The 53425-nt window shown below is 68.2% G+C and carries 63 protein-coding genes (1 of these 63 cut by a window edge); 23 read left to right on the top strand and 40 right to left on the bottom strand.

Annotation, left to right across the window (positions count from 1 at the left end; genetic code table 11):
* Window positions 1-654: 654 nt before the first annotated feature.
* A complete protein-coding gene (locus ABZZ22_RS09300; RefSeq protein WP_354929687.1) occupies window positions 655-1023 on the bottom strand; it encodes a VOC family protein in 369 nt (122 codons plus the stop codon).
* Window positions 1024-1070: 47 nt separating this feature from the next.
* On the opposite strand from ABZZ22_RS09300, the gene ABZZ22_RS09305 reads away from it, so the two are divergent.
* Window positions 1071-1640 (top strand): TetR/AcrR family transcriptional regulator, encoded by a 570-nt coding sequence (locus tag ABZZ22_RS09305; RefSeq protein ID WP_354929690.1) that lies wholly within the window; start codon window positions 1071-1073, stop codon window positions 1638-1640.
* A 224-nt stretch (window positions 1641-1864) separates the two neighbouring features.
* On the opposite strand, the gene ABZZ22_RS09310 is transcribed toward ABZZ22_RS09305, so the two are convergent.
* The 3 genes from ABZZ22_RS09310 to ABZZ22_RS09320 all read right to left on the bottom strand — a co-directional run bounded on the left by ABZZ22_RS09310 (window position 1865) and on the right by ABZZ22_RS09320 (window position 4168).
* Window positions 1865-2377, bottom strand: a complete 513-nt coding sequence (locus ABZZ22_RS09310) for a GNAT family N-acetyltransferase (RefSeq protein ID WP_354929693.1) — start codon at window positions 2375-2377, stop codon at window positions 1865-1867.
* Between the two features lie 87 nt (window positions 2378-2464).
* Window positions 2465-2683, bottom strand: coding sequence for a hypothetical protein (locus ABZZ22_RS09315; protein ID WP_183542287.1), 219 nt, complete (start codon window positions 2681-2683; stop codon window positions 2465-2467).
* 72 nt (window positions 2684-2755) lie between these two features.
* Window positions 2756-4168 (bottom strand): NAD(P)/FAD-dependent oxidoreductase, encoded by a 1413-nt coding sequence (locus ABZZ22_RS09320; RefSeq protein ID WP_354929696.1) that lies wholly within the window; start codon window positions 4166-4168, stop codon window positions 2756-2758.
* Window positions 4169-4306: 138 nt separating this feature from the next.
* Here ABZZ22_RS09320 and ABZZ22_RS09325 point away from each other — a divergent pair, with 138 nt between their 5' ends.
* Window positions 4307-4510 (top strand): (2Fe-2S)-binding protein, encoded by a 204-nt coding sequence (locus ABZZ22_RS09325; RefSeq protein WP_354929699.1) that lies wholly within the window; start codon window positions 4307-4309, stop codon window positions 4508-4510.
* 84 nt (window positions 4511-4594) lie between these two features.
* On the top strand, window positions 4595-5083 hold the full coding sequence (gene bfr / locus ABZZ22_RS09330) for a bacterioferritin (protein ID WP_292652909.1): 489 nt from the start codon (window positions 4595-4597) through the stop codon (window positions 5081-5083).
* 35 nt (window positions 5084-5118) lie between these two features.
* Here the strand turns inward: bfr and ABZZ22_RS09335 are convergent, their stop codons facing one another.
* From ABZZ22_RS09335 to ABZZ22_RS09350, 4 genes are all read right to left on the bottom strand, one after another.
* A complete protein-coding gene (locus ABZZ22_RS09335; RefSeq protein ID WP_354929703.1) occupies window positions 5119-5505 on the bottom strand; it encodes a VOC family protein in 387 nt (128 codons plus the stop codon).
* An 11-nt stretch (window positions 5506-5516) separates the two neighbouring features.
* Window positions 5517-6107 (bottom strand): hypothetical protein, encoded by a 591-nt coding sequence (locus ABZZ22_RS09340; RefSeq protein ID WP_354929706.1) that lies wholly within the window; start codon window positions 6105-6107, stop codon window positions 5517-5519.
* Between the two features lie 136 nt (window positions 6108-6243).
* On the bottom strand, window positions 6244-7761 hold the full coding sequence (gene glpK, locus ABZZ22_RS09345) for a glycerol kinase GlpK (protein ID WP_354929709.1): 1518 nt from the start codon (window positions 7759-7761) through the stop codon (window positions 6244-6246).
* A gap of 36 nt (window positions 7762-7797) precedes the next feature.
* Window positions 7798-8682 carry an MIP/aquaporin family protein gene (locus ABZZ22_RS09350; RefSeq protein WP_354929712.1) on the bottom strand — a complete coding sequence of 295 codons (885 nt, stop codon included), beginning with the start codon at window positions 8680-8682 and terminating at the stop codon, window positions 7798-7800.
* A 178-nt stretch (window positions 8683-8860) separates the two neighbouring features.
* Here ABZZ22_RS09350 and ABZZ22_RS09355 point away from each other — a divergent pair, with 178 nt between their 5' ends.
* On the top strand, window positions 8861-9631 hold the full coding sequence (locus ABZZ22_RS09355; protein ID WP_354929715.1) for an IclR family transcriptional regulator: 771 nt from the start codon (window positions 8861-8863) through the stop codon (window positions 9629-9631).
* On the top strand, window positions 9628-11130 hold the full coding sequence (gene glpK, locus ABZZ22_RS09360; RefSeq protein WP_354929718.1) for a glycerol kinase GlpK: 1503 nt from the start codon (window positions 9628-9630) through the stop codon (window positions 11128-11130). The genes ABZZ22_RS09355 and glpK (ABZZ22_RS09360) overlap by 4 nt, the downstream gene beginning before the upstream one ends.
* Here glpK (ABZZ22_RS09360) and ABZZ22_RS09365 read toward each other — a convergent pair.
* The 6 genes from ABZZ22_RS09365 to ABZZ22_RS09390 all read right to left on the bottom strand — a co-directional run bounded on the left by ABZZ22_RS09365 (window position 11127) and on the right by ABZZ22_RS09390 (window position 14958).
* On the bottom strand, window positions 11127-11474 hold the full coding sequence (locus tag ABZZ22_RS09365; protein WP_354929721.1) for a metalloregulator ArsR/SmtB family transcription factor: 348 nt from the start codon (window positions 11472-11474) through the stop codon (window positions 11127-11129). The genes glpK (ABZZ22_RS09360) and ABZZ22_RS09365 overlap by 4 nt on opposite strands.
* Window positions 11471-11950, bottom strand: a complete 480-nt coding sequence (locus tag ABZZ22_RS09370; protein WP_354929724.1) for an SRPBCC domain-containing protein — start codon at window positions 11948-11950, stop codon at window positions 11471-11473. The genes ABZZ22_RS09365 and ABZZ22_RS09370 overlap by 4 nt, the downstream gene beginning before the upstream one ends.
* A gap of 100 nt (window positions 11951-12050) precedes the next feature.
* The gene (locus tag ABZZ22_RS09375) at window positions 12051-12824 is read right to left on the bottom strand and encodes a MerR family transcriptional regulator (protein ID WP_354929727.1); all 774 of its coding nucleotides are present in this window, start codon (window positions 12822-12824) and stop codon (window positions 12051-12053) included.
* 68 nt (window positions 12825-12892) lie between these two features.
* Window positions 12893-13657 (bottom strand): ABC transporter permease, encoded by a 765-nt coding sequence (locus tag ABZZ22_RS09380; protein ID WP_354929730.1) that lies wholly within the window; start codon window positions 13655-13657, stop codon window positions 12893-12895.
* A complete protein-coding gene (locus ABZZ22_RS09385) occupies window positions 13657-14475 on the bottom strand; it encodes an ATP-binding cassette domain-containing protein (protein ID WP_354929733.1) in 819 nt (272 codons plus the stop codon). Before ABZZ22_RS09385 ends, ABZZ22_RS09380 begins: the two co-directional genes overlap by 1 nt.
* Before the next feature lie 93 nt (window positions 14476-14568).
* A complete protein-coding gene (locus ABZZ22_RS09390) occupies window positions 14569-14958 on the bottom strand; it encodes a DUF1801 domain-containing protein (RefSeq protein ID WP_354929736.1) in 390 nt (129 codons plus the stop codon).
* Window positions 14959-15062: 104 nt separating this feature from the next.
* On the opposite strand from ABZZ22_RS09390, the gene ABZZ22_RS09395 reads away from it, so the two are divergent.
* The gene (locus tag ABZZ22_RS09395) at window positions 15063-15524 is read left to right on the top strand and encodes a MerR family transcriptional regulator (RefSeq protein WP_292652896.1); all 462 of its coding nucleotides are present in this window, start codon (window positions 15063-15065) and stop codon (window positions 15522-15524) included.
* Between the two features lie 32 nt (window positions 15525-15556).
* Window positions 15557-16603 carry an NAD(P)-dependent alcohol dehydrogenase gene (locus ABZZ22_RS09400; protein WP_354929739.1) on the top strand — a complete coding sequence of 349 codons (1047 nt, stop codon included), beginning with the start codon at window positions 15557-15559 and terminating at the stop codon, window positions 16601-16603.
* An 80-nt stretch (window positions 16604-16683) separates the two neighbouring features.
* On the opposite strand, the gene ABZZ22_RS09405 is transcribed toward ABZZ22_RS09400, so the two are convergent.
* From ABZZ22_RS09405 to ABZZ22_RS09415, 3 genes are read right to left on the bottom strand one after another with little or no spacing between them, the layout of a single operon-like run.
* Window positions 16684-17472, bottom strand: coding sequence for a pentapeptide repeat-containing protein (locus ABZZ22_RS09405; RefSeq protein ID WP_354929742.1), 789 nt, complete (start codon window positions 17470-17472; stop codon window positions 16684-16686).
* A 33-nt stretch (window positions 17473-17505) separates the two neighbouring features.
* A complete protein-coding gene (locus tag ABZZ22_RS09410; protein ID WP_354929745.1) occupies window positions 17506-18180 on the bottom strand; it encodes an SGNH/GDSL hydrolase family protein in 675 nt (224 codons plus the stop codon).
* Window positions 18177-19583 (bottom strand): DHA2 family efflux MFS transporter permease subunit, encoded by a 1407-nt coding sequence (locus tag ABZZ22_RS09415; RefSeq protein ID WP_354929748.1) that lies wholly within the window; start codon window positions 19581-19583, stop codon window positions 18177-18179. Before ABZZ22_RS09415 ends, ABZZ22_RS09410 begins: the two co-directional genes overlap by 4 nt.
* A gap of 66 nt (window positions 19584-19649) precedes the next feature.
* Between ABZZ22_RS09415 and ABZZ22_RS09420 the strand changes: the two genes are divergently transcribed.
* Entirely contained in the window at window positions 19650-20249 is a 600-nt protein-coding gene (locus ABZZ22_RS09420) for a TetR family transcriptional regulator (RefSeq protein WP_354929751.1), read from the top strand.
* 144 nt (window positions 20250-20393) lie between these two features.
* On the opposite strand, the gene ABZZ22_RS09425 is transcribed toward ABZZ22_RS09420, so the two are convergent.
* Window positions 20394-20816, bottom strand: a complete 423-nt coding sequence (locus ABZZ22_RS09425) for an ArsI/CadI family heavy metal resistance metalloenzyme (RefSeq protein ID WP_354929754.1) — start codon at window positions 20814-20816, stop codon at window positions 20394-20396.
* 87 nt (window positions 20817-20903) lie between these two features.
* Window positions 20904-21284: a DoxX family protein gene (locus tag ABZZ22_RS09430; RefSeq protein ID WP_354929756.1), complete on the bottom strand. Its 381-nt coding sequence runs from the start codon at window positions 21282-21284 to the stop codon at window positions 20904-20906.
* A gap of 80 nt (window positions 21285-21364) precedes the next feature.
* On the opposite strand from ABZZ22_RS09430, the gene ABZZ22_RS09435 reads away from it, so the two are divergent.
* Window positions 21365-22261: a sigma-70 family RNA polymerase sigma factor gene (locus tag ABZZ22_RS09435; protein ID WP_354929759.1), complete on the top strand. Its 897-nt coding sequence runs from the start codon at window positions 21365-21367 to the stop codon at window positions 22259-22261.
* Here the strand turns inward: ABZZ22_RS09435 and ABZZ22_RS09440 are convergent.
* Complete coding sequence (locus ABZZ22_RS09440) at window positions 22250-22861, bottom strand: helix-turn-helix domain-containing protein (RefSeq protein ID WP_354929761.1); 612 nt, start codon at window positions 22859-22861, stop codon at window positions 22250-22252. The genes ABZZ22_RS09435 and ABZZ22_RS09440 overlap by 12 nt on opposite strands.
* Window positions 22862-22876: 15 nt before the next feature.
* On the bottom strand, window positions 22877-23548 hold the full coding sequence (locus ABZZ22_RS09445) for an enoyl-CoA hydratase-related protein (RefSeq protein ID WP_354929763.1): 672 nt from the start codon (window positions 23546-23548) through the stop codon (window positions 22877-22879).
* 101 nt (window positions 23549-23649) lie between these two features.
* On the opposite strand from ABZZ22_RS09445, the gene ABZZ22_RS09450 reads away from it, so the two are divergent.
* Window positions 23650-24036 (top strand): pyridoxamine 5'-phosphate oxidase, encoded by a 387-nt coding sequence (locus tag ABZZ22_RS09450; RefSeq protein ID WP_354929765.1) that lies wholly within the window; start codon window positions 23650-23652, stop codon window positions 24034-24036.
* Window positions 24037-24071: 35 nt separating this feature from the next.
* Window positions 24072-24980 carry an NAD(P)H-binding protein gene (locus ABZZ22_RS09455; protein ID WP_354929767.1) on the top strand — a complete coding sequence of 303 codons (909 nt, stop codon included), beginning with the start codon at window positions 24072-24074 and terminating at the stop codon, window positions 24978-24980.
* A gap of 28 nt (window positions 24981-25008) precedes the next feature.
* On the opposite strand, the gene ABZZ22_RS09460 is transcribed toward ABZZ22_RS09455, so the two are convergent.
* Both ABZZ22_RS09460 and ABZZ22_RS09465 read right to left on the bottom strand, forming a co-directional pair.
* The gene (locus ABZZ22_RS09460) at window positions 25009-25719 is read right to left on the bottom strand and encodes a type II CAAX endopeptidase family protein (RefSeq protein WP_354929769.1); all 711 of its coding nucleotides are present in this window, start codon (window positions 25717-25719) and stop codon (window positions 25009-25011) included.
* A 97-nt stretch (window positions 25720-25816) separates the two neighbouring features.
* Window positions 25817-26794, bottom strand: coding sequence for a cyclase family protein (locus tag ABZZ22_RS09465; RefSeq protein WP_354929772.1), 978 nt, complete (start codon window positions 26792-26794; stop codon window positions 25817-25819).
* A gap of 97 nt (window positions 26795-26891) precedes the next feature.
* On the opposite strand from ABZZ22_RS09465, the gene ABZZ22_RS09470 reads away from it, so the two are divergent.
* A complete protein-coding gene (locus tag ABZZ22_RS09470; RefSeq protein WP_354929775.1) occupies window positions 26892-27533 on the top strand; it encodes a class I SAM-dependent methyltransferase in 642 nt (213 codons plus the stop codon).
* Between the two features lie 75 nt (window positions 27534-27608).
* On the top strand, window positions 27609-28049 hold the full coding sequence (locus ABZZ22_RS09475; RefSeq protein ID WP_354929778.1) for a hypothetical protein: 441 nt from the start codon (window positions 27609-27611) through the stop codon (window positions 28047-28049).
* On the opposite strand, the gene ABZZ22_RS09480 is transcribed toward ABZZ22_RS09475, so the two are convergent.
* The 4 genes from ABZZ22_RS09480 to ABZZ22_RS09495 form a co-directional block, all read right to left on the bottom strand.
* Window positions 28046-28306: a hypothetical protein gene (locus tag ABZZ22_RS09480; protein ID WP_354929781.1), complete on the bottom strand. Its 261-nt coding sequence runs from the start codon at window positions 28304-28306 to the stop codon at window positions 28046-28048. The two genes, ABZZ22_RS09475 and ABZZ22_RS09480, sit on opposite strands and share 4 nt — an antisense overlap.
* 122 nt (window positions 28307-28428) lie before the next feature.
* Complete coding sequence (locus ABZZ22_RS09485; protein ID WP_354929784.1) at window positions 28429-29331, bottom strand: alpha/beta hydrolase; 903 nt, start codon at window positions 29329-29331, stop codon at window positions 28429-28431.
* A gap of 63 nt (window positions 29332-29394) precedes the next feature.
* On the bottom strand, window positions 29395-29769 hold the full coding sequence (locus ABZZ22_RS09490) for a hypothetical protein (RefSeq protein ID WP_354929787.1): 375 nt from the start codon (window positions 29767-29769) through the stop codon (window positions 29395-29397).
* Between the two features lie 20 nt (window positions 29770-29789).
* A complete protein-coding gene (locus tag ABZZ22_RS09495; RefSeq protein ID WP_354929790.1) occupies window positions 29790-30239 on the bottom strand; it encodes a nuclear transport factor 2 family protein in 450 nt (149 codons plus the stop codon).
* Between the two features lie 195 nt (window positions 30240-30434).
* Here ABZZ22_RS09495 and ABZZ22_RS09500 point away from each other — a divergent pair, with 195 nt between their 5' ends.
* The 4 genes from ABZZ22_RS09500 (at window position 30435) to ABZZ22_RS09515 (ending at window position 33023) form a co-directional block, all read left to right on the top strand.
* The gene (locus ABZZ22_RS09500) at window positions 30435-30971 is read left to right on the top strand and encodes a CGNR zinc finger domain-containing protein (protein ID WP_354929793.1); all 537 of its coding nucleotides are present in this window, start codon (window positions 30435-30437) and stop codon (window positions 30969-30971) included.
* A 47-nt stretch (window positions 30972-31018) separates the two neighbouring features.
* Complete coding sequence (locus ABZZ22_RS09505; RefSeq protein ID WP_354929796.1) at window positions 31019-31468, top strand: DUF6196 family protein; 450 nt, start codon at window positions 31019-31021, stop codon at window positions 31466-31468.
* A 55-nt stretch (window positions 31469-31523) separates the two neighbouring features.
* Window positions 31524-32369 carry an alpha/beta hydrolase gene (locus ABZZ22_RS09510; RefSeq protein ID WP_354929799.1) on the top strand — a complete coding sequence of 282 codons (846 nt, stop codon included), beginning with the start codon at window positions 31524-31526 and terminating at the stop codon, window positions 32367-32369.
* Between the two features lie 72 nt (window positions 32370-32441).
* Window positions 32442-33023 (top strand): NAD(P)H-dependent oxidoreductase, encoded by a 582-nt coding sequence (locus tag ABZZ22_RS09515; protein ID WP_354929802.1) that lies wholly within the window; start codon window positions 32442-32444, stop codon window positions 33021-33023.
* Window positions 33024-33257: 234 nt separating this feature from the next.
* Here the strand turns inward: ABZZ22_RS09515 and ABZZ22_RS09520 are convergent, their stop codons facing one another.
* Genes ABZZ22_RS09520 through ABZZ22_RS09535 form a run of 4 tightly spaced genes read right to left on the bottom strand, consistent with a single transcriptional unit; the run spans window position 33258 to window position 37199 of the window.
* Window positions 33258-34400 carry a CoA transferase gene (locus tag ABZZ22_RS09520; RefSeq protein ID WP_354929805.1) on the bottom strand — a complete coding sequence of 381 codons (1143 nt, stop codon included), beginning with the start codon at window positions 34398-34400 and terminating at the stop codon, window positions 33258-33260.
* Complete coding sequence (locus ABZZ22_RS09525; RefSeq protein WP_354929808.1) at window positions 34397-35710, bottom strand: MFS transporter; 1314 nt, start codon at window positions 35708-35710, stop codon at window positions 34397-34399. Before ABZZ22_RS09525 ends, ABZZ22_RS09520 begins: the two co-directional genes overlap by 4 nt.
* Window positions 35707-35964, bottom strand: a complete 258-nt coding sequence (locus ABZZ22_RS09530) for a hypothetical protein (protein WP_354929811.1) — start codon at window positions 35962-35964, stop codon at window positions 35707-35709. The genes ABZZ22_RS09525 and ABZZ22_RS09530 overlap by 4 nt, the downstream gene beginning before the upstream one ends.
* Window positions 35961-37199 carry a M20 family metallopeptidase gene (locus ABZZ22_RS09535; RefSeq protein WP_354929814.1) on the bottom strand — a complete coding sequence of 413 codons (1239 nt, stop codon included), beginning with the start codon at window positions 37197-37199 and terminating at the stop codon, window positions 35961-35963. Before ABZZ22_RS09535 ends, ABZZ22_RS09530 begins: the two co-directional genes overlap by 4 nt.
* A 249-nt stretch (window positions 37200-37448) precedes the next feature.
* Here ABZZ22_RS09535 and ABZZ22_RS09540 point away from each other — a divergent pair, with 249 nt between their 5' ends.
* Window positions 37449-38108 carry a TetR/AcrR family transcriptional regulator gene (locus tag ABZZ22_RS09540; RefSeq protein ID WP_354929817.1) on the top strand — a complete coding sequence of 220 codons (660 nt, stop codon included), beginning with the start codon at window positions 37449-37451 and terminating at the stop codon, window positions 38106-38108.
* A 238-nt stretch (window positions 38109-38346) separates the two neighbouring features.
* On the opposite strand, the gene dnaB is transcribed toward ABZZ22_RS09540, so the two are convergent.
* Entirely contained in the window at window positions 38347-40257 is a 1911-nt protein-coding gene (dnaB, locus tag ABZZ22_RS09545; protein WP_354929923.1) for a replicative DNA helicase, read from the bottom strand.
* A 464-nt stretch (window positions 40258-40721) separates the two neighbouring features.
* On the opposite strand from dnaB, the gene ABZZ22_RS09550 reads away from it, so the two are divergent.
* Together ABZZ22_RS09550 and ABZZ22_RS09555 are read left to right on the top strand one after the other, a co-directional pair.
* Window positions 40722-42077 carry an MATE family efflux transporter gene (locus ABZZ22_RS09550; protein ID WP_354929820.1) on the top strand — a complete coding sequence of 452 codons (1356 nt, stop codon included), beginning with the start codon at window positions 40722-40724 and terminating at the stop codon, window positions 42075-42077.
* Between the two features lie 65 nt (window positions 42078-42142).
* Window positions 42143-42718, top strand: a complete 576-nt coding sequence (locus ABZZ22_RS09555) for a DinB family protein (protein ID WP_354929823.1) — start codon at window positions 42143-42145, stop codon at window positions 42716-42718.
* Window positions 42719-42907: 189 nt separating this feature from the next.
* Here the strand turns inward: ABZZ22_RS09555 and rplI are convergent, their stop codons facing one another.
* The 7 genes from rplI to ABZZ22_RS09590 all read right to left on the bottom strand — a co-directional run bounded on the left by rplI (window position 42908) and on the right by ABZZ22_RS09590 (window position 48649).
* On the bottom strand, window positions 42908-43360 hold the full coding sequence (gene rplI / locus ABZZ22_RS09560) for a 50S ribosomal protein L9 (protein ID WP_354929826.1): 453 nt from the start codon (window positions 43358-43360) through the stop codon (window positions 42908-42910).
* Window positions 43361-43371: 11 nt separating this feature from the next.
* Window positions 43372-43608 (bottom strand): 30S ribosomal protein S18, encoded by a 237-nt coding sequence (gene rpsR, locus ABZZ22_RS09565; RefSeq protein WP_008355445.1) that lies wholly within the window; start codon window positions 43606-43608, stop codon window positions 43372-43374.
* Window positions 43609-43705: 97 nt separating this feature from the next.
* Window positions 43706-44308, bottom strand: a complete 603-nt coding sequence (locus ABZZ22_RS09570) for a single-stranded DNA-binding protein (protein WP_354929830.1) — start codon at window positions 44306-44308, stop codon at window positions 43706-43708.
* Between the two features lie 119 nt (window positions 44309-44427).
* Entirely contained in the window at window positions 44428-44715 is a 288-nt protein-coding gene (gene rpsF / locus ABZZ22_RS09575) for a 30S ribosomal protein S6 (RefSeq protein WP_179660396.1), read from the bottom strand.
* 103 nt (window positions 44716-44818) lie between these two features.
* Complete coding sequence (locus tag ABZZ22_RS09580) at window positions 44819-48076, bottom strand: heavy metal translocating P-type ATPase (protein WP_354929833.1); 3258 nt, start codon at window positions 48074-48076, stop codon at window positions 44819-44821.
* Between the two features lie 5 nt (window positions 48077-48081).
* Window positions 48082-48285 carry a heavy-metal-associated domain-containing protein gene (locus ABZZ22_RS09585; RefSeq protein ID WP_354929836.1) on the bottom strand — a complete coding sequence of 68 codons (204 nt, stop codon included), beginning with the start codon at window positions 48283-48285 and terminating at the stop codon, window positions 48082-48084.
* A gap of 34 nt (window positions 48286-48319) precedes the next feature.
* Window positions 48320-48649 (bottom strand): metal-sensitive transcriptional regulator, encoded by a 330-nt coding sequence (locus ABZZ22_RS09590; RefSeq protein WP_354929839.1) that lies wholly within the window; start codon window positions 48647-48649, stop codon window positions 48320-48322.
* Between the two features lie 110 nt (window positions 48650-48759).
* Here ABZZ22_RS09590 and ABZZ22_RS09595 point away from each other — a divergent pair, with 110 nt between their 5' ends.
* The 3 genes from ABZZ22_RS09595 to ABZZ22_RS09605 all read left to right on the top strand — a co-directional run bounded on the left by ABZZ22_RS09595 (window position 48760) and on the right by ABZZ22_RS09605 (window position 52786).
* The gene (locus ABZZ22_RS09595) at window positions 48760-49554 is read left to right on the top strand and encodes a deoxyribonuclease IV (protein WP_354929842.1); all 795 of its coding nucleotides are present in this window, start codon (window positions 48760-48762) and stop codon (window positions 49552-49554) included.
* Window positions 49555-49659: 105 nt separating this feature from the next.
* On the top strand, window positions 49660-51717 hold the full coding sequence (locus tag ABZZ22_RS09600; protein WP_354929845.1) for an acyltransferase family protein: 2058 nt from the start codon (window positions 49660-49662) through the stop codon (window positions 51715-51717).
* 469 nt (window positions 51718-52186) lie between these two features.
* Complete coding sequence (locus tag ABZZ22_RS09605) at window positions 52187-52786, top strand: DUF5317 family protein (RefSeq protein ID WP_354929848.1); 600 nt, start codon at window positions 52187-52189, stop codon at window positions 52784-52786.
* Window positions 52787-52994: 208 nt separating this feature from the next.
* Here ABZZ22_RS09605 and ABZZ22_RS09610 read toward each other — a convergent pair whose 3' ends face one another.
* Window positions 52995-53425: the end of a CHAT domain-containing protein gene (locus ABZZ22_RS09610; RefSeq protein ID WP_354929851.1), read on the bottom strand. 1540 nt of this gene lie beyond the right edge of the window; only the last 431 of its 1971 coding nucleotides appear in the window; the start codon falls outside the window, past its right edge; the stop codon is at window positions 52995-52997.

Here is a 53425-nt window from a genome sequence, read left to right on the forward strand (position 1 = left end):
ATCACACGCACACCAGTAAGCTTCGGAACTTCAGTTCCTGACCAGTCTGGTGACTGCTTTATTCGCTTTGTTCTTCGTGCTGAACCTTATCAGGCTCTCTTTCGCTTTCGCAATTCGGCGCCTTTCGCGCTTTCCTTGCCAGCTCCAGAAGCTTTCTTCCGGTCCTGCCTGCCAGACTTTATCAGACTCACTTTCGCTTTCCCAACTCGGCGCGTTCCGCGCTTTCCCTGGTCAAACTCCGGTGCTTCTGCCTCGTCCTGGAGGACTTTATCGGATCTCGCTTCGTTGTCCAATTCAGCGCATTCACACTGTTATCGGATAACGCAATATCCACACCAACACAGCCATGACGATCTGATCGGAATCAGATCTGAGTCCTGCAGCCAATCCTGAGACTTGCTGCCAGACACCCTGGATCGAGCGATGCTCGAAGAGCGGAGGTGGTCGCTCCGGGGCCGGAAGCCCGCCCGAAGACTCGCGCTTGCTTCCCGCCGCACCCTGGCGACTCGGAGAACACTACACACACCCTGGCGCCGTTTCAAATCGCCAGAGCAACTTTTTTCGTGCGATGTTCTAGACCCCACTCTAGACCCCCTGCACAAGGCGCGTGACCCGTTTGCCGCACGCGGCACCGGGCCCTCGCGGCCCTGCCTGTCACGCGGGCATGAAGAGCTCGACCGGATTGCCGGCCGGATCCTCTATCACGGCCTGAGCACCGCCGCGCCCGTCGATGCGGCTGGTGCGCACCCGCACCCCGGCCTCGCTCAGACGGCGGAGCTCCTGGTCGAGATCGGGCATCTCGAGCTGGATGCGGCTCCAGCCGCCGGCGCTCGGAAGGTTCCCGTCGTCGGCAGCCTGCCCGGCGCCACCTGCGCCGGGTTTGTTCAGCATCAGCCTCAGCCCGTGGCCCTCGAGCATCGCGAACCCGCCCGCCCTGGGGCCGACGTCCTCGAAGCCGAGCTCACGGTAGAAGGCGACGGCAGCAGGCATGTCGTCGACGATGTAGCGGAATCCAGGAATCATCTGTCTCTCCTCTCTGCGACACTAATGTTGCATAGTAGGCTCCGGGCATGGCTTCTCGTCAAGGGCGAACTGATCCCCGCGTCGTGCGCAGCCGGGAGAGGGTCCTCGAAGCGGCGCTCTCCGAGCTCGCCGAGCGGGGATACGGCGGATTCACCATCGATGGTGTGGCCACACGCGCCGGCGTCGCTCGGAGCACGATCTACCGGCTCGGGCACGACCGGCTCAGTCTGGTCGCCGCGGCGATGGAGACGCTCAACGTGCAGCCACGTCCGGAGGCCGGGGAACAGGACCCACGTGCTGACGTGGTCGCGATCGTCTCCCACCTCGCCTCCGCCATGCAGTCCTCTCTGATGTCCGACTGCCTCCCCGCGGTGCTCGACGGCGCCGAGCGCGACGCCGGCCTGCGGGAGCTGCACCATCGCTACAGCGAGGAGCGGCGTACGCGACTGATCGATGCCCTCACCCGAGCCCAGCAGGCTGGATACGCCGTCGGCGATCCGGGCCGGGCAGCCGAGGCACTGGCGGGTGCCGTGTTCTATCGACGACTGATGACGCCGGCCCCGCTGCGTACGGACGAGGTGGACGGTCTGGTGGCGACCGTTGTCGGCGAGCGGTGACTCGGAGGTCGGCTCAGCCGACGCCGATGTGCTGATAGTCGAGGGCGATCGGTATTTGCGACCGCGGTTGCCGGTGAGGAAGACGACGTGGTCGCCGTGGGCGCCGATCCAGACCGGGGACGTGCGTGGGGCACCGCCGGGGCCGATGGTGGCGACGTGGGCCAGAGCACCGAGCGGCTCGGGCATCTGGTCGAGCGCAGCCGTATTCAGCGGGGTAGCGGTGGTCAGCTGCCGCCGGCGGCGCTCAGCTCCTTGAGCGCGGCGCCGTCGATGCGGTGGACCTCCCACTCGTCCTGCGGGACCGAGCCGAGGGATCGGTAGAAGGCGATCGACGGCTCGTTCCACTTGAGCACCCACCACTCGAGGCGACGCCAGTCGTTCTCGACGCAGATCTCGGCGAGACGTACGAGGAGTGCCTTGCCGGCACCGGCGCCGCGGCGCTCCGGGTCGACGAAGAGGTCCTCGAGCCAGATGCCGTTGCGGCCGGTCCAGGTGGAGAAGGTGACGTACCAGACCGCCATGCCGATGATCGTGCCGCCCGTTCCATCGGTGCCAGCGGTCTCGGCGACGAGGCAGCGGGTGGTCGGCGTCCCGGACTCCGGGAAGAGCGCGGTGGTGAAGTCGGCCTCGGTGGCCTCGACGGCGTCGGGCTCCTTCTCGTAGACGGCCAGCGCGTGGACGAGGCGGAGGATCTCGGGTACGTCGGCGGGAGCTGCATCGCGGATGGTGACGGTCACGGTGCCGATCCTAGGGCTACCGACAGACAGAGATCGCCCTCCCCGAGCAGACTCGGGGAGGGCGATCTCGTTCAGCTCAGACGGGGGTCAGAGCTTGGAAAGCTTGGAGAAGGGGCTGGCGATGCGCACCAGCCGGGGACCGAAGTCGACAGTGACTGCGGCCGTTTCTTTGTTGACGACCCGACCCAGGCCGAAGGAGTCGTGGGAGACCAGGTCCCCAGACTCGAACTGCTCAATGACCGGCTCGGGATCTGCCTTGAAAGGACTCGCGGCGAAGTGTCGCCGCCGGGGGGTTGAGGTAGTCATCCCTTCGAGTATGTGGCCTCTGACACGAATAAGGGAATGCACAGGTTGGTCACAAAGACCTATCAGATCGTTTCAGGCCGGTGTGTAGTCGTTCGTTTCGTAGCTGGCACTGCGCCGATAGTGGGCCGAGATGCTGGGCCAGTTGGTGGTGATGCGGCCGTTCTTCTCCCGGTACCAGGAGGTGCACTTGCTCCAGACGCTGTCGGCCAGCTTCTCCTGGACCCTGGCGTCGTAGGCCTCCTCGACCTCCGCCCTGACCTCGAGCGGCCCGGCCGCGGCGACGTGGTCGGCGTACCGGCCGAGGTAACGGGCCTGGGTCTCCAGGAAGTAGATGATCGAGCCGCCACCGGTGTTGGTGTTGGGGCCGTACATGATCAGCAGGTTGGGAAAGCCGGGGACGGTCATGCCGTGATAGGCGTGGGCGCCGTCCTTCCAGTGGGTGTGCAGGTCACGGCCCTGGGTGCCGGCGATCGTCATCGGGGCGAGGAAGTCGGTGGCTTTGAACCCGGTTCCCCAGATGAGCACGTCGACCTCGTGGTGGCGCCCGTCAGCGGTCGTCACGCCGGTCGAGGTGATCTCGGTGATGTCCTCGGTGACCACGTCCACGTTGGGCTGGGCGAGGGCGGGCAGGTAGTCGTCGGAGAAGAGGATGCGCTTGCAGCCGAAGGGGTAGTCGGGCCAGACCTTCTCGAAGAGTCCGGGCTTCGCGGCCGTCTGGGCCTTCATGTGGCGCCTGGACCAGGCGCGCATGACGGCACCGAAGGGCTTGACGTGGAAGGAGGTGGTGAGCCACTCGGCCTGGACCCAGATCTTCGCCCGGTCGAGGAGCTGCCGGGTCGGGTGATCGGGGTCGGCGCGCTCGAAGTCCTTGCGCGGGACGATGTAGGGCGCCGAGCGCTGGAAGAGCAGGACCTGCGCCGCACTCTTCCGCACCTCGGGTACGAACTGGATCGCGCTCGCCCCGGTGCCGATCACCGCGACCCGTTTGCCGTCGAGGCTGAGGTCGTGGTCCCACTCGGCAGAGTGGAAGGCCTCTCCCCGGAACGTCTCGGTGCCGGGGATGCTCGGGATCGAGGGCCGCGAGAGCTGCCCGACGGCAGGCACGAACAGGTCGAACGTCTCGGTCTCCCCCGTGCTGAGGTCGAGCCGCCAGGTCTTCGCCTCGTCGTCCCAGCTGGCGGCGGTCACCTCGGTGCGGAACCGGACGTGGCGGCGTACGTCGTACTTGTCGACGACCTTGTGGATGTAGTCGAGGATCGCGGGCTGGCGGGAGAACTTGTGGGGCCAGTGCGGGTTCGGCTCGAAGGAGTAGGAGTAGAGGCTGGAAGGTACGTCGCAGGCGGCTCCCGGATAGGTGTTCTCCCGCCAGACGCCGCCGACGTCAGCGGCCTTCTCGAACACGACGATGTCGTCGTGGCCTCGCTTCTTGAGCTCGATCGTGGCGGCAAGGCCGCCGAAGCCGGTGCCGATGACTGCGATGCGCAAGAGATCCTCCGAGGGCCGGGAGCGACGATGTGACCTGGACCATACCGGGAGAATGTGAGCCGCCGCGCCGGCGAGACCGCACAGTAAGAATCGAGACGCCCCCTCGTCATCTTCCTTAGGTTCGGCTAACCTAATTACATGATCGTCTGCCAGTGCCGAGTCGTCACCGACCGTGACGTCGACGCTGCCCTGGCCGACGGCGCGCGCACGGTCAGCGCGATCTGCCGCTCCACGGGTGCCGCCCAGGACTGCGGCTCGTGCGTCTTCTCGGTGAAGAAGCAGGTCGCCCGGCATCTCGAGCAGGAGTGCTCGCACCTCGTGGCTGACGGCGCCGCGAGCTGACGCAACCGGACTCAAACTGAGTCTGTCCTCACTCCGGGGGTGCCGTGCCAGGATCGGGAAAGATCCCGCTACCGGAGGTACGTCATGCAGCCAGTCGATCCACGCGTCGTCGAGCTCCTCAACGAGGCGCTCACGTTCGAGCTCACCGTCACCAACACGTATTTCCTGCATGCTCGAATGCTCGACAACTGGGGTCTGCCCAAGCTCGGCAAGGTCTTCTACGACCTGTCCATCGACGAGATGCGCGACGCCGACGAGCTGATCAACCGGATCCTGATGTTCGACGGGCACCCCAACGTGCAGCGACTCAACCCCATCGAGGTCGGCGAGACCGCTGAGGAGATGCTCTCCCTCGCCCTGGCGAGCGAGCGCGCCGCGGTCGCCCAGTTCAACGCCGGCGGCGAAGAGTGCCACCAGCTCGGGGACCACGGCACCGCTGCCGTCTTCGAGGAGATGGTCCGCGACGAGGAGAAGCACGCCGACTGGTTCGAGTCCCAGCTCGACGCGATCGACCGCGTGGGTCTGCAGGCGTATCTGGCTCAGCACGTCGGGGCGGGCGAGGGACCCGGCTGAGCCGGACCCCTCGTTCCCCCTCAGGCAGCTTCCTCTCAGGCAGGCACCGCGTCGTCGATGCAGAGGATATTGTCCTCACTGTCCTTGAACCAGGCTGCGTGCCCGGTCTCACCCATGCCTGCGACATCACCGTCCCAGGTCAGTCCGGGCATCTCGTAGTGCTCGAAGCTGACACCCTTGCCGCGCAGGTCCTCGGTCTCCTTGCGGACGTCGGCCACGTGGAACTGGGCGATCGTGTGCCCGGCCTTGCCCGCCTGCTCGGTCTCGTAGAGGTGGAAGGACGTCCCGCCCGACGTCGTGTAGAGCAGCCCGCCGGGGTCCTCACCGCTCGGCTCTAGCCCGAGCTTGTCGGCGTAGAAGCGACGAGCCCGCTCGAGGTCGGCGGCCGGGATGTTCGCCATCACATTGCTGTCGGTCAACATCGCGGGCCTCCTCAGGCGCTCTCGAACCAGGGGCGGTGGAGGTCGTAGAAGGTCGCACCCTTCATCGCGTAGTCGAGCTCGCGGCGTACGTCCTCCGGCGGCTCCATCTGCTCGCCCTTGCGGGCCTCGTCCTCGCTGGTGAACGCGACAGTCTCGACGAAGCTGCCGTCCGCCTCGATCGCGAGGGTGCCGCCGAGGATCTCGGGGCGCATCTCGTGCAACTGGGTGGTGTCGGCCATCATCGCCTTGAGCCGGCTCGGGTCGTCGACGCGGCCACGGATGATCTGCACGAACCCGGCGTCGTCGGAGCCACCGTCGAACAGCAGCGCGACGTCGTCGCAGTCGTGGAACTCCATCGGCCCGTCCATGACCTCGGCCATCTTCGCTGCCCACTCCCCCTGCTCGGGGCGGTCGGAGTTGGCCATCGCGGCCTCGCGGGACTCGAAGCGGACCACCCCGATGAGCTGGCCGTCGTCGGTGAATCCGTAGGTGCCGCCCAGCCACCCGGTCGCACTCGGCGCCAGGTCTCGACGCCACTCGTCGAGCAACTGGTGAGCCTCGTCCTGCCGGGTGCAGGGGCCCTGAATCATCTGGATGAACATTGCTGCCTCCTCGGTCGTTGGTGTGCCAACGGACCGGTCGAGGCAGTTGCCGGGCCCCGGCCGGGCCCATTCGCAACGTACGTCCGAAGGGTCGCTCCGCACATGCCCCAAACTGGGCGTTTTTGAAACGACGCCGTCAGTCGACGTCGACCCAGTCGAGCGTGCGGTCGACGGCCTTGCGCCAGCCGGCGTACCCGGTCTCGCGCTGCTCCTCGCTCCAGGCCGGCGTCCAGCGCTTGGACTCGTTCCAGTTCTGGCGGAGCTCGTCGGTGTCCTTCCAGAACCCGACTGCCAGGCCGGCGGCGTAGGCGGCTCCGAGCGCGGTGGTCTCGGCGACCACCGGTCGGCTGACCTCGACACCGAGGACGTCGGCCTGGATCTGCATGCACAGCTCGTTGACGGTGACGCCGCCGTCGACCTTGAGGACCTCGAGGCGTACGCCGGAGTCCTTCTCCATCGCATCGGCGACGTCGCGGCTCTGGTAGCAGATCGACTCCAGGGTGGCCCGGGCGATGTGGCCGCTGGTGTTGAACCGGGACAGGCCGACGATCACGCCGCGGGCGTCCGAGCGCCAGTAGGGGGCGAAGAGTCCGGAGAACGCGGGCACGAAGTAGACCCCGCCGTTGTCCTCGACCTCCTTGGCAAGGGTCTCGGACTGGGCGGCGTTGCTGATCACCCTCAGTTGGTCGCGCAGCCACTGCACCGCGGAGCCGGTCACGGCGATCGAGCCCTCCAGGGCGTACGTCGGGGGCTGGTCGCCGAACTGGTAGCAGACCGTGGTGAGGAGGCCGTTCTGGGAGCGTACGAGCTCGTGGCCGGTGTTGAGGAGGAGGAAGTTGCCGGTGCCGTAGGTGTTCTTGGCCTCGCCGGCATCCAGGCAGACCTGGCCGACCATCGCGGCCTGCTGGTCGCCGAGGATGCCGGTGATCGGAACCTCGCCCTTGAGGGGTCCGTTCGCGAGCGTGGTGCCGTAGGCCTTGGGCTCTGAGGACGGCCGGATCTCGGGGAGCATCTGGCGCGGGATGTCGAAGAAGCCCAGCAGTTCGTCGTCCCAGTCGAGGGTCTCGAGGTCCATCAGCATGGTGCGGCTGGCGTTGGTGACGTCGGTCACGTGCACGCCGCCGTTGGGGCCACCGGTCAGGTTCCACACGACCCAGCTGTCGGTGGTGCCGAAGATGGCATCGCCGCTCTCCGCGGCCTCGCGGACGCCGTCGACGTTCTCCAGGATCCACTGGATCTTGCCGCCGGCGAAGTAGGTGGCCGGCGGCAGGCCGGCCTTGCGCCGGATGATGTCGCCGCGCTCGTCCCTGTCCAGGGCCGAGGCGATCCGGTCCGTGCGGGTGTCCTGCCAGACGATGGCGTTGTAGTAGGGCCTTCCGGTCTTTCGGTTCCACACGACGGTGGTCTCGCGCTGGTTGGTGATGCCGAGCGCGGCGATGTCCTTGTCGGTCAGACCCTGGCGGCCGAGCGCGGTCTGGATCACCGAGCTGGTGCGTTCCCAGATCTCCACGGGGTTGTGCTCCACCCAGCCCGCCTTCGGCATGATCTGCTCGTGCTCGAGCTGGTGGCGGGCCACCTCGTTGCCGCCGTGGTCGAAGATCATGCAGCGGGTGCTGGTGGTGCCTTGGTCGACGGCTGCGACGTAGTCGGGCATGTCGTCGGTCCTCTCTGTTTCTGTAGGTCTGCTCGGTCAGGCGGTCTTGCGCTCGGGCTCCAGGACTTCCTCGTCTGCTTCCCCGGGGATCGTTCCTACCTCCTCAGCCTCCTCCAGCGCGGGAAGGAAACGCGAGATCAACACCTTGTAGGCGCCGGCTCCGACGAGCGCACCGAGCAGCGGGCCGAGGATCGGAATCCAGAAGTAGACGTCTCCGGCTGCGGTCACCCATGCCCCCTCATACCCGGTGAGGAAGGAAGCCAGCCGCGGCCCGAAGTCACGGGCGGGGTTGATGGCGTAGCCGGCGTTGGCGCCCCAGGCCATCCCGATCCCGACGATCACGAACGCGATCGCGACCGGTGCGAACCAGGCGATCGGCGCGGAGTTCTTGGCATCGGTGATCGCCATGATCAGGAACAGCAGGATCGCGGTGCCGATCACCTGGTCGGCGAAGGCGGTGGTCAGGCTGATGCCCAGCGCCGCGTCGCCGTTGCCCGGGAGCGTGGAGAAGATGCCCTGGGTGGCGTGGGTGTGGCCGGGGTCGACGCTCGTGATCGCGTCGCCGTAGGCCGCTCGCACGATGAGGGCGGCGACGAAGGCGCCGAGGACCTGGGCGATGCTGTAGGGCAGTACCTTGCGCCACTCGAAGTCGCTGAAGACGGCCAGCGCGAGGCTGACGGCCGGGTTGAGGTGGGCGCCGCTGATCCGTCCCGCGGTGTAGATGCCCAGCATCACCCCGATCCCCCAGGCCCAGGCGATCGAGTCGTGATCGCCCAGCCCGCCATCGCCGGTCACGACCTGCGCGACCACACCGACTCCGAACAGGATCAGGATCATCGTCCCGGCGAACTCCGCGCTGAGCTCTCCGATGAGCGTTCGACGTGCCGGTGACGGGCCGCCCGAAGCGGTTGGTTCTGTCATGCGCTGCTCCTGCCGTGTGGGGTCTGGCGGACTCCAGCACGGTAGGGACGCGTGATGCCGGTCACAACCGCAGCCGTTCGGCATCGCCGAACGCTGCGTGTCTCGCGGGGTGGCACCGGCGGCCCCTGGACCGCCGAACCTCCGCTGGGTGCCGCGCTCGGCCTCTACGCTTTTACCGATGTCTCGGACCGTGCAATCAGTCGAGCGGGCGGCTGCGTTGCTGCGAGTGCTCTCCGCCGCCAATGAGCCGATGGCTCTTGGGGAGCTGGCGGCCGCCGTGGGGCTGGCCAAGCCGACGGCCCATGGGCTGCTGCGTACGTTGGCGGGGGCGGGCTTCGTCGACCAGGAGCCGGTCACCGGGCGTTATCTGGTGGGGTCGGGACTGCTCCGTCTCGGGTCCGTGACCCTGGATCTCAACGAGCTGCGCTCGGAGACGCTCAACTGGGTGGACACGCTGGCGGCCCGGACGGGCGAGGAGGCGCGGATCGCGGCCTACCGCGGCGGCTCCGCGGTGGTGGCACACCACGTCTTCCGGGCAGGGCCGGGAGTGCAGGTGATGGACACCGGGAGGTCGCTTCCGCTGCACGCCACCGCGCTCGGAAAGGTGCTGGTCGCGTTCGATCCGGGCGCGGCCCGCAGCGTCGTCGGGCGGCGGCTGGACCGGCTGACGTTCCGAACGATCACCGATCGGTCGGCGCTGCTGCGGGCGTTGGCGGACGCACGCGACACCGGGTGGGCCTCGGCCGTCTCGGAGGCGCGACCCGAGCTGGCCGGGATCGCGGCGCCGGTTCGCGACCGGGGCGGGTACGTGGTGGCCGCGGTGGGCATCGCCGGACCGGTGCCGCGGCTGTGCGACTCGCGCGGGCGGCCGCGCTCGGATCTCGTCGAGCAGGTCGTCGGTGTCGCCCGGTCGATCTCGCGGGCGCTCGGTCATGGCCGGGCGGCATGAGCAGCCCTCGCTATGTGGCCGCGCTCGACCAGGGGACGACCTCGACCCGGTGCATGCTCTTCGACCGCGAGGGCAGGATGGTCTCGCTGGCACAGCGGGAGCACCATCAGCACTATCCGCGCGCGGGCTGGGTCGAGCACGACCCCATGGAGATCTGGGACATCGTCTGCCGGGTCTTGCCGGAGGCGCTCGCGGATGCCGGGGCGTCTGCCTCCCAGGTCGTCGGGCTCGGGATCACCAACCAGCGCGAGACCACGGTGGTGTGGGACCGACACACCGGCCGGCCGGTCCACAACGCGATCGTGTGGCAGGACACGCGGTCGTCCGAGGTGCTGCCCGCTGTCGCCGCCGACATGCCCGAGGCGGAGATCCAGGCTCGGTGCGGGCTGCCGCTGGTGACGTACTTCTCCGGGCCGAAGGTGCGCTGGCTGCTCGACTCCTCTCCTTCCCTGCGGGAGCGGGCGGAACGCGGGGATCTCCTGTTCGGGACGATGGACTCGTGGCTGGTCTGGAACCTGACCGGGGGCATGGCCGGCGGGACGCACGCCACCGACGTGACCAATGCCAGCCGCACGATGCTGATGAACCTCAGCACGCTCGACTGGGACCCGGAGCTGCTGGCGGCCATGCGGATTCCACGGTCGATGCTGCCCGAGATCCGGCCGACGGTCTCTGCCTTCGGGACCACCGTCGCGCCGATCCCCGGGATCCCGGTGACGGCGGTGATCGGTGATCAGCAGGCCGCGCTGTTCGGGCAGGCGGGGTTCGACCGCGGCGACGCGAAGTGCACCTTCGGGACGGGCGGGTTCCTGCTCCTCAACACCGGCTCGACCCCGGTGCGTTCGCAGCACGGGTTGATCACGACGGTCGCGCATGCGATGGAGGGCGAGCCGGCGGCGTACGCGCTGGAGGGATCGATCGCCGTCGCCGGGGCGCTCGTGCAGTGGTTCCGCGACGGCCTCGGGCTGATCCGCTCGGCCGCCGAGATCGAGACCCAGGCGCTGACGGTGGCCGACAACGGTGGTTGCTACGTCGTCCCGGCGTTCACCGGCCTGTACGCACCGCACTGGGAGCCCGATGCGCGCGGCGTGATCGTCGGGCTGACCTCGTACGTCACCAAGGCCCATCTGTGTCGCGCCGTCCTCGAGGCCACCGCCTGGCAGACCCGGGAGGTCATCGACGCAATGAACGCCGACGCCTCTGCTCCGCTGACACAGTTGGCCGTCGACGGCGGCATGACCGCCGACAACCTGCTCATGCAGACCATCGCTGACTTCCTCGACATCCCTGTCGTCCGGCCGATGGTGGCCGAGACGGTCTCGCGCGGTGCCGCCTACGCGGCTGGGCTCGGGGCCGGGTACTGGCCGGACCGACAGGTCCTACGGCGGCACTGGCGGCGGGCGGCCGAGTGGCGGCCGGCCATGAATGCTGCCGCCCGGGATGCCGAGTTCGCTCGGTGGCGGCGGTCGGTCGAGCTTGCGATCGGGTGGGGGGCCTAGGTTCGGTCGTCGGGGAGACCTTCGTCCGGGGACTCGGCGAGGGACTTGAGTGCGCGGAGTCGGGCGTCCCAGGCGTTGCCGATGCGGTCGAGCTCGTGCGCGAGGGCGTTGAGGCGGGAGCCGAGGGCGGCGTAGACGATCTCGCGGCCCCGGCGCTCGGCGGTGACGAGGCCGGCTTCGGAGAGTACGTCGAGGTGCTTGACGATCGCCTGGCGGCTGACCGGGAGCACCCGGGCCAGGGCGGAGGCGGACATCGTCTCCTGCCCCAGCCGGGTGAGGACGTCCCAGCGAGTCTGGTCGCCCAGGGCCGCGCACATCTCGGGGAGGGTGGGCGTCGCGGTCACGAACGCGCCTCGAGGTACGTCTTGGCCGCCTCGAGCTCCTGGGCCCAGCCACCGTCGTTGCCCTCGCGCTCCTTGAGCCAGACCGCGGGGTCCTCGGACAGGGTGGAGAAGCCGCTCTCCAGAACCTCGAGGGTCACGCCGCCGGCGGGATTCTCCTCGATCCGGAACTCCACCAACGTGCCCTCGGTGGCGTCGCGGTAGGGCGTGCCGAGCCAGCGGAACGCGGCGTAGCGCGGCTCATCGAGCTCGATCGTGCGGAACCGGAACTCGCCCATCGTCGGGTGGGTGACCACGGCGACCTCGGTGCCGTCATCGGTGGTCTCGACGCGGGTGTCCGGGTCGTCGAGGACGGTGCCGTCGTTGACGTACCACCCGGGGCGGGTGATCAGGGACCAGACCTTCTCGGCGCTGGCGTCGATGACGATCTGGCGTCGGATGCTGTCGAGCTCGGCGAGCTCTTCGGTTGTGCGAACCATGGGTCCTCCTTGAGTAGTGGACGTGCAACCTCAGTGTTGCACTTCTCCATTACAGTCGCAACCCGCTGGTTGCAGATTGCCCCTGGGTGGCGTACGTCCTCTACTTCTCGATCCGCTCGAGCTTGGTCCAGCCGGTGTAGCCGCGCTTCTCGACCAGGCGCATGAGGTCGCGAGCCACGGGGACCTGCTCGACGAACATGGAGTCGAGCAGTGCGGCGAGCTCGTCGGGCATGGCCTGGTCGCCGTCGACGTAGGCGGTCCAGTCCTCGTCGGAGACCGCGTTCATCTGGGCGACGATCTGGTCGGCGATGGTCTCCAGACGCGGGTCGCCGGGCTGCCAGTCGAGCAGGTCCGCCATCTGCTTGTAGGTCTCGACAACCGCAGGATCATCGAGCTGGCCGACCTTGCTGCGGATGTAGGCATCCATGCTCTGCGGCTGCTGGGCGGCGACGAGGATCCAGGCGTCGCGCTCCCCCTCGACGATCCGTTCCGGGATACCGAGCTCCCGCATCCGTCCCAGATAGGCGACCGCCTCGGGAGGGAGGGCGAGCCCGTCGCCGTGGACGAGCCTGGCGATCCGCTCGCGGTGGCCCTGGAGCTCGCGGATCTCCAACCGGAGGCGCTTGTCGATCTCGGCGACAGCCGTCTTGAAATCGTCGTCGCCGGCGTCCAGCAGCTCCTTGACACGGGAGAGCGGGACGCCGGCGTCGGCGAGGATGCGGATCTTGATCAGGTCCACGACGGCGGCTGCGTCGTAGCGTCGGTAGCCGGAGTGGTCACGTTCGGGCTCCAGCAGCAGGCCTTTGGCGTGGTAGTGGCGTACGGCCCGGACGGTGACTCCGGCCGCAGAGGCCACTTGGCTGATCGTGAGCATTGCCGAATAGTGACAATGAACCGCATCGCTGTCATCGCTTTTCAGTTATCTGGGTGCTGCCAGCTTCGTCAGGCGAACTTGCGGCGGTAGGCCGCGGTGGCCAGGACGTACGCGACGACCAGGAGGCCGACACACCAGGCCAGCGCGATCCACAGCTCGTTGCCCGGGTCCTGGCCGGCGAAGATCGCCCGGATGGTGTCGACGATCGAGGTGACCGGCTGGTGCTCGGCGAAGGCCTGCACTGGGCCGGGCATGGTGTCGGTCGGGACGAACGCCGAGCTGAGGAAGGGCAGGAAGATCAGCGGGTAGGAGAACGCGCTGGCTCCCTCGACCGTGCCGGCCGTCAGCCCCGGAACCACCGCGAGCCAGGTCAGCGCGAGGGTGAACAGGGCCAGGATGCCGATCACGGCGAGCCAGTCGAGCACGCTCGCGCCGGTGCGGAAGCCCATCAGCAGGGCGACGAGCACCACCACGACCAGCGAGATCATGTTCGCGACCAGCGAGGTCAGCACGTGTCCCCACAAGACCGCGGACCGGGCGATCGGCATCGACTGGAACCGGTCGAACATGCCGCCGTTCTTGTCCTGGAAGAGACGGTACGCGGTGTAGGCGATGCCCGAGGCGATGGTGATCAACAGGATGCCGGGTAGCTGATAGCTGACGTAGCTCTCGTGGGAGCCGGTGTCGATCGCGCCGCCGAAGACGTACACGAACATGAGCATCATGGCGATCGGTGTGATCGCGGTGGTGACGATGGTGTCGGGGCTGCGGCCGATGTGTCGCAGGGAGCGGCCGGTCAGGATGGCGGTGTCGCCGAAGAATCGGGTGGTCATCATGACTCCTTCACGGTGGTGTTGCCGGCGGGGACGGTGCTGTTGTTGCTCTCGCTGGTCTTGCTGTTCTTGCCGGTGATGGCGAGGAAGATCTCCTCGAGGGACGGCTGCTTCTCGACGTACTCCTGCTTCGCGGGCGGGAACATCGCCTTGAGCTCGGCGAGGGTTCCGTTCGCGATGATGCGGCCCTCGTGGAGGATCGCGATCCGATCGGCGAGCTGCTCGGCCTCTTCGAGGTACTGCGTGGTGAGCAGCACCGTCGTGCCGCCCTCGGCGAGCTCCTTGACCGCCTGCCAGACCTCGATCCGGGCTTCCGGGTCGAGGCCGGTGGTCGGCTCGTCGAGAAAGATCACCGGCGGGTTGCCGATCAGGCTCATCGCGATGTCGATCCGGCGGCGCATGCCACCGGAGTACGTCGCGACCTTGCGGTTGCCGGCCTCGGTGAGCGAGAACCGGGCGAGGAGGTCGTCGGCGACCGCGCCCGGGTTCTTCTCGCGGAGCAGCTTGGCGATCAGGATGAGGTTCTCGCGACCGGTCAGGATCTCGTCGACGGCGGCGAACTGGCCGGTGAGGCTGATCGAGCCGCGTACGTCTTGGGCCTGGGTCCTGACGTCGAAGCCGTTGACCGCCGCCTGGCCGCCGTCCGCCTTGAGCAGCGTGGTCAGGATCTTCACGGCCGTGGTCTTGCCGGCGCCGTTGGAGCCGAGGAGGGCGAAGATGCTCCCCTTCTCGACGCTCAGGTCGACGCCCTCGAGGACATGTACGTCGCCGTAGGACTTGGTCAGTCCGGCGATCTGGATGGCTGGTGTCGGGTTCATGTGGAACAGCGTCGTGGGTTGACGCTGGGTCAAGGTCAAGCGGAAGTTTCAAACTTCTTTTCCGCTGGCCTGACCGGTCCGACAGGAGTGGGGTCAGCCCTTCTGCAGACGCCGCCAGCCACCGGCGCGATTGTTGGCGACGATGGCCCGCAGCAGCTCGGTCAGCGCTGGGCGGTCGATCGCGTCACCGCGGTAGATCTGGATGGCTCGCCCGGTGGCGTTGCCGTGACCCTGGTTGATGATCCCGGCGGGATCGGGGACGGTCGGGTCGTAGAGGAACAGGTTGATGTGGTCCTTGGTGGCGAGGAGGGCGCACACGTTGCCCTGCAGCACGAAGTAGGGCTGCACCGTCCGCTTGATCGTCTCCTCGATGTCCGGATCGGCATCGTGGATGATCTCTCGCAGCTCACGGCAGATGTCGCGCTGCCACTCGGGCAGGCCGTCGAGATAGCTGTCGACGCCGGCATGCGTGCGGAGGGTCATGGTCGCAATCTACGCCCGGGCCGCGGGCGCGTGGCAAGACAAATGAACAAGTCGACAAATCAATCCTTTGACTTCAAGTACTTGAAGTTCCTAGCGTCATTGGTGTGACTGCAACGACGAGTTCGCGGACGTATTCGATCCGCGAGGTGGCGACGCTGACCGGTTTGCCGGCCAGCACCTTGCGCTACTACGAGTCGATCGGACTGATCAGGCCGGTCAGCCGTGGCGCCAGCAGCGGGCACCGGGTCTACGACGAGACAGACCTGGACCAGCTGACCGGTGTCTCCTGCCTGGCCGCGATCGGGCTCTCGATCGACGACATGCGAGCGTACGTCGCCAACAGCCGCCTCGGCAGCGATGGCGCGACCGAGCAGATCGACATGCTCACCGAGCACGCGGCCCGCCTCGCCAGGGAGGCCGAGAACCTCGAGCTGCGGCGGACCTATGTCGGCCTCAAGACCGACTACTGGCGTGCCATGGCGGCGGGCGATCAGGCACGCGCTGAAGAGATCGGCGCGCAGGCACACACTCTGGCCGACCGGATCCGCAGCCGCGAGAGCCAGTGACCCACTACTCACCCCGACCCAGGAGAACATCCATGCGCGTCAACGCGTACGCAGCCCCTTCCGCCGGCGAGCCGCTGGCCCCCATCACCATCGAGCGCCGCGAGGTCGGCGTGAACGACGTCCTCATCGCGATCGAGTTCGCCGGCATCTGCCACTCCGACATCCACACCGTCAACGGTGACTGGGGCCGGCAGCCGTTCCCGGTCGTGCCGGGCCACGAGATCGTCGGCCGCGTCACCGAGGTCGGCTCCTCCGTCACCCGCCACAAGGTGGGTGACCGCGTCGGCGTCGGCTGCTTCGTGAACTCGTGTCGCGAGTGCGACAACTGCCGCAACGGCGACGAGCAGCACTGCTCGACCCCCGGCGGCGGGGTCGGGACGTACGCCGCGAAGGACCGTGACGGCTCGTTCACCCAGGGTGGCTACTCGACCCACGTCGTCGTGGACGCCGACTTCGCGCTCCAGGTGCCCGAGGGCATGGACCCCGCGGCCGCGACGCCGCTGCTGTGCGCCGGCATCACGACGTACGCGCCGCTGAAGAAGTGGGGCGCGGGTCCTGGCAAGAAGGTCGCGATCGTCGGGCTCGGCGGCCTCGGCCACATGGGTGTGAAGATCGCGCACGCGATGGGCGCCGAGGTCACCGTGCTCTCGCAGTCGCTGAAGAAGCAGGAGGACGGTCTGCGGCTCGGCGCCGACCACTACTACGCCACCTCCGACCCGGCGACCTTCGAGCAGCTGGCCAGCTCGTTCGATCTGATCGTGAACACCGTCAGCGCCAAGATCGACGTCGACGCCTACCTCGGCCTCCTCGCCGTGGACGGCACGATGGTCAACGTCGGCGCGCCCGCGGAGCCGCTGAGCGTCAACGTGTTCTCGCTGATCACCAACCGGCGCAACTTCGCCGGTTCGATGATCGGCGGCATCGCGCTGACCCAGGAGATGCTCGACTTCTGCGCCGAGCACGGCATCGGCTCCGAAGTCGAGGTCATCTCCGCGGACCAGATCAACGAGGCGTACGCCCGGGTGCTGGCCTCCGACGTGCGCTACCGGTTCGTGATCGACACCGCGACGCTGGTCTGATCAGTCACGAGCGGGCGAAAGTGGCAGCCGGATCCGGGTCCGGGCTGCCACTTTCACCCGCTCCCGGGCCGGGATCCGGCCTACGTCCAGTGCGCCGGTCGGGCAAGGCCCTCGGGGAGCCGGGTGCTCGCGTCGCCACGTAGGGCGTTGACCTGCGACTGGCCGAGGAAGAGGGCCTGGGAGAGATCCGCACCCGCGGCAGCCGCGTCACGGAGATCGGCGCCGAGCAGGTCGGCATCGGCCAGGTCGACGCCGCGCAGGTCCGCGGCCACCAGGAGCGCGCCCCGAAGGTCGGCACGACGCAGGTCCCGCCGACGCAGGTCGCGGCCGACGAGATCGGCACCGCTGAGCGCAGCGCCCGCGGGGCGGCGTACCTCCGCACTCACCTGCCGAAGCGCATCCCCGACGACCGCACGGAGCGCGGGGACGTCGGTGGCGAGCACCTGGTCGGCGGTGCCGCCCGCCGCCGAGGAGACCCGTGCGGTCACGTCGGCGAGCTCGGTCGAGGTGCCACGCCACCCGGCCTCCTCGAGCAGGGCCAGCATCTCGTGCAGCTGCCGCATCACCCCGAAGACGTCGAACATGCTCCGCCGCAGGTCCGGCTCCGTACGCCAGTCTGTGCCGCCGAAGGTCACCTGAGTGACCTGCTGACCGGCGCCGGAGCACTCGAAGACCGTGCACCCGGCGTACCCGCGATCACGCAGCCGGTCATGGATCCCGCACCCGAAGTCGGGACCGAGATGACGGCACGGGTCGCCGGCCGCCTTGTCCTCCGGGAAGTCCGCCGAGCGGGTGAAGGACAGCGCGACGCAGCACAGGCCGGCGCAGCTGGAGCAGTCCGAGCGGTACGCGGAGTCGGGAAAAGTCACGGCCTCATCCTCCCGTATCCGCCGACCGGGTCGTCACGCGAGCGCGTCGACGATGGCGGCGAAGGCCACGGCGTGCCCACGGGCGTTGCCGTGGATACGGTCGCGGGCGTAGATGGCCGGGTCGGCGGACAGCGGGTGGTGATGGGTGTCGATGTGGATCCCGTCCAGGCTGCGGGTGATCTCTGCGGTGATCCGGTCGAGGGTGTCGAACCGCTCGGCCATGTCCACCGCCTGCTCCGCACGCACCAGCCCGGACCGGGCGAGATCGAAGAGGCCGACGGTGAGAACGACGGCACCGCTCTCCGCCAACGGCCGCAGGAGCAGCTCGAGCTCCGTACGCAGCTGGTCCGGGTCGTACGGATTGAAGGCGTCGTTCCCGCCCGCGCTGACGAGCACGGCGTCGGGCGCGAAGGCCAGCGCCGGCTCGAGCTGCACCTCGCGGATCTCGGCGGTGGTCAGGTAGGGGATGGCGAGGTTAACCGACTCGAAGCCGGGGCGGGTGCTCGCCAGGGCGTCCACCAGGCGCTCGGCGAAGGACTCGTCGCGGTAGCCGTCCAGCGGGCCCCGGATGCCGGCGGTGACGCTGTCGCCGAGCACCGCGAACCGCTTCCACGGCTGGTGGCTGAGCCTGTCGGCGGCGGTCTCGGGGTCGGTGCAGTGGGGATCTGTGGCCTCCAGCTCGAAGCTGTCGGTGCGGGTCTCGGTCATCGGTGGGTCTCCTTGGTGGGCTGGGTGATGGGAACGTGGATCACGACCGGGCGCAGCAGCGCCGCGCCGGCCAGAGCGAGCAGGGAAGCCAGGGTGGTGAACCAATAGACCCCGGCGTACGGGCGGACAGCGGTGGTCGCGTCGACCTGGACGAGCAGCACGGACAGGACGGCGATACCGAAGGCGCCGCCGAGCTGCCGGGCGGCCATCAGCAGCCCGGTCACGGCGGCGAAGTGCTGCGGGGCGCTCGCCGTCGCGCCGGCCGTCGAGATGCCGACGGTGGTGAGGCCGACACCGATCCCCATCAGGGTGCCCACCGGCAGCCAGAGGCCGAGGAACTGTGGCGTCGTCGAGATGCTCAGCGCCAGCAGCGCGCTCGAGGTTGCCAGGATGGTCGCCCCGACCGCGATCATCCGACGTGGCGGGATCGGCGCCTTGACCCGGCCGACCCCCAGTCCGACCACGGCGGCCGCCAAGGCCGCGGGCGTCATGGCCAGGCCGGCGCGGAGCGCCGAGTACTGCCACACCTCGACCAGGAAGAGGACCCCCAGGAGCATCGTGGCAAACAGTGCGATCCCGTACGCGGTCGAGACGCCGGTCGTCACCGCGACACCGCGGTTCCGGAGCAGGTCGATCCGAAGACCAGGATGCTCGTGGCTGCTCGCCCGCCGGACCGCTCCGACCGTGGCGAGGATCGCGACCGCGGCCGCGGCCAGGACGAACCACGACCCCCAGCCCCGGGCGGGCGCCTCGGAGAGCCCGAGCACGAGAGCACCGATCGCGACCGCGATGAGCAGACTCCCCAGGACGTCGGGCAGACGACGCATGGCGGTGTCTCCGGCACGCAGCGGCCGCGCGGCCCAGACGACCCAGACGCCGAGCGGCACGTTGATGCAGAACACCGCCCTCCAGTCGATCCACTCGATGACCACGCCACCCAGCGCCGGTCCCGCGGCCGCAGCCAGCGCACCGGCTCCGCTCCACAGCCCGATGGCCGCACGACGACGCTCGGGAGGAACCTCGGCGAGGATGAGCGCGAGGGACGCGGGAGTCATCAGCGCCGCTCCGACGCCCTGCAGCGCCCTTCCCACGAGCAGCAGCTCGAAGGTCGGCGCCAGCGCGATGACGAGCGAGCACACGGTGAAGAGACCGACCCCGAAGCGGAACAGCCGGGCTCGGCCCGCCGCGTCGGCGGCGACGCCCGCCGGTGCGAGGAAGGCGGCGAACGGGATGACGTACGCCGTGGCGACCCAGGCGGCCGCGGTGGCACCGACCGAGAACTCGGCGGCCACGGGCGGCACCGCCAGATTGGTCACCGTGGTGTCGAGAAAGGCGAGCACGGTCGCCGATGCGCCGACCTTGACGGCGAGCGCCGGTCTTCGCGAGGTGTGTGAGGAGTCCATGCGAGCAGATTAAGCGTACGATCGTACGTTATGCAATAGAGTTCGATCGTGCGCTAAACTTCTGGCATGGCAGGACGTGCATCCGCGCAGGCGGCACTCGAAACCCGACGGAGCGTGGTCAAGGCAGCCGCCGACCTGGCTTCGATCGAGGGACTGGACAGCGTGACGATCGGCCGGCTGGCCGAGATCGTGCAGATGAGCAAGTCGGGGGTGATCGGCCAGTTCCGCACCAAGGAGGCCCTCCAGCTGGAGACGGTCGAGCTGGTCTTCGCCGACTTCCGGACCCGGGTCTGGGACACGGTCAAGCGGTTCCCGCAGGGGCTCCCCCGGCTTCTGGCCGCATGCGACGCCTGGACGGAGTACGCCGCGGATCCCGGCTACCCGGGCGGCTGCCTGATGACCCAGGTGACCTACGACTACGACGGTCGCGACGGCGCCGTCCACGAGCGCCTGCTCGAGGGCCGCAACCAGTGGCGAGCGACGTTGCGGGCCGACCTGGCCACCGCCGTCGAGGCCGGTGACCTGCCCGAGGACACCGACGTCGAATCGGTTGTGTTCGGGCTCGAGTCGCTCGCCTCGTTCATCACCCCCGCCCGCCTCCTCCACGGCGACATGCGAGCCGCTGACCGCGCCTACCAGGGCATGCGGCGGATCATCGGCGTCTAGGACGAAGTCCGACCGCGCGGAGTCGCCGGACGCACAGATCCCGCCGGACCAGAACCTCACGGCCCGGCCCGACGGGATCGTGGCCCGTCAGCGGCGATCAGGCCGGATCGGCCAGGAGCAGGTCGATGCGGGCCCCGTTCAGCATCAGCCCGCGGCCGCGGCCGCGGGCTCGGGCTCCGGCTCGGCCGCGGCGGGGGTGTCGCTGTCGGCGAGCACGGTGTAGACCTCCCACCGCTCGCCGTTGGGGGCGTTCTCGACCCAGAACTTGTCCTGCTTGGCGTAGCAGCAGGTGGTTCCCCGCTCGTCGACCGATGCGAAGCCGGCGGCGTGCAGCCGAGTCTGCTCGGTGTCGACCGTGTCGGTGTCGGCGACCTCGACGCCGAGGTGGTTGATGGTGCCGCCCTGGCCGGGATTCTCGACGAGAACCAGCTTCAAGGGCGGCTCGGCGACGGCGAAGTTGGCGTAGCCGGGCTTGGTCTTGGCCGGCTCGACTCCGAACAGGGTCGAGTAGAACGCGACCGACTTCTCGAGATCGTCGACGTTGAGCGCGAGCTGGATGCGTGACATGGGATCCTCCTGAAGCTCATATTGATGTCTGTCGATACGATACTCTGCACCTCATATCGACAACTGTCAATGTTTTGCGCCATGGGTCTAGAAGGGCTGCAGGTCGAACCGGCCCCAAGCGACGAAGGCGAAAAGGCTCAGGTAGAGGAGGTCCGGGCCGAGCAGCTTCCACTCGCTGCGCCGTAAGCGCGTGGTGGCGGCGCCGGTCATGAACATCACCATCCCGCAGGCCGCGAGCGGAGTCAGGATCGGAGCGATGCCCAGAGCCCCCGGAAGGATCAGGCCCAGGCAGCCGATGATCTTGACCGTCCCGATGAACTGGAGGTGGCCGTCGCCGAAGTCGTCGATCCAGTGCTGGCTCTCCCCCAGAGCGCGGTATCGCTCCCTCGACATCAGCAGCAGACTTGTGCCCCCGGCAGTGAAGGCCGCGGCGAGAAGCCCGGCGACGATCCACAGAATGACGTTCACAGTGTTCTCCTAGATCTTGTTACGACGGCCCGGCCGGGCTCGTCATGGTGATGACGGCCCAGGACGAGAAGAGGTAACCGATGACCGACCAGAAGGATCTGAGCGGGGAGTTCGAGGCACATCGGGCTCGGCTGCTGGCGATCGCGGCCCGGGTGCTCGGCAGCCCGGCCGACGCCCAGGACGTCGTACAGGAGGCATGGCTGCGGCTCGCCCGCCAGGAGCCAGGCTCCATCGAGAACCTGGGCGGGTGGCTCACGACCGTGGTCGGCAGGCTCAGCATCGACACCATCCGGTCGCGTACGACCAAGGCTGAGGTCTCCTACGAGGAGCAGTTCCGGGATCCGATCGTCACCCCGGACGACGCCGATGCGTCCCAGGGCCCCGAGGACCTCGCGATCCAGGCGGATGCACTGGGACTGGCGCTCATGGTCGTGCTCGGGTCGCTCCGCCCCGAGGAGCGGCTCGCCTTCGTGCTGCACGACATGTTCGCCGTGCCGTTCAGCGAGATCGGCCAGATCATCGACAAGTCGGCCGACGCCGCGAAGATGGCCGCCAGCCGCGCCCGCCGGAAGGTGCACGGTGCCCCGAGGCCCACCAGCGGCCGGCGCGAGCAACGCCGCGTGGTCGACGCGTTCCTTGCCGCCGCCCGGGACGGCGACTTCGACGAACTGCTGGAACTCCTCGATCCTGATCTTCGCTGGGAGCTGCACGGCAGCCGCGGCGTGACGGTGACTCGAGGACGTACGGACCTTCTCCGGGCACTTGCGCGCGGCGCCGACTCGGGCGTCACCGCCCGCCGTGTCCTGGTCGATGGCCGGCCGGGAGTCCTCGCCTGGGGTCCTTCCGGTGAACCCATGGCGCTGATGGCCTGCACGGTCGAGGGCGGGCGCATGACCAGGATCGCCTCCCTGGCCGATCGCGCCCGGCTCGAGCGGCTCGACCTGCCACCGCGGGAACCGGAGGAGTCAGACGCCTGAGGCCGGGGGCGCGACCGCCGCGATCCCATGGACAGCGTGCTCGAGCGAGTGCGCGGCCAGGGGGTCGGCGATGTCATCGGCCTGGAGCAGCAGCGCTCCGGGCAACGTGACCACACAGTGGCGTACGACCTCGACCGCTGCGCGGTCCCGCCGGTCCCACAGCGCGGAGGCGAGGTCGACGAGGAGCGTGCCGAGCTCCTTCTGGAGGTCGATCAGCTGAGTGCGTGCCGGCTCACCGGGGTCCGCTGCCAGCAGGTCGTCCGCGGTGACCGCGAGCAGGAGGCGAGCACCATCGGCGTTGTCCGTGGCGTACGTCGCCGGGGCGAGCGCCGCCGCGACGAGCGCAGAGGTCGCATCGCCGTCGAGCACCGCCTCGCGCACCCGGTCCCGCTGGAAGGCAAGGAAGCGGCCGGCCTCCTGTGCCCAGACGCGCGCCAGCAGGCCGGCGCGAGACCCGAACGCGTGGTAGACCGCACCGTTGGATGCGCCTGACACCGAGCTGAGCGCTCGGATCGTCAGGCCGTCGGCACCCCGCTCGATCCACAGCCTCCGGGCGTGGCCGAGGAGGTCGTCGAGGTCATGCTGCCGGGGACGTCCCATCGTCGGCTCGACGGCTCAGGCCGGCTCGGCGTCGCCGGAGCGGAGCGCCGCGACGACGTCGGCGAACATCCTGGCCTTGATCGTGCCGAGCGTGGCACGGTCCTTGCCTGCCAGGTCACGCACGAGCCCGGCAGCCGTCTCGGCCAGCTCGTCGGCGGCGGCGGAACCGTCGACCAGACCCACCGCGGCGGCCTCTCCCCCGCCGTAGCGCCGGCCGGTCGCCATCGCGTCGAGCGCGGTGCGCGGCGTCAGCTTGCTGGTGACCAGGGCGTTCATGCCCGGGGTGAAGGGGATGTGGATGTCCACCTCGGGGAAGCAGAAGTAACCGCGGTCCTCGCGCATCGCCCGGTAGTCGTGCGCCATCGCGAGCATCGCGCCGGCACCGAACGCGTGCCCGTTGACCGCAGCGACCGTCGGCACGGGCAGGGTGAGGACGCGCGCGAAGAGCGCCTCGACCCGCTCGACGTACCTGTCGTGCTGATCGAGGTTCTGCCCGAGCCACTCGAGGTCGAGTCCGTTCGAGTAGAACTTGCCGCCGCCGGTCGAGACCAGCACGGCTGGCTCGGTCGTCGACTCGATCCGGTCGAGAGCCTCCTCGACGGTCTCGAGCCAGTCGGGTGAGAAGCGGTTCTCATCGGCGCCGAGATCGAGTGTCCATACCGGTCCGTCGTGGGAGATGGTGACCATGGCGCTGCTCCTTCGTCTGCGACCCGCGGTTCGCGGGACTGGCTGCTGCGTCGACAGTAACAGAGCGTTGCTCTAAAATTGGCCGGACTATGGTGATGAGCATGAGCATCCCGATCGCCCTGCCTGATCTCGCTGCCACCCTCGAGCGGTTCGGCAGCGGGTTTCTGCTGACCACCGCGGGCGAGCGGATCAAGGTCGTGGTCGTGGACCCGGTCATGGAGGGCTCCTACCTGCGCGTCTCCGACCCCGGTGGCGGCACCCGTGCGAACCTCGCCACCAATCCGGTGCTCACCCTCACGTACGCCCCGCTCGAACCGCGCGGCCACGCGCTGATCATCGACGGCACCGGTCGCGTCGATGGCTCCGACGTCCTCGTGACGCCGACCGGCGCCGTACTTCACCGACCGGCATCGCACGCCTCCGAGCCGGTCGCCGGGGACGGCTGCGGGCAGGACTGTCGACCGGTCGACTCGTCGGGCTCGGCCTGACGCAGGACAGGACGGTGCGCCCGTAGGCTCGACCCATGAAGACCTCGACCACCGTCCTCGTCACCGGCGCGACCGGGTTCATCGGTCGACGACTGGTCGCGGAGCTGACCGAAGACGACACCAGGGTGCGCGCGATGACCAGGCGCCCGGACGACTACGACGGTCCTGGTGAACCGGTGGGGGCCGACGTCGGCGACCCCTCCTCTCTGGACGCCGCGCTCGAAGGGGTGGATGTCGCGGTCTATCTGGTGCACTCGCTCGATCACGACGACTTCGAGGATCGCGACGCGCGGGCAGCACGCTCCTTCGGTGCTGCCGCGTCCCGGGCCGGGGTGCGCCAGATCGTCTATCTCGGCGGGCTCGGCGACGACGGCGACCTGTCGCCCCACCTGCGCTCCCGCCGAGAGGTCGAGTCCCTGCTCGGTGAGGCCGGCGTCCCCGTCACGACGCTGCGGGCCGCGATCGTCGTCGGCCACGGCGGCATCTCCTGGGAGCTGACCCGGCAGCTGGTCAAGAACCTCCCGGCCATGGTGGTGCCGAGATGGACGGCCACCCGGACGCAGCCCATCGCCGTCGACGACGTGATCCGCTATCTGGCAGGTGTCATCGACAACCCGGGCGCGATCGGCGAGACCTTCGAGATCGGCGGCCCCGAGGCGATGACCTACCTCGACATGCTGACCGTCGCCTCCGAGCTGGCCAACGGCCGATCGATCCCGGTCGTCCCTGTGCCGGTGCTGACACCCCGGCTGTCGTCGTACTGGCTGGCGCTGGTGACCGACGTCGACCTGACGACCGGGCGCAACCTGATCGACTCGATGACCACGGAGGTCGTCGTGCAGGACCGGCGCATCCTCGATGTGGTGCCCGGCGATCCGCTGCCGTATCGCGAGGCAGTACGCCGGGCGCTGGCCGAGCGGCTGGCCGACGGGAAGAGGGTCTGAGCGACCACGCTCGCGGCGTACGAAGCCCTCAACCGAACAGCAGCGGCAAGGCCAGCAGCATCGACAGCGACCATGCGCAGTGGGTGAGGATCGGGGCGAGGACGCCGCCGGACGCGCGCCGCTCGAACCCGACCACGACCCCGAGCAGGATGGCGGCGAAGGCCAGCATCACGTTGCCGGTCGCCAGTGTCGCGATGACGTAGGCCACCGACGTCCAGGCGACGGGGTGGCGGGGCAGAGCCGCATAGACCGCGCCGCGGAAGAACAGCTCCTCCGCCACTCCGTTGACCGCCGTCACCACGATCAGGATCGGCAGCGAGCCCTGATCGGCGAAGTCGACCACCGACCGCACCTGCCGGTCCAGCCACGCGATCTCCCGCACGACCAGGCCGCCGACCACGAAGACGCCCGCCAGTCCCAGGCCGAGCAGGATCGGCGGCAGCACCGGGCGGACGAGCCGGCGCTCGCCCTCCCCGTCCTGCTGGCGCCAGGCACCGATTCGTCCCAGATACAGCGGCCCGGAGGCGAATGCGCCGATCGCCCACACCCCGGCCAGGGCGAAGGTCGCCGGATAGAACCAGAAGCTGCCCGGCTCGATACGCAGCGAGAATCCGAGCACCACCGCGCCGAGCACCACGAAGCCGAACGTGACCAGCTGACGGCGACGCAGGGCGGCGTCACTCTGACGGTGGTCACGCGGGACCACCTCCAACAAGGACCGGCGCACCCAGCGACGCACGAGACCCCCTCGCTCCGGTGACGGCTGCGTTCGCCTCCAACCTACGGGGCCGACGTGACGACGCAGACGCATCGGACCGTCTTCGGTAGAAGATTCCTCAGATGACGGCGACGGCGTTCGCCGGCGATCCGGTCGCACCGGTGACGTTGAGCGGCTTCACGCTGAGGAAGGCCTCCCACCGTTGGAGATGGTCCATCCGGCGCGCCAACGGCCCGAGGCGCCACAGCTCTCCGAGCGGCATGCCGAGCTTGGCCAGGAACTCCTGATGCATCGTGCCGCGGTCGTTCAATGCCGTCTGGAGGAAGGGCGAGTCGGGTACGGCAGGCAGGCACTCGACCGCGAAGGTGTCCGCGGCGAGCAGGGCGAGGCCGGTGTCCCAGGCCCAGTCGAGCACCTCCTCGCTCTGCGCGATGCCGGTGGCACGGCCGAGCGCCTGCTGCGCCAGCTTCTGCTCGGCGGTGAGACCGAGGAACCACTCGCACCACCCGGTGTGGAGCATGACGACATCACCGGGGCGCAGTTCGATTGCCTGCGCGGTCAGGGCCTGGTCGATGTAGGCATACGGGATCGGCTGGCCGGCCTCGTGGTCGAGGCTCTCCTCACGCCGGGCGAGGAGGCCGGCGATGTCCACCAGGACGCCGCGGCCGACGATGGGACGGTCGGCCCACACCTGGATGCCGAGCTCCTCGGTCCCTGGTGCGATCAGCTCGTCAGCGGTGCCACCGTAGAACCCGGCGTCGTCTGCGCGCCGGTTCCGCAGCCCGTCGATCTGGGTCGAGGACTGGAGGTAGAAGCCGTCCAGGTAGTCACCGCGGTGAGCCGGGTGGTTGCCGTAGATGATGTGCTCGGCCGGCTTCGCGGCCTGGAACATCCCCGGCATGAACGCGTCGATCGGGTAGTCGAGTCCGAAGGCCTCGCCGAGCTGGACGAGGCCGGCCGCGGCCACCACGCTCTGCTCGTCCGCGAACGACGGGGTGCCGCGCCAGGGATCCGCGAAGAGCTCCCAGGACGTGCCGCGCAGCAGGCCGGGCCGATCGTGGAGCTCAGCCCGGCTCGGGAGATCGTGCGTGGTCATGGGGGATCCGTTCGTCTCTCAGCCCGGCAGGATGCCGGGGGCCGCCAGACGGCTGATCCCAGTATCTCGCGCCTCGCCCTGGCCTAGGGTCGTTTCTGTGCCCGAGAACTGGCTGAACGAGACCCGCGAGTCGTACGACACTGATGCCGCCGGCTATGCCGAGAAGGTACGCGGCCTGTTGGACGATCGCCCGTACCTGCGCGCTGGACTGGCGGTGTTCGCCGAGGCAGTGCGTGACGGCGGGGCCGTGGCCGATGTCGGCTGCGGCCCGGGCTACGTCACCCGGCACCTCCACGACCTCGGGGTCGACGCGTTCGGGATCGACCTCTCCCCCGAGATGATCGCCATCGCCAGGCGGGACCATCCTGATCTCGGGTTCGAGGTCGGGTCGATGACCGATCTGCCGCTGGCGGACGGATCTCTGGGCGGCGTACTCGCCTTCTGGTCCGTCATCCACATCCCCGACTCGGCGGTGCCCGGAGTGTTCGAGGAGTTCAGGCGGGTGCTGCGACCCGGCGGTTCAGTGCTGGTCGGCTTCCATGTCGGCGACGAGACTCGGCACTCGACCATCGGCTACACCGGGCGCTCGATCAATGTCGACAGCCACCGCCGTACGCCCGAGCAGATCTCCCAGTGGCTGCGTGAGGCCGGGTTCACCATCGAGGCTGAGCTCCTCATGCGGCCCGACGACGAGGTTCCGGGCGCAATCGTCTTCGCTCTGAAACCTGTCTTCGACTGATCAGGAACGAAGAAGCGTACGAAGCGCCTGCCTCCTTAGGCTCGTCTCAACAGACCACGAGGAGAGGGCAGAGCGATGACCAAGAGCAGCACGTTCACCGAGGAAGAGAAGGCCGCCATGAAGGAGGCCGCCGCCGAGCGCCGGACGGCCGCTAAGCGTGGGACCGGCAGCAAGAAGGCCGCGGCCGACCTCGCGGACTGCCTCGAGAAGATCGAGGCGATGGACGAGAACGACCGCGAGATCGGCGAGACGCTCCACCGGATCGTCACCACGAACGCGCCCGACCTCGCCCCGAAGACCTGGTACGGCATGCCCGCCTACGCCAACGCCGACGGCAAGGTCGTGGTGTTCTACAAGAGCGCCGGGAAGTTCAAGATGCGCTACGCCGAGGTCGGTTTCCAGGAGTGGGCCAACCTCGACGACGGCGACATCTGGCCGACCGTCTTCGCCGTGAAGGTGATGAACCCGGCCGTCGAGGAGAAGCTCACCGAGCAGGTGAAGCGGGCCGTCAGCTAGCCGGCGTGATGCTCGCGGTAGCGCTGGTAGAGCCGCTCCAAGAACCTGTCGAGCTCCGCGGCCATGTCCTCGTCCAACGCGGGGAAGGAGAAGGTCGCCTTGCCCGTACGGCGCTTGCGGAATGCCTCCGACGAGTCCTCGAGCGCGTCCGGCCAGGTGTCGACGGCGATCGCGTAGAGGCTCACCTTGTGTGCGCTTCGCTTGACCGCGGCGAAGTAGTCGTGAGCGCCCGAACCCGGCCAGCGCAGCGACGGCATCCCGTAGATCGTGCTTTCCTCGAGCTCGTCGCGGTAGCGGTCGAGGGGCGCCCAGATCCGATCTTCGACGGCATTGAGGTCGGCCGTGTCAGGAGCGTATCCCCGGGTCAGCCGCCTGAGTGTCAGTTCGCCGCGATCGATTCGCGGGCGAGCCGCTCTGCGAGGAATCGGCTCGCCCGGTCGAGGGCGGCATCGGCCTCGTCCAGCGATCCGGCCTGATTCTGGAAGACGTGAGGCAGAGCGGCGGCAACCTCGAGGGCCACCTCGACGTCCGCCTCGGCGGCCCGGGCGGCAAGACGGATGGAGTCGTCCAGGAGCACCTCGTGGGATCCGACCTGGATCAGAAGCGGCGGAAGGCCGGCGAGATCCGCCAGCGCCGGGCTGATCAACGGATCCGCAGGGTCGGCGCCGCCGACGTACCGGTCGGCGAACCACTCGAGGGCGGCACGGTCGAAGAGCGGATCGGCGGCGCTCTTGGTCTCGATCGTCACCCCGGAGAGCGTCACATCGGTCCATGGCGAGAACACCACCGCGGCCGCCGGCTGCGGAAGGCCGGCCGCTCGCGCGGCCAGCAGCGTCGCCACTGTCAGTCCACCGCCGGCAGAATCGCCGGCGAGGACGAGTCGGTCGGGCTCGACACCCGCCTCGAGCAACCCCCGGTACGCCGCCAGCCCGTCCTCCACCGCTGCCGGATACGGCGCCTCGGGAGCGAGCCGATAGTCCACCGAGATCGCTCGTAGACCCGCACGGGAGGCAAGGCCATCGGCCAGTGCCGCACCGGTGCGGGCCGAGCCGACGACGTACCCGCCGCCGTGGAGGTAGAGCAGCGTCCCCGCGGTGGCCTCGGGGTACAGCTCCAGGCCCGCGATCCCACCGATGGTCACCGACCTGGCGCCGGCCTCGCCGGGGAGAGTACGGGTCTGGCCGGCGTCGAACCCGGCACGAGCTTCCTCGACGGTCACCGAGGGGTCGAAGGGAAAGGCGCGGATGGCCGCGTCCAGTTCGTCGCGCTGCTGCTTGCTCATGGTGGTGCCTCCTGCGTGGGGAACGATGTTGAATCGGCTACGGCAGCCTCGGTCATGTCAGGGTCATCGACGTTCCATCGCGGCAGCCACCCTCGCGGCGAGGCCATCGAGGACATCGGCGTAGGCATCCGGGACCTGCACCTCCAGAGTCATCCCATCGCCTCCCGCGGTGATGACGAAGGTGAAGAACGAGCAGCAGTCGGTCTCGCGGGCGATCAGCCCGCCTGCCCTCCGGGCGACCTCAGCGTCCGGGATGAGCTCCAGTCGCAGCCTCGTGGGTGCCACACGATCGGTGTTGCGGACGGCGTCGGCGAAGAAGTCGTCGAACTCGGCGACACGGAGAGGCTGCTCAGCGGTGGGCAGGCTGCAGGTCGGCGGGACCCAGGAGTCGTCTCGGGTCGTACTTGCCTGGTCGCGCCTGAGATCGGTCGCTGCCATCTCGTCAGTCGGCTCCGGCTTCATCTGAGCGGGAGCTCCGGAACCGCGCCGGCAGCCGGCACAGCCAGGCGGCGATCCGCGTTCGCGATGGCGACGTCGTTGATGCTGGCCTCGCGGCGCTGCATGAGTCCGTCCGGGGAGAACTGCCACAGCTCGTTGCCGTAGCTGCGCCACCACTGGCTGTCAGCATCGCGCCACTCGTACTGGAACCGGACAGCGATGCGGTCGTCGGTGAATGCCCAGAGGTCCTTCTGCAGTACGTAGTCGAGCTCGCGCTGCCATTTGCGAGTCAGGAACTCCACCACCTCCGCCCGACCGTTGATGAACTCGTCGCGGTTCCGCCAGATCGTGTCGGGCGTGTAGGCGAGGGAGACCCGCTCGGGATCGCGGGTGTTCCAGGCGGCCTCGGCGGCCTTCACCTTCTGGTTCGCCGTTTCGGCATCGAACGGCGGGAGCGGTGGTCTGGGCATGAGAACTCCTTCAGCAGTTGTCGGTGGATGGCGACCGAGGCTCCGCAGCTAGCGTCCGACGCGGATCTTGAATAATGATATATAGTAGCTTTTCCATTAGGTCAACGAATTTGGAAACAGACCGAGGTGAAGGTCCAGGTGGTCGACATGGAAGTCCCGAGCCTGTATCCCGATCAGCCCGCGCCGATTCGGCTCATGAACACGATCTGGGCCGATCGCGGTGATCGCCATGACTGCTTGACGACGGTTCAGGTGGCCCGCTCATGGATGCGGTCAGCGGAGATCCGTGGCGGCAGTCGGCTGGGCGCCGAACAGCTCGACCGGCTGCGCGAGCTGCGCGACGGCCTGCGTCGGGTCGCAGCGCATGTCACCGCCGACGATCGCGAGCACGCGCAGACCGACCTGACGCTCGAGGAGGCGATGGCTGCGATCAACGCTCCGCTCGCGTCCTCACACCTGCTCCTCGCACGGTCCGCGGACGACACCGTCGAGGTCAGCTGGCAGCACGACACCGAGGGATTCGACACCGTCATCGCCGAGCTCGCGTTCGAGGGTGCGCGGCTGCTGGGCGACCCCCACAACGAGCTGTTGCCCTGCCACGGACCCGGCTGCGTGCTGTATTACGTCCGGAGCAAGACCAGGCGCGCGTGGTGCGGACCGATCTGCGGCAACCGTGCGCGAGTGGCTCGCCACTATCGACAGAACCGGGATTCACGCTCATCCTCAGCGTGACGCCGGCGCTTTGCGAAACCATCGAACCGAAGGGTCGTCCCACCATGGTGAGCATCAGCAGAGAGACCACGGCGCAGACCCACGAGCGTCTCCGCGCCGTGATCGCGCAGGCCGACTTCGTGGTGCACCAGGGCGTCTGGGCATTCGAAGAATCGCCCGTCGATCAGCCCCCGGAGATCACCACAGAGACCCTGGCGGTCGTCAGGGACGAGGAGAGCTGGAGCCGCCTGGTCCCGCTCACCGACCCGCATGACGAGGTCGAGAAGTTCGGGATCTTCTCCTTCCACTTCCCCGAGAGCTCGGACAACAGCGGGTTCGTCGGCTGGCTGGCCTCCCACCTCAAGGCCGAGCTGGGCACTGGCGTCTTCGTCGTGTGCGGCAGCAACTCTGCCCGCGGTGGCATCTACGACTACTGGGGCTGCCCCGCCGAGCTTCTGGACCAGGCCGTCGCCGCCGTCACCGAGCTTCGCTCTCCGGGGGGCCAGGGCACCACCTAGAAAAACTAATGGATTATCACTAGATGATCATTAGTCATCGTGCTAGACATCTCCCATGCGTAGAACCACCGCCTCGAGAGTCTCGCGAGCCGCGATCCAGGTTGATGGCGAAGCGGCCAGCTACCTGACGGTGGCCCAGGACGGCCCGGTTGTGTTGCTTCTCCACGGCACGTACTGGAGCCGTGTCTGGCTGCCGGTACTCGACCGGATCGCGGATGCGGGCTTCAGGCCGATCGCGGTGGATCTACCCGGGACGGGGCGCTCGGGAGGAGAGCTGAACCTCGAGACGGCCACAGTGCCCGCCCTCGTGGACTGGGTGGTTCGATTCACCTCAGCGCTGAACATCTCCGGGCCGGTCGCTGTCGCGGGCCATGACATCGGTGGCGCGATCGCCCAGCACCTCCTTGTCCACCACCGGCTGGAGGTCACTCGACTGGCCTTGGTCGACTCGGTCACCTACGACTCCTGGCCGGTGCCGAGTGTGGCCCGGTTCCGGGATCCCGAGACCGTCGCGGCGACCACCGCTGATGAGTTCCTCGCTGCGCGCAGGGAAGCGGTGACGAGGTCGCTGGCCGGCGCGGCGAGCGCGCGGAGGGTCGCGGAGTACGTGGATCCGTGGACTGATCCGCGAGTCCGCCGCTCCTGGATGGCCATGGCGGGCGCGGCCGACAGCCGCTACACGCTTGCTGTCGTCCCCGCACTGAAACGCTCCGCGACGCCCAAGCTGCTGATCTGGGGCGAGGACGACGGCTCCCAGAAGGTGGAGTACGCCGAACGGTTCGCCTCGGAGATCCCCCACACCACGTTGATCCGCATCCCCGGGGCGGACCACATCCCCACCGAGTCTGCCCCCAATCAGATCGCTCACGCGCTCGCCGACTTCTTCACCGTCGGCCGCTGAGATACGGCCCGGAGCGGGCCACACAGCCGCGCCAGAACCTGACGCGGTCCATCAGAGGAGAGGAACACACTCATGACCGATATCGACGTCGCCGTACTGCTGGGAAGTCTGCGCGCCGACTCCATCAACCTGGGCATGGCCCGCGCGCTGGCCGCGGTCGCACCCGACGGCGTACGCGTGACGATCGTCGACGGGCTGGCGGAGGTGCCGTTCTACAACGAGGACATCGACAACGGCAGTGTTCCTTCGGCAGCCCGAAACCTGCGCGAGCGGGTCGCAGCCGCGGATCGGCTGATCGCGGTCACCCCCGAGTACAACGGCTCGACGCCGGCAGTGCTCAAGAACGCCATCGACTGGGTCTCCAAGCCGTACGGCGAGGGAGCGATCACGGGCAAACCCTTCGCCGTTGTCGGTGCCGCGCCCACTCCGTACGGGGCGAAATGGTCACACGAGGCCACCGCCCGTTCGGCAGAGATCGCCGGAGCGAGAATTGTCCCCGACGCGACCTTGAGTCAGTCGGCGACGGACGTCGATGTGGCGACCGACCCGGACGTTCGCGCAGCGCTACGCGTGATTCTGGATCGCTTGGTGGCATTCGAGAGCGGCGCCAGCGACGTCGCACACGAAGAAGAGGCGGTCCGCGACTCGGCCTGAGCAGCGACTCGCGACGCGGCAGCTGCCTGCTGCAGAGCTGTCGAGATGCAGTGAAGATTGACGGACTTTCCCGCGCGGAAGGACGCTGCCGATGCTCTGAAGAAGTCGGAACAGCCGGGCGGCGAGTCAGATGAGCTGGTGGCGTGGAAAGGCGAGTCGGACTGCCCACGTGCGGGACGGTGCCTCATGAGCGCCCCACCGAGCCGTCGAGTATCGCCACTGCCGGGTGGTTCGTCACCAGCGCGTCGGCTCGTGGTCGTGCTCACCCAACTTGGGTGCAGGAGAGCGGAAGGTGTCGAGTCCGTTGCTGAACCGGGTGGGGAACCTGGCCTGCGTGACCAGGTCGCCCTCGGCGGAGATCGTCGGTACGAAGAGTTCCCGTGCGTGGAGCACGGGATGCTCGAGCAGCTCGGACGGCGTCGCTATCAATGGGGTCCAGGGCAACCCCGATACGTGTTCGAGGGCACTGAGGCGGTCGTGCCACCAGACCAGAGGTCGCTGCTGGAAGACGGTGCGGAGCAGCGCGCCCACGGCGTCGGCGTGACGCGTACGGGTGAGACGGTCGTCGTACTCATCGGTGCGGAGCTCGGGGAACTCCTCCGCTAGCGAGGTGCGGAACAGTCTCCACGAGGTGTCCTCGAATGCGGCGAGGACCAGCCGGCCACCGTCCTGAGTGTCGAAGACGTCGTTGTCTCCCATGACCAGTTCTCCCGAGGTGGCCGGGGCCGCCTCGGGAAGGGCCAGGGTGAATGGGGCGAAACAGGCGGCGGTGGCGTCGGTCAGCGATACGTCAAGGTGCTGCCCCACGCCGGTGCGTTCGACGCTGGCGAGCGCGACGGAGAGCGAGAGTGCCGCGTAGAGGCCACCGATGAGATCGGCGACACGCACGCCCGGGCGGGTGACCAGCCCGTCGGCGCGCGCAGGAACCCCGAAGAAGCCGGACAGGCCGAGGAAGTTCAGGTCGTGACCGGGCTTGTGCGCGTAGGGCCCGTCCTGCCCGAAACCGCTGATCGAGCACATCACCAGTCCAGGGTTGACCCGACGAAGGACGTCCCAGCCCAGCCCAAGGCGGTCCATCACCCCCGGGCGGAATCCCTCGACCACGGCATCGGCCGTTCGCGCCAGGTCCAGGAATGCGTCGCGACCCGTTGCCGTCTTCAGGTCGAGTACGACGGATCTCTTGTTGCGGTTGAACGCGGAGAACCGTCGGTCGTTGAACCGCGACAGGTCACCCTGCGGGCGCTCGACCTTGAGGACGTCAGCGCCCAGGTCGGCGAGCAGGACCGTGGCGTAGGGGCCGGGGATCAGTGCCGAGCAGTCGATGATGCGGCGACCGCTGAGGAACGACCAGTCCACCTGTTCCCCGCCCGCGCTCACGGTGTGTCCTCGCGCGGACGAAGCGCGGAGTCGACGTCCCTGGCGTAGGGGCGGTAGAGCAGCGCACTGCCGAGTCCGTTGGCGACGGTCAGGGCGCAGGTGACCAGAAGCAGCGAAGTACGCAGGTCCGTGGCGTCGCCGAGCACGCCGGCCAGCAGTGCGTAGCCGGCGTACGCCAGGCCGTCCACGACGGACACGGAGACCGCGAAGGCGAGGGCTCGCAGCGGCGGTGGCACCACGGCCATGATCAGCGGACGGTTCACCACCGGAACCTGGCCCTGCAGCAGGCCGAGCAGCGCGAAGAACACCGCGTACGCCGCGATGGAGTGCCACGTGAAGTAGAGGGTCACGAAGGCTACGGCGGCGTATCCGAGCTGGCTGGCCTGGAGCATCAGCACTCGTCCGGTGCGAGGGTACAGCCGGTGCACAGCGTCGAGGATCCGACCTCCGGCGACGGTTCCCACGACATAGCCGAGCGCGAACGGCAACGCGATCACCGACGCGGTGGCGGTGGTGAAGCCACGGTCCTCGACCAGGAAGACGATGCCGAAGCTCATCATCACGTTCTGTCCGGAGAAGACTCGCTGGACGAGGATTCCGCGGAACGTGCGAATGCCGCCCAACTCCTTGAGCCCGGCACCTACCTTGCGGGACTTGGTCTCCAGTTCATGCATGCTGGGCCCCGGATTCTCGACGGACGTCGTACGCCGGGGGTCGTCGAGCAGGGTGAGCAGCAGCAGGCCGATCAGCAGGCAGATCGTTCCGGAGATGACGTAGCCGTAGCGCCAGCCCTGGTCGAGGTGGCTCAGCAACCCGAAGATCGGAGCGCTGGCGCCCGTGATGATCGCGACGCCCGCGTAAAGCAGCCCGATGGCCCGGCCTCGATGGGTGTCGGCATAGATGTCGCCGACTATCCCCAGGGCGATGGCCCCCGACCCGGCGAACCCAGCAGACGCGATGCCGTAGAAGAGGAGGAACTGCCCGAAGTCCTGCGAGAGGCCGGCCATGATCACCCAGATGCCCCAGAACCCTGAGCAGGTGGCCAGCACGACCCGCCGGGGGAAGCGGCGCGACAGGAGCGCCCACGGAATGCTGGTGACCACGCCGACACTCTTCGCGACCGCCACGATCACGCCCAGCGCGGCGGACGAGAGTCCGAATGCCTCCTTCATCAGCGGGAACATCACCGTGGTGATGCTGCCCTCGGCGTTGTCCATCGACGTGCTCGCGGTGAGCAGGGCGAGGTTCTTGCCGCGGCTTCGGCGGGTTCCGAGGTTGGCCTCGGTGCCGGCCGGGGCCATGGCGGTCATCGTGCCACCGCGCCGGTGAGGAACCAGCCGTCACGGAAGGATTCCGCGGTCAGCTCGGGCGCCTCGCGATACCCCGGCACCACGTCGCTGCCACGGACCACGATCTCACCGATCTCGCGGATCCGGGTCGGCGTCATCGGCGCGGCGCCGTACACGACACGCGTCAGGCTGCTCGGGTCGAAGTCGTCTCCCGAGCACGACTGAGCGTCGGGCCGGTGGATCGCCTGGCGGCGGAGGAAGCGGGCGAGGTTCACGAGGGGCTCCCATCGGTAGGTGCTGTGGCGTGCGAGGCAAGGGTCTGGGCGGCGAGCAGTGCGAGTGCCGCTGCCTGGTCAGCCAGGACGCTGTCGTCGAAGACCGCGTGTGGCGAGTGGTTGGGGGCAGGGACGCCCGGGTGACCGGGCGGGGTGGCCAGCAGCAGGAACATCGCACCGGGCACCCGCTGGGTGATGAACGAGAAGTCCTCGGCGCCCATCGTGGGTGTGGGAGCCTCGAGCACTCGGTTCTCACCGAAGGCGTGGCGCAACCTCGACAGCACCGCTCCGGTCAGCGCCGGGTCATTGACGACACTGGGGTAACCGGTGCTCAGCTCGACGGTCGCCGTCGTGTCGTGGGCTGCCGCGATCCCCTCGACGAGTCTGGGCAGCGCCTCCTTCAGGACGGAGAGCGTGTGCGGTGACATCGTTCGCACCGTTCCGGTGAGCGAGGCGGAGTCGCAGATCACGTTGGCGGCGCCGACTCCGGCGGCCAGGCTGCCCACCGACACCACGACCGGGTCGAACACGTCGAATCGCCGGGTGACGAACGACTGCAGGGCGAGCACGACCTCGGCGAGGACGGGCACCGGGTCGCAGGCTTCGTGGGGTCGTGACCCGTGTCCGCCGCGACCGTGGACGGTCACTGCCAGCCTGCTCATGCTCGCGGTGACCGCGCCCGGTCGGGACACGAAGGTGCCGCGGGGGCCCGGCCGGACGTGAACGGCGTACGCCGCGACCGGCAGCTCCCCGGTGATTTCGAGCAGGCCCTCGTCGATCATTTTCGCGGCTCCGGCGTGACCCTCCTCACCAGGCTGGAACATGAGGACGACGTTGCCTGCCAGCTCGTCCCGGATGCCGTCGAGCAGTCGGGCGGCTCCGACGAGTCCTGCGATGTGCAGGTCATGACCACAGGCATGCATGGCGCTGCTCGTCGAGGCGTAGGGGAGACCGGACTGCTCGGCGATCGGAAGGGCGTCCATGTCAGCACGCAACAACACGGTCGGGCCCGGGCGTCCCCCGCGCAGCACGGCGACGACGGAGGACAGCCCAGTGCCGGTGGTGACCTCGAGGTCGAGTCCGGCCAGGGCCGAGAGCACCCGTTGCTGGGTACGCGGGAGGTCCAGACCGACTTCCGGATCGCGATGGATCTCTCGACGCAGGGCGACGAGGTCGGGCAACAACGCGTGGGACGCCGTCAGCAGCCGGTCAGTGGGCGAGGGGAGTTCTCGCATCCTAGAGCCTCACTTAATGAACAAAGTGTATGATTTCGAACTAGATGTTCGAAAGAGTAAGCCGGGTCACATTGACCGTCAAGTGCCGGAGGTGAACGCAATGCGGGTCGACAGCCGACGAGGGAGCCGGATCCGCGCTTCACCCTCGGGGACCCACGGTCTCGAGACGGGCAGCCACACACCGGACGCGGCCGGCACCCTGGCCGAAGCCGTGGCGGTTGTGGTTGTGGTTGTGGGGACCGTCGCCGGATGGGAGATCATGTCGTGGTGATCTCGACAGGCGTGTCCAGCAATGAGGCGGCTCCGGCGGCGAGGGGGGCCGGTGCCGACCGGCGGATCCGGCGCACCCGCACGGCGATCCGCAATGCACTCCTGGAGTTGTGTGTGGAGCGTGAGTTCTCGGCCCTCACCGTGGAAGACGTTCTGGAGCGAGCCGACATCGCGCGGGCTACGTTCTACGCGCACTACCGAAGCAAGGAGGACGTGCTGGTCGACCTTGCCCACGAGCTCGCCTCCGACCGTGCCGATCGGATAGCCCAGCACGAGGCGAAGCATCCGGAGGGCTTCACGGGTGATCCGGTGCGCATCGTCTTCGAGCACGCGCAGGCCCACCGTGACGTCTACCTCGTGATTCTTCAGGGCGCGGGAGACGGACGCGCCCTGCGCGAGTTCTTCGACCAGACGAGTCGCCAGGCCGAGACACTGTTCCGGGCCCGGTCCGAGCATGCCGGGGTGGAGCCGCGGGTGCCGCTACCGCTGGTCGCGCGGGCCTGGGCTGGGGAGGTCATCGGCACCCTGGTGTGGTGGCTCTCCGAGGACACCGGCCTGCCCGCGGACGAGGTCGCGGCCCTGCTCAGTGACCTGTCGGTGCGCGGTCGGCGCTGGGCATCGGGGTCTTCCGAGGACTGAGCGCGGTCGGTCATGCTGTGGCTCCATCGCGTCATCGACGCGCTTGCCGATGTCGGGTCTGCAGCCGAGCGGAGTCGACGGACTCGTCAGCCGGAACTCCCGACGCATCCAACGGGCCAGGAACGAGAACGATGAAGTCTGCAGCGCTGGTCGCCACGATGAATGTCTAGTGATGCAGTGTTGAGAAGTCGGGGTGTCCCGTTTCGAAAGTTCGCTGCATCTCGACAACACACCAGCGTCAGTGGGCCATGTCGACGAAGCGGCTGTAGTGACCCTGGAAGGCGACGACGAGGTCGCGGGTGGGGCCGTTACGGTGCTTGGCGATGATCACGTCGGCCTCACCGGGGCGGGTCGACTCCTTCTCGTAGACGTCGTCGCGGTGGAGGAGGACGACCATGTCGGCGTCCTGCTCCAGCGAGCCTGACTCGCGCAGGTCGGAGACGGCGGGGCGCTTGTCGGCGCGCTGCTCGGAGCCACGGTTGAGCTGGGACAGCGCGATGATCGGGACCTCGAGCTCCTTGGCCAGCAGTTTGATCTGACGGGAGAACTCGGAGACCTCGAGCTGACGGGACTCGACCTTCTTGCCGGAGCTCATCAGCTGGAGATAGTCGATGACGATCAGCTTGAGGTCGTGGCGCTGCTTGAGCCTTCTGGCCTTGCTTCGGATCTCCATCATCGTCATGTTGGGGCTGTCGTCGATGAACATCGGCGCGCTGGAGACCTCGCCCATCTTGCGGGCCAGCTTGTTCCAGTCATCGTCGGACATGTTGCCGTTGCGGATGTGGTTGAGCGGCACCTTCGCCTCGGCGCTCAGCAGACGCATGGTGATCTCGGAGCGGCTCATCTCCAGGCTGAAGAAGACGCTGGTCAGGTTGTTGTGGATCGAGGCCGCACGACAGAAGTCGAGAGCCAACGTCGAGTTGTGGGTCGGGATCATCGAGCGACCGGCCAGGTAGAGGTGCTCATCGTTGTCGACCTGCACGCAACGTACGGGGACGCTTGCCACCGGCGTGACCGCATCAACCTTGACGACAGTGCCGTCGGGCATATCAATCGTGTGGATCTGACCGACCGCCTCAGCGAGACCTCGGGTTGTGCGTATCCGCGCACGAGGGAAAGTGGTCGAAATGGGCTGCCTTGAGGCGTCCGAGCGGGCCACTTCTGACCACTCTGCGGCGATCGCGGTCGTCAGCCATTGGTGCTCAGCGTCAGCAACAATGGTCGACCCATCGGAGAAGGTGACCTCGTAGCAAGGACGTCCTTCCATCACCTCGGTGGCCGCGACGACTCGCGTTGGGCGGCCGTCGGCCGCGTACAAGAGGTCTCCTACCTGGACCTCCCCCATCGTCGTCCAACCGTCAGGTGTCACCAGCGGAGTGTCGAGAGCGAGGGCCTTACCCATCGCAGGACGGGCCGCGACGATGATCATCTGACCGCCGTGGAAGCCGTTGGTGAGCTCGTCGAAGTCGGCGAAGCCGGTGGGCACGCCGTAGAGGCCGGCCTCGCGGTTGGAGATCGCCTCGATCTCGTCGAGGACGCCGTCCATGATGTCGGCGAGCGGGGAGTAGTCCTCACCGGAGCGCTTGTCGGTGAGCTTGAAGACCTCGGCCTGGGCCTCGTCGACGATGTTGTCGACCTCGCCCTCGCCGGCGTAGCCGATCTGGACGATCTTGGTGCCGGCCTCGACCAGGCGGCGAAGGACGGACTTCTCGCGGACGATCTCGCCGTAGTAGCCCGCGTTGGCCGCGATCGGGACGTTGGAGGCGAGCGTGTGCAGGTAGGGGGCACCACCGATGCGGTCGAGCTCGGCCTTGCGGCGCAACTCGTCGGCGACCGTGACCATGTCAGCCGGCTCGCCGCGACCGTAGAGGTCGATGATCGCGTCGTAGATGGTCTCGTGCGTCGGCCGGTAGAAGTCGGTGCCGCGCAGCGTCTCGGAGACGTCGGCGATGGCGTCCTTCGAGATCAGCATCGAGCCCAGGACGGCCTGCTCGGCAGCCATGTCCTGCGGCGGCGTGCGATCGTTGACCGCGCGCGGGGCGTTGCCCGGCTCGTACGCCGCGGGGCCGTCGCCCCACTCCTCGAACGGCGGCTCCGGGAAGTCGCCCGAACCGCCCATCGAGCCGGTCTCGGTGACGCTCATTCCCATGCCCTCCCTGGTCTGCGGATCGTCGCGGCGGGATCTCCATCGATCCCGGCCCACGCTACGGGTGAGCACCGACAGTCCTGCTCGCGCAGTCCCCGGCCAACTCTCGACGACACCCTCAAGTCTCCGCGACCCTACGTCGCAGACCACATCGGCGACAGCAAGTTATCCACAGGCCCTGGGGATAACTAGGGGATAGCGGTGGACGAGCCCCTGGCCAATGTGAACAGCCTGGGGAACCGCCTGTGCATAACTGGTGCAAAAGCGGCGTCGAAGCACCTCTGACCTGGGGTTTCACTCTCCCAAGGCTGTGGACGAAAGAAAGTACGTCACCTATCCGGGTTCACGACCGACATGGCTGTGCCGATACGGGCGTTTTGTCGACATAGCGCCGCGACGACGTTTTCCACAGGTTTTCCACCTGCCCTGGAAAGCGCTCCGGCCGGACGGTGTTTAACCTTGACGCCGTGACGAACCCGGCGGATGCGAAGACCTACTCGAAGACCGACCGCCGCGGTCTCGACAAGGAGATCTGGCGACTCGCGATCCCCGCGTTCCTGGCCCTGGTGGCCGAACCGCTCTTCCTGCTGTCGGACTCCGCGATCGTGGGTCACCTCGGCACCAGCGAGCTCGCCGGTCTCGGTGTCGCAGGTGTGGTGCTGCAGACGATCGTCGGTCTCTGTGTCTTCCTCGCGTACGGCACCACGGCATCGGTCGCCCGCCGCATCGGCGCCGGGGACACCGCCGGCGCCCTCCGGCAGGGGATCGACGGGATCTGGCTCGCCGTCATCATCGGCGTCCTCGTCACGATGCCGGTGATGGTGCTGGCCGAGCCGCTCTGTCGCGCGGTCGGCGCGGGCGACGAGGTGGTCGGTCCCGCGACGACCTACCTCCGGATCGCAGTCGTCGGGGTGACACCGCTGCTGATGATGCTCGCGGCCACCGGCGTGCTCCGCGGACTGCAGGACACGCGCACGCCGCTGGTCGCGGCGGTCGTCGCCAACGTACTCAACATCGTGCTCAACGTCGCCCTCGTCTACGGAGCGGGCCTCGGGATCGCCGGTTCGGCGATCGGTTCGGTGATCGCGCAGGTGCTGGCCGCCGCCATGCTGACCTACGTCGTGGTGCGGGCCGCCCGCAAGGAGGGCGCGCCGTTGCGCCCGGACCTGCCCGGGATCCGGGCTTCCGCGAGGGCGGGCGTTGCCCTCGTGGTGCGTACGCTGACGCTGCGTCTGGCGCTCCTGGCCACGACCTACGCCGTCACCCATCTCGCCGTCGGCGACCAGGCCGTCGGGCTGGCGACCCACCAGATCGCCTTCACGCTGTGGACGTTCCTGGCGTTCGTGCTCGATGCGATCGCGATCGCCGCGCAGGCGCTCACGGGGCGGTCGCTGGGGGCTGGGGACGCCGATGAGACTCGGGCCATCACGGCCCGGATGGTTTGGTGGGGCGTCGTGATCGGGGTCGGGGCCGGCGTACTCCTGGCGTCTGTCTCACCGTTCCTCGGCGCGCTCTTCACCGGGGACCCGGCGGTGCGGGACCTGCTGGTGCCGGTGCTGCTCGTGGCGGCGATCGCGCAACCGATCGCGGGCGTCGTCTTCGTGCTCGACGGGGTGCTCATCGGCGCCGGCGACGGTCGCTACCTGGCCTGGGGCGGAGTCTGGACCCTGGTCGCCTACGTCCCGCTCGTCGCGCTGGTCGTCGTACTCGGCGGCGGGCTGGTGTGGGTGTGGAGCTCCTTCGCGGTCGGGTTCATGGGAGCGCGCTTCGTGGTGCTGACGCTCCGGGCGCGGTCTGACCGGTGGCTGGTCACCGGCGTCTGATCCTCGGCCGCCGCCGCTGGCGCAACTCGGTTGCGCCGAATCCGACTCGGCGTCAGGGTCAAGACATGCCCGCCGACCCGAAGAGCACGCTGAAGTCCTACATCGATGCCCGCCGCGAAGCCCTGATCTCCAAGGTCGAGGGTCTCTCGGAACGGGAGGCCCGGTTGCCGCGTACGCCGACCGGCACCAACCTCCTCGGCATCATCAAGCACGTCACCGGAGTCGAGGCCGTCTACCTCGGGTCGACGTTCGATCGTCCGTTCCCCGAACCCGAGGCGCTGATCTCGGACGAGGTCTTCGAGGTCGACCCGCAGGCAGACTGGTACGCCACGGAGGACGAGACCCTCGAAGGGATCATCGGGCTCTACCGTCGGGTCATCGCGCACGGGAACGAGACGATCGACGCGCTACCGCCGGACGCCATCGGACACGTGCCGCACTGGGGTGGCGAGGAAGTCACCCTGCACCAGATGCTGGTGCATCTCTTCGCCGATCTCGCCGGCCACGGCGGACAGGCCGACATCCTCCGCGAGGAGATCGACGGCGCCGTCGGCTGGCGCAAGGCCGGCGACAACGTCCCCTCCGAGTACGACTGGTCTGCGTACGTCGCCAAGCTGACCAAGATCGCGAACAAGTTCTGAGCCGAGACGTCACTCCGGTCGGGCGAGACGTCACTCCGGTCGGACGAGACGTCACTGCGGTCGGTCGAGATGGCACTCAGGTGCCCAGTCGGACGACCTGAGTGACGTCTCGGCCGACGTACCTGACGCCTCGGCGAAAACGAACAAGGCCCGCCTCCCAGAGGAGGCGGGCCTTGCGGAATCCCTAGATCAAGCGGGGACCACGTTGAGGGCCACCTTGGCGGACACCTCGTCGTGGAGCTTGACGGAGACCTCGTGAGCACCGAGGCCCTTGATCGGGTTGCCCAGCGCGATGGTGCGCTTGTCGATCGACTGGCCGGTGGTCTCGTTGACCGCGGCGGCGATGTCGGCGGCGGTGACGGCACCGTAGAGGCGGCCGTCCTTGCCGGAGCGGACCTTCACGTTGACCGTGTTGGACTCGAGCTTGTTCTTGATCTCGGCGGCGTGAGCCTCGTCGCGCACGGAGCGAGCCGAGCGCGCAGCCTTGATCGACTCGGCCTGCGACTCTGCGCCGCGGGACCAGCGAATGGCGTCGCCACGCGGGATCAGGTAGTTGCGGGCGTAGCCGTCCTTGACCTCGACGACGTCACCGGCGGAACCGAGCCCGGTGACCTCCTGCTGAAGGATGATCTTGGTAGCCATGTCGATCCTCCTCAGCGACCGGTGGAGGTGTAGGGCAGCAGAGCAACCTCGCGCGCGTTCTTGACGGCGATGGCCACGTCGCGCTGGTGCTGGACGCAGTTGCCGGTCACACGACGCGCACGGATCTTGCCGCGGTCGGAGATGAACTTACGGAGCAGGGTGGCGTCCTTGTAGTCGACGCCGGTCGCCTTCTCCTTGCAGAACTGGCAAACCTTCTTCTTAGGCTTGCGAATCACTGCCTTGGCCATTGTGGTGCTTCCTTTCTAGAAGCCCGGCCCCCGCCGCGGAGCGGCATATGGGTTGAGTGCCGGAATGGTTGAGGGATTCGGATTGGGTTGTTGCTGATCAGAAGGGGGGCTCGTCGTTGCCCACGCCCGGGGCTGCCCACGGGTCGTTGGCCGGTGCGCCGCCGCCCGCGTTGGCGGGCTGCTGCGGAGCCGGCGAGGCCCACGGGTCGTTGCCTCCGGCCGGAGCCTGCTGCTGGCCACCACCCTGGGGACCGCCGTAGCCGCCACCCTGGTTGTAGCCACCGCCCTGGTTGTAACCGCCACCGCCCTGGCCACCACCCTGGCCGCCGGACTGGCGGCTGGCCTTGGTGACCTTGGCGGTCGCGTAGCGGAGCGACGGACCGATCTCGTCGCACTCGAGCTCGAAGACAGTGCGCTTCTCGCCCTCGCGCGTCTCGTAGGACCTCGACTTCAGGCGACCCTGAGCGACGACACGCATGCCGCGCTGCAGGGACTCGGCGACGTTCTCAGCAGCCTGGCGCCAGATCGAGCAGCGCAGGAAGAGGGTCTCCCCGTCCTCCCACGCGTTGGTCGTCCGGTTGAAGCTGCTGGGTGTCGAAGCAATCGTGAAGTTGGCAACGGCTGCACCCGACGGTGTGAAGCGAAGCTCCGGGTCGTCGGTGAGGTTGCCGATCACGGTGATGACGGTGTCGCCTGCCATGAGATCTCCCTTGAGTCTGATCTGGTTGTCGGTGTCGGTCAGGAGTTACAAATCAATTGAACTGGCCTAGGGCCCAAAGATAGGGCCCGGTACCGACATTTCCGACGGTGACATCCGTGTCACTTGGACGGACGGATGACCTTCGTACGCAGGATCTGCTCGTTGAGGCCAAACTGGCGGTCGAGCTCCAGAACGGTCTTGGGCTCGGCAGTCAGGTTGACGACGGCGTAGATGCCCTCGGCGTTCTTGTTGACCTCATAGGCCAGACGACGGCGTCCCCAGACGTCAACGTTCTCGACGGTGCCACCATCAGTGGTGACGACCTTCAGGAACTTGTCAAGGGTCGGGGCGACGGTGCGCTCATCGAGGCTGGGCTCGAGGATCACCATTACTTCATAGGCGCGCATAGCGTTCTCCACCTCCTACGGACTCGGCGGCCATGGTCTCTCCATGGCAGGAGGGCTGATGCGATGTCCCGTCTCCATCTGTGAAGGGGGACGCGTCAGCGTATCAACCGGCGCCTCCCTCACCCGAATCCACAGTCTCGGCCGAATCCACGGCCTCGACCGTGAACGGCACCGTGATCACCTCGTCGTCGGCGAGCCGGAACTGGGCCCACAGGCGGTAGAGGCCGGCCTTGGGTACGTCCAGGTGCAGCCCGAGCTCCGGCCCGAACGACGTCCCGGGGACCGCCAGCTCGGTGCCTTCTGCGTGACCGTGCACGAAGGTCTTGCCGTCCGCGCTCATGACCACCACGTGGCCGGCAGCGCCGAGATAGGGCTGTAGATCGTCCACGCTCTTCCCGGTGCTGTCCTCGAACCTGAGGTGCAGGTCGTTCTGCTGGTCGGCGACCACTGCGCCTTCGAGTGTGACCGTCAGACTGTCGACAGTCGACGATCTCGGGCTCTCCTCGAGCGGGACGGCCGGGGGCTGCGTACCTTCGATGGTGAGCTGCTGCCGGTCGAGGACGTCAGCGATGTCGGCACGCCGGCGGAACTCGGTGTCGACGCGGTAGGTGCCTCCGGCGGGGAAGGTCACGTCGGTCTCGAGCTCGCCGGGGCGACCGGTCGGCTCGGCGTGCAGGTGACGGAACCAGGAGAGGTCCTGGCTGGTCACGATGACGTGCATCCACGCCTGGTGAGTCCGGCCGAGGTCGGTCACCGACTCCCCCGTCTCGGCGTCGGTTACGAGGAACCGGAGCCCGCCCTCACGCCGCGTGATCGCGACATCGATGCCCGACTCGTCGGAGACGACAGGGGCCACGTCGATCTCGTGCATCTCCGTCATCGACGGCCGCATCGGGCTCATCCCCTGCGCCCACTCCAGGATGCCGTTCATCCCTCGCTGCGCCGGCTCGCTGCGCGACACGTAGGTCAGCGCGGCGCCGATCGCGACCGCGACCACGGCGGTGACCACCAGGTACCCACCGTCACGGGCCTTGGTGAGGAAACCACGGCCGGCGTACGCCTCGGGGGTCTCGGGACGCTTGAAACCGCGCAGCCGCAGCGCGTTGGTGACCACGCTGACCGAGCTCATCGCCATCGCGGCGCCGGCGAGGACCGGGTCGAGGAGGGCGAGCGCGGCGACGGGGATGAGGAGCACGTTGTAGGCGAACGCCCAGAACAAGCCCTGCTTGATCGTGGCGACCGTGCGGCGGGAGAGTGCCAGCGCGGTCACCACACCACGGAGGTCGCCACCGACCAGGGTGATGTCGGAGGCGGCCAGCGCCACGTCGGTGCCGGTGCCGATCGCGATCCCGACATCGGCCTGCGCCAGCGCCGGGGCGTCGTTGATCCCGTCGCCGACCATCGCGATGACCTTGCCGTCCTCCTGGAGCTGCTGGATCCGGGCGAGCTTCTGCTCGGGCAGGAGGCCGCCGGCGGCGTGACGTACGCCGACCTCGTCGGCCACCTTCGCCACCGTCGCGGCCGCGTCGCCGCTGAGGATGTGCACCTCGACGCCGGAGTCCTCGAGCAGGCGGACCGTCTCCTTGGCCTCCTCGCGGACCTGGTCCTCGACCCGGATCGAACCGGCGTACGCCCCGTCGACAGCAACCAGAACGGCCCCGTCATCGGCGACGTCGAGGTCAATTTCGGCCAGCATCGCCGAGTTGCCGACCACGACCCGGCGGCCGTCCACGACCGCGCTGATCCCACGTCCCGGGTGTGCCTCGAACGCCGAAACCGCACTTGTGGCGGCCGAATCTGTAGTTGTGGGCGACGAAAGTAGAGTTTCGTCGTCCATTTCTACGGTCTCGCCCGCCATTTCTACAGATTCGGCGGGGGTCTCGGCACGGGCCCGAAGGGCGGTGGCCAGGGGGTGGTCGCTGCCGGTCTCGGCGGCGGCGGCGATCCGGACGAGGGCGTCCGGTGTCCAGCCGGGGGTGGGGACGATCTCGGAGACCTCGGGCTTGCCGTGGGTGATCGTGCCGGTCTTGTCGAAGACGATGGCGGTGACGGAGCGGGCGCGCTCGAGGGTCTCGCCCGACCCGACGAGTACGCCGAGCTCGGCCGCGCGGCCGGCGCCCACCATGACGGCGGCCGGCGTGGCGAGGCCCAGGGCGCAGGGGCAGGCGATGATGAGGACCGCGATGGCCGCGGTGACGGCGCTGGTGAGGCTCTCGGCGTCGGGCCCGAAGGCCAGCCAGCCGACGAAGGTCAGCGCGGCCACGACCAGGACGATGGGCACGAACACCGCCGAGACCCGGTCCGCCAGGCGCTGCAGCTTGGTGCCGGAGCCCTGGGCAGACTCGACCATCGCGATGATCTGCGCCAGCGTGGTCTCGGAGCCGACCGCGGTCGCCTCGAACTCGAACGACCCGGTCTGGTTGATCGTCGCACCGATGACGATGTCGCCCTCGGCCTTGCGCATGGGGTCGCTCTCACCGGTGAGCATGGACTCGTCGACGTAGGACGCTCCGGCGACGACGCGGCCGTCGACCGGGATCTTCTCCCCGGCGCGTACGCGGATCCGGTCGTCGACCTTCAGGTCCGCCACCGGGACCGTGAAATCACGGCCGTTGCGGACGACCGTGGCCGTCTCCGGCATGAGGCCGACGAGGGCCTTGACGGCGTCGGCCGTACGCGACTTGGCCCGTGCTTCCAGCCAGCGGCCCATCAGCACCAGCGCGATGATGACCAGGGCGGTCTCGAAGTAGAGGTGGAGCGGCAGGCCCCACGCCTCGGCCTGCCCCATCCACAGGGTCACGAAGGCGCTGTAGGCGAAGGCGATCCCGGTGCCGAGCGTGACCAGGGTGTTCATGTCGACGGTGCCGTGCCGCAGGCCCCGCGTCGCCGCGAGGTAGATGTCTCGACCCGCCCACCACTGGGTGACCGCGGCGACCACGAGCACGATCGACATCACCGGCTCCATGGCGTTGACCGGCAGCGGAACGTACATCAAGGCCATCAGGCCGAGGCCGACCGTCAGGGCCGTGACCCACCGCCGCTTGAGCTGGACGAGCTCTGCCTCCCGCCGCACGTCCCGATCGTCCTCGTCGATCTTGGGCGCCTGCGGATCGTCGACAGTCGACGATCTCAGGACAGCCTGGTAGCCCGCCTTCTCGATGGCGGCGCTGATCTCGGCGAGGTCGGTGCGGGAGGGATCGAAGTGCACCAGCGCGGTCTCGGTGGCGAGGTTGACGTTGGCGTCCTCGACACCTTCGACGCGGCTGATGGCCTTGGTGACACGGCGCACGCAGCTCGCGCAGGTCATTCCCTCGATCTCGAGCTGCTGCTCCGTGGGCGTTGTTGCGGCGGTGGGGGTCATCGTGGTCAGGCCAGCGAGTAGCCGGCCTCTTCGACGGCTGCGCGGATGGCGTCGTCGGAGATCGGCTCAGAGGAAGTGACGGTGACGTTGCCCGAGGCCAGGTCGACGTCGACGTTGCTCACCCCGTCGATCTCGGTGACCTCCTCGGTGACGGAGGAGGCGCAGTGGCCGCAGGTCATGCCGACGACGGTGAAGTTCTGGGTGCTCATGAGGTTCTCCTGGGGTTCGTAGGATTGTTGACAGTCAGGACCGGACGAGGCGGGCGATGGCAGCAGAGGCCTCGGAGAGCTTCTCGTCTGCCTCGGCGCCACCGTTCTGGACCGCGCCGGCGACGCAGTGGCCGAGGTGCTCGTCGAGCAGCCCGAGAGCGACCGCCTGGAGCGCCTTCGTCGAGGCGGAGACCTGGGTGAGGATGTCGATGCAGTAGGCCTCGTCCTCGACCATCCGCTGCAGACCGCGCACCTGTCCTTCGATGCGCTTGAGGCGCTTGAGGTACGCCTCTTTGTTCTTGTTGTGGAGGTAGCCGTGATCCGCGTGCTCCTCGTGGCCTTCGTGACCGGTGTGCTCGTCCATGCGATCTACCATACCCCCGTAAGGTATGAAGTCAAGGTCTCGGCAGGCTCGACCGCCGGGGACCACTCGACCCCCCGGGGACCGTCGGTGCGGCGTCCTAGACTGAGGCCATGGCTGTTGCGATCGGTGCCCACGTAGACCAGACCGACCCCGTCGCCGAGGCGACCGCCCGCGGCGCGAGCCTGGTGCAGTTCTTCCTGGGCGACCCGCAGTCCTACAAGGGCCCGGTGGTGACGTACGCCGAGGGTGCGGCGGCTCTCAAGGCCCGCGCGGAGGAGGCCGGAGTCGATCTCTACGTCCACGCGCCCTACATCATCAACGTCGCCACGACGAACAACCGGATCCGCATCCCGAGCCGCAAGCTCCTCCAGCAGCACATGGACACCGCTGCCGAGGTCGGTGCCAAGGGCCTGATCGTCCACGGCGGCCACGTCGGCAAGGACGACGACCCGACGAAGGGCTTCGACAACTGGCGCAAGGCGATCGAGGCGACCGACATCAAGGTCCCGCTCCTGATCGAGAACACCGCCGGCGGCGACAACGCGATGGCGCGCTACCTCGACCGGATCGCCGGCGTGTGGGAGGCCATCTCCACGGCCGAAGGCGCAGAGAACGTCGGCTTCTGTCTCGACACCTGCCACGCGCACGCCGGCGGCAACCCGCTCGAGACCGTGGTCGAGGACGTCCGCAAGATCACCGGCCGCATCGACCTGGTCCACTGCAACGACTCCCGCGACGAGTTCGACTCCGGAGCCGACCGTCACACCAACTTCGGCGCCGGGAAGATCGATCCTGACGTGTTGGCCAACGTCGTCCGCGATGCCGGCGCGCCGGTCATCTGCGAGACCCCCGGCGGCGCCGAGGAGCACGCGAGCGACTTCGCCTGGCTTCGCGAACGGCTCTGAGGGGATGAGTCGGCGCTGAGAGATCGCTGAAGATTCGGCGAGAAGGACCACCCAGCGGGACTGTTGACTATGACCCAACCGGGCCATTGACATATCCTTCTTCGAATGAGTTCGAACTGGCGCGCCGATGTTCAAGGTCTCCGGGCGGTCGCTGTCGGTCTGGTGATCGCAGGACACGCGGGGCTCTCCGGGTTCGAGGGCGGGTTCGTCGGAGTCGACGTCTTCTTCGTCCTCTCCGGGTTCCTGATCACCACCCTGCTGCTGCGTGAGACCGACCGCAGCGGCACGGTCAGCATCAGCCAGTTCTACGCCCGCCGCGCCCGCCGGATCCTGCCGGCGGCGACCGCCACCATGCTGGTGGTGCTCGCCTACAGCGCGATCGTCCTGCCCCAGACCCGCACCGACCAGATCGCCGGCGATGCGGGCTGGGCGGCGGTCTTCCTCGCCAACGTGCACTTCGCCGACCAGGCCGTCGACTACTTCAACACCGCCGCACCCTCACCGTTCCAGCACTACTGGTCGCTCTCGGTCGAGGAGCAGTTCTACGTCGTCTGGCCGCTGCTCGTGCTCGCCGTCGCCCTCTGGATCCCGAAGCACCACCGCCGTCGCGCGGTCACCGCGCTGGCCGCGCTCGTCGCGGTGGTCAGCTTCGCGTGGTCGCTGCACGCAACCGCCGCCGACCCGACCACGGCCTACTTCTCCACCCCCGCCCGGGCGTTCGAACTCGCCGCCGGTGCACTGCTCGCCTGCCTCGCCGGACGTCTTCAGGTCGCGACCAGCGCGACCCGGACCGGTCGCCTCGCCGCCGCGGGCCTCGGCATCGTCGGCGTCGGCGCCCTCGTCTACGCCACCGCCAGCTTCAGCGAGGCGACCCACTTCCCGGGTTGGCACGCACTGGTCCCGGTGCTCGCCACCGTCGCCCTCCTGGTCGCCGGCCCCGCCACCCCGACCGGCTGGCTGCTCTCCAAGCAGCCGCTGCGCTACCTGGGCGACATCTCGTTCAGCCTCTACCTGTGGCACTGGCCGATCCTGATCCTCGCTCCCGAGGTGATCCCCGGCGGCGGCGTCCGCCAGCTGCTGATCATGCTGGCGCTCATCCTGGCCGCCTCCGCGGCGAGCTACCACTGGATCGAGATGCCCTTCCAGCGTCACAAGATCCCGCATCTCACCAAGGGCCGCCGCGCGCTCGCGCTCTGGCCCGCCGCCGCTGCCCTCGCCCTGGTCGCGGGCACGAGCTCGCAGGCGTACGCCGGCTATCAGGTCAACGTCGCCAAGGCGAACGCCGAAGAGTGGTTCGCCGACAATCCCGACGTCCTCGAGACCGACCACAAGCCCGTCACCGGCGTTCTGAAGAAGACGATCAAGGCCGCCGAGGAAGGTGCCCCGCTGCCCCCGGAGGCGAAGTTCGACGCCACCGACTCGTGGGCCGAGCGCGGTGGCTACTGCTTCGCGGGCCACGGCGACACCAGGCTCGACGGAGACTGCGTCTACGGCGACGGCAAGGCCGAGCGCACCGTCGCCGTCGTCGGCGACTCCCACATCGGGATGTGGCTGCCGGCGCTCGACACCCTTGCCGAGCGCCAGCACGTGAAGCTGGTCCCGTTCGTGAAGCTCGGTTGCGCTGCGTACGGCGTCAAGCAGAAGTCCTCGAAGATGACCGTCGAGGAGTGCGAGGACTTCCGGGAGTGGACCAACGAGCAGATCACCCAGCTCGACCCGGACACGATCGTCGTCGGCGCCCGCGGGATGCTCGACATGGAGGAGCGCGACGGCGTCTCGACCGAGGAGCAGTGGCGTGAGGGCGTACGCGACGGGGTCGAGTCCTTCGAGAAGATCACCCCGGACGTACGCGTCTTCGCCGACGTTCCCGCCGTCGACAACGACCCCGGTGAGTGCCTCTCCGACGCCCGCAACCTCCTCGAGGACTGCGTCGTGAAGGCCGACGGCACCGAGGTCGACTCCAACGAGGTGACCCAGGAGGCGCTCGCGGACACCGAGGCGACGTACGTCGACATCGTCGACCTGGTCTGCTCCGAGCGCTGCCCACTCGTCGTCGGCGACGTCGTCACCTACTACGACGACTCCCACATCACCGCGACCTGGGTCGACCGGGTCACCCCGGCCCTCGGGCACCGCCTCGGCCGCCTGGACCGTTCCGTCTAGAACACATTCCAGTTCTGCGCTCACCGACCATTGCCTCAGGGATGCGGGAGCGGGACAATCGAAAGTTGCCGGGCGGGGTAGTCATTCCCCTCACCACCCCGCCCGACCCAACGCCCCCAGGCGTCCTAGCCGCCCGGCGCAGGTTGGGCATCCCCCTCGTGCCCAACCCACGCTGCGGCCCCGAAACCGCCTGCCTCCCCCAAGGCGGCGGCGTCAGCGCCCGAACCGAGTTTCCCCCGAACCTCGGCCCGGACAGCCCCAAGGAGTAGGCGGCTGCCTGCCTGATACACGGTCGCCGATACTTTTCTTGCGACCCGTCAGGCAGTTGCTCAGACCCCTAGGAGACTCAGTCACGATCGGCGTGACTGAGTCTCCTAGGGGTCGCCGGGGACTGGTTGAACCTGGTTAGGCAAAGTCCTTCCCCCCCCGGCTCCGGATCGATATCGTACGGCGGGTGCCAGGCCCCGGAATGCTCACGCTGATGGTGCTGCCAGCAGTCATCGGCCTCATCATCGTCGCCCGCCCGAACGTTGCGGTGTCGTTGACGAGCCTGCGCGGGAAATGGTTGATCGTTCTCGCGGCCGCGCTCCAGTTCGTGCAGGCCGAGGGATGGTGGCCCGAGCAGGTCACAGAGTCCATCGAACGGCGCGTCTATGCGGTCCTGGTGGTCGTCATCGCGATCGCATTCAGTTGGCTTAATCGATCGCTTTGGTCTCGTGACACGGGACGATGGGCATTGCTCCTCATCCCTCTGGGCACTGCTTCGAACTCGATACCGATCGCCGCGCTTGGCCTGATGCCGTACAGCATCGCCGGGGCCAGAGTCGCCGGATACTCCAACGAGCAATTGGTCACCGACGCCCCGGGTTACATCCGCCTCGACGACGTGTCGCCGCTCTGGACGCCACTAGCAGACCTGATCCCGATCCCACTTCTGATGAAAGTTCTGAGCATCGGCGACCTGTTCCTCATCACAGGCCTCGTACTGCTGGTCGTCGCATCATCTCGGACCCAGACAGTTCCGAACGCAGTTGACGATCCGGTTCAATCCGTCCGATCTTCAACTTGATCAGGCCGTACTCCCCAACCCCACGAGAGGAGGGACAGAATGACCACGAACGGACTGAAGGCACGCGCGTACCTTGCGGCGACCACCACGGTCACCACGGCACTGGCGATCTACGCTTTCGCGGCGCCGCACAACAGGCCTAACTGAGCCTGGTTGGATGGGTGAGGAACTGTTCGGTCCTCACCCATCCACGTTGAGTTCGGCGTCCTTACGAGAAGCAGACGAACGGGGCCGGCGGGGCGTCCGTGGTCGCTGCGGGGAGGCACTCGGCGAGAGCTTCAGCGGGGGCCAGGCCCTTCGCGAGGGCACCGTGGAGACGGCTGAACACCTCGTACGCCGCCTCATCGGCCACCACCGCGGGCGAGGCGATCACGGCGCGGGCGCCGGCGTGGAGCCAGGCGCCGACCAGGCCGATCAGCTCCTCGCCCCAGCGGATGGTCGACCGTCCGACCTCGCAGGCGGAGAGAAGGACGACGTCCGGGACGGCGGCGAGGCCGTCGATGTCGTAGCCGTACCAGGTCCCGTCGGTGAGCTCGAGCCCGGAGAAGAGCGGGTTGTCGGCGGAATGGTGGCCGTGGGCGGCCAGATGGAGTACGTCGACCTCGGCTGCCAGCGCGGAGACGGCAGCCGCGGTGGCGT

Source organism: Nocardioides sp. NPDC006273 (genome assembly GCF_040613495.1).
Classification (GTDB): Bacteria; Actinomycetota; Actinomycetes; order Propionibacteriales; family Nocardioidaceae; genus Nocardioides.

Coding starts and splice junctions, on each gene's coding strand:
- ABZZ22_RS09300 (WP_354929687.1), bottom strand. CDS start 1,023: ATGATTCCTGGATTCCGCTACATCGTCGACGACATGCCTGCTGCCGTC.
- ABZZ22_RS09305 (WP_354929690.1), top strand. CDS start 1,071: ATGGCTTCTCGTCAAGGGCGAACTGATCCCCGCGTCGTGCGCAGCCGG.
- ABZZ22_RS09315 (WP_183542287.1), bottom strand. CDS start 2,683: ATGACTACCTCAACCCCCCGGCGGCGACACTTCGCCGCGAGTCCTTTC.
- ABZZ22_RS09325 (WP_354929699.1), top strand. CDS start 4,307: ATGATCGTCTGCCAGTGCCGAGTCGTCACCGACCGTGACGTCGACGCT.
- bfr (WP_292652909.1), top strand. CDS start 4,595: ATGCAGCCAGTCGATCCACGCGTCGTCGAGCTCCTCAACGAGGCGCTC.
- ABZZ22_RS09335 (WP_354929703.1), bottom strand. CDS start 5,505: ATGTTGACCGACAGCAATGTGATGGCGAACATCCCGGCCGCCGACCTC.
- ABZZ22_RS09340 (WP_354929706.1), bottom strand. CDS start 6,107: ATGTTCATCCAGATGATTCAGGGCCCCTGCACCCGGCAGGACGAGGCT.
- glpK (WP_354929709.1), bottom strand. CDS start 7,761: ATGCCCGACTACGTCGCAGCCGTCGACCAAGGCACCACCAGCACCCGC.
- ABZZ22_RS09350 (WP_354929712.1), bottom strand. CDS start 8,682: ATGACAGAACCAACCGCTTCGGGCGGCCCGTCACCGGCACGTCGAACG.
- ABZZ22_RS09355 (WP_354929715.1), top strand. CDS start 8,861: ATGTCTCGGACCGTGCAATCAGTCGAGCGGGCGGCTGCGTTGCTGCGA.
- glpK (WP_354929718.1), top strand. CDS start 9,628: ATGAGCAGCCCTCGCTATGTGGCCGCGCTCGACCAGGGGACGACCTCG.
- ABZZ22_RS09370 (WP_354929724.1), bottom strand. CDS start 11,950: ATGGTTCGCACAACCGAAGAGCTCGCCGAGCTCGACAGCATCCGACGC.
- ABZZ22_RS09375 (WP_354929727.1), bottom strand. CDS start 12,824: ATGCTCACGATCAGCCAAGTGGCCTCTGCGGCCGGAGTCACCGTCCGG.
- ABZZ22_RS09380 (WP_354929730.1), bottom strand. CDS start 13,657: ATGACCACCCGATTCTTCGGCGACACCGCCATCCTGACCGGCCGCTCC.
- ABZZ22_RS09385 (WP_354929733.1), bottom strand. CDS start 14,475: ATGAACCCGACACCAGCCATCCAGATCGCCGGACTGACCAAGTCCTAC.
- ABZZ22_RS09390 (WP_354929736.1), bottom strand. CDS start 14,958: ATGACCCTCCGCACGCATGCCGGCGTCGACAGCTATCTCGACGGCCTG.
- ABZZ22_RS09400 (WP_354929739.1), top strand. CDS start 15,557: ATGCGCGTCAACGCGTACGCAGCCCCTTCCGCCGGCGAGCCGCTGGCC.
- ABZZ22_RS09410 (WP_354929745.1), bottom strand. CDS start 18,180: ATGACCGAGACCCGCACCGACAGCTTCGAGCTGGAGGCCACAGATCCC.
- ABZZ22_RS09415 (WP_354929748.1), bottom strand. CDS start 19,583: ATGGACTCCTCACACACCTCGCGAAGACCGGCGCTCGCCGTCAAGGTC.
- ABZZ22_RS09420 (WP_354929751.1), top strand. CDS start 19,650: ATGGCAGGACGTGCATCCGCGCAGGCGGCACTCGAAACCCGACGGAGC.
- ABZZ22_RS09425 (WP_354929754.1), bottom strand. CDS start 20,816: ATGTCACGCATCCAGCTCGCGCTCAACGTCGACGATCTCGAGAAGTCG.
- ABZZ22_RS09435 (WP_354929759.1), top strand. CDS start 21,365: ATGACCGACCAGAAGGATCTGAGCGGGGAGTTCGAGGCACATCGGGCT.
- ABZZ22_RS09440 (WP_354929761.1), bottom strand. CDS start 22,861: ATGGGACGTCCCCGGCAGCATGACCTCGACGACCTCCTCGGCCACGCC.
- ABZZ22_RS09445 (WP_354929763.1), bottom strand. CDS start 23,548: ATGGTCACCATCTCCCACGACGGACCGGTATGGACACTCGATCTCGGC.
- ABZZ22_RS09450 (WP_354929765.1), top strand. CDS start 23,650: ATGAGCATCCCGATCGCCCTGCCTGATCTCGCTGCCACCCTCGAGCGG.
- ABZZ22_RS09455 (WP_354929767.1), top strand. CDS start 24,072: ATGAAGACCTCGACCACCGTCCTCGTCACCGGCGCGACCGGGTTCATC.
- ABZZ22_RS09465 (WP_354929772.1), bottom strand. CDS start 26,794: ATGACCACGCACGATCTCCCGAGCCGGGCTGAGCTCCACGATCGGCCC.
- ABZZ22_RS09475 (WP_354929778.1), top strand. CDS start 27,609: ATGACCAAGAGCAGCACGTTCACCGAGGAAGAGAAGGCCGCCATGAAG.
- ABZZ22_RS09480 (WP_354929781.1), bottom strand. CDS start 28,306: ATGCCGTCGCTGCGCTGGCCGGGTTCGGGCGCTCACGACTACTTCGCC.
- ABZZ22_RS09485 (WP_354929784.1), bottom strand. CDS start 29,331: ATGAGCAAGCAGCAGCGCGACGAACTGGACGCGGCCATCCGCGCCTTT.
- ABZZ22_RS09490 (WP_354929787.1), bottom strand. CDS start 29,769: ATGGCAGCGACCGATCTCAGGCGCGACCAGGCAAGTACGACCCGAGAC.
- ABZZ22_RS09495 (WP_354929790.1), bottom strand. CDS start 30,239: ATGCCCAGACCACCGCTCCCGCCGTTCGATGCCGAAACGGCGAACCAG.
- ABZZ22_RS09500 (WP_354929793.1), top strand. CDS start 30,435: ATGAACACGATCTGGGCCGATCGCGGTGATCGCCATGACTGCTTGACG.
- ABZZ22_RS09510 (WP_354929799.1), top strand. CDS start 31,524: ATGCGTAGAACCACCGCCTCGAGAGTCTCGCGAGCCGCGATCCAGGTT.
- ABZZ22_RS09515 (WP_354929802.1), top strand. CDS start 32,442: ATGACCGATATCGACGTCGCCGTACTGCTGGGAAGTCTGCGCGCCGAC.
- ABZZ22_RS09525 (WP_354929808.1), bottom strand. CDS start 35,710: ATGACCGCCATGGCCCCGGCCGGCACCGAGGCCAACCTCGGAACCCGC.
- ABZZ22_RS09535 (WP_354929814.1), bottom strand. CDS start 37,199: ATGCGAGAACTCCCCTCGCCCACTGACCGGCTGCTGACGGCGTCCCAC.
- ABZZ22_RS09540 (WP_354929817.1), top strand. CDS start 37,449: ATGGGAGATCATGTCGTGGTGATCTCGACAGGCGTGTCCAGCAATGAG.
- dnaB (WP_354929923.1), bottom strand. CDS start 40,257: ATGGGAATGAGCGTCACCGAGACCGGCTCGATGGGCGGTTCGGGCGAC.
- ABZZ22_RS09555 (WP_354929823.1), top strand. CDS start 42,143: ATGCCCGCCGACCCGAAGAGCACGCTGAAGTCCTACATCGATGCCCGC.
- rplI (WP_354929826.1), bottom strand. CDS start 43,360: ATGGCTACCAAGATCATCCTTCAGCAGGAGGTCACCGGGCTCGGTTCC.
- rpsR (WP_008355445.1), bottom strand. CDS start 43,608: ATGGCCAAGGCAGTGATTCGCAAGCCTAAGAAGAAGGTTTGCCAGTTC.
- ABZZ22_RS09570 (WP_354929830.1), bottom strand. CDS start 44,308: ATGGCAGGCGACACCGTCATCACCGTGATCGGCAACCTCACCGACGAC.
- rpsF (WP_179660396.1), bottom strand. CDS start 44,715: ATGCGCGCCTATGAAGTAATGGTGATCCTCGAGCCCAGCCTCGATGAG.
- ABZZ22_RS09580 (WP_354929833.1), bottom strand. CDS start 48,076: ATGACCCCCACCGCCGCAACAACGCCCACGGAGCAGCAGCTCGAGATC.
- ABZZ22_RS09585 (WP_354929836.1), bottom strand. CDS start 48,285: ATGAGCACCCAGAACTTCACCGTCGTCGGCATGACCTGCGGCCACTGC.
- ABZZ22_RS09590 (WP_354929839.1), bottom strand. CDS start 48,649: ATGGACGAGCACACCGGTCACGAAGGCCACGAGGAGCACGCGGATCAC.
- ABZZ22_RS09595 (WP_354929842.1), top strand. CDS start 48,760: ATGGCTGTTGCGATCGGTGCCCACGTAGACCAGACCGACCCCGTCGCC.
- ABZZ22_RS09600 (WP_354929845.1), top strand. CDS start 49,660: ATGAGTTCGAACTGGCGCGCCGATGTTCAAGGTCTCCGGGCGGTCGCT.
- ABZZ22_RS09605 (WP_354929848.1), top strand. CDS start 52,187: ATGCTCACGCTGATGGTGCTGCCAGCAGTCATCGGCCTCATCATCGTC.